Below are 57671 nucleotides of genomic sequence, written 5' to 3' on the forward strand. Positions count from 1 at the left end.
GGCTCACCCACTGAAATGGCCGGCACTTGCTGCAGATGTGCTGGCTGTTCCGCTTGGTCCGTCACATAAAGCACATGTGATTGGCATTATTCCCAACAGTCTCGTCACCCGTAATCTTGTTGAGCAAGTTCCGGAGCAGAATGATCATTTTGTTTACTCCCCCAATCGTGATTATGTAAAAATGGCTGTCATCGAGCGCCATAAAGGATTGGGGACAGTTGGAACGGCGATTGTCAAAGGCTTCGGCATAAAATCCGGTGCAATCGCAACAACCATTGCCCATGATTCCCACAACCTCGTTGTTGCTGGTTGCAGTGATTCCGATATGATCGCCGCAGCCGAACATTTGAAAGCAATTGATGGGGGCATGGTTGTTGTTAACGATGGCAACGTTCTTGCTGAACTTGCGCTGCCGATTGCCGGACTCATGACCGATTCGCCGGCGGCGGAAGCAGCTTCTGCATTAAAAGAATTAAATGAAGCCGCGATTTCGCTCGGTGCTTCAGATTCATTCAATCCATTTTTGACACTCTCATTCTTAAGCCTGCCGGTCATTCCCGACCTGAAGCTGACCGATACCGGGTTGTTTGATGTTCGTGCATTTCAGCACATCTCTGTGCCCATTGATTGAGGAGGTTTATTCTTGACTGCTTTGCCTGAAACGTTTATAAAAAAAATGACTGCGCTTATGGGCAAAGATGAAGCCCGCGCATTTTTTGCGACATACGACCAAGATCGAGCCCTGGGCCTGAGGGTCAATCCATTAAAGATCAAGCCGCAACAGCTTCGCGCGCGGAGTGGTTTTCATCTGCAGCCCATCCCGTTCTGTTCCAATGGCTTTTACTATCAAGAAGAGGATGCGCCGGGCAAGCACCCGTACCATCAAGCGGGGCTCTATTACATTCAAGAGCCAAGTGCAATGTTTGTTGCCGATACATTAGCGCCGCAGCCTGATGAACGCGTTCTCGATCTTTGCGCCGCACCAGGGGGAAAATCAACACAATTAGCCGCCCGGATGGCGAACAGCGGCTTGTTGATTGCCAATGAGCCTTACTCGAAAAGGGCCAAAGCGCTCTCTGAAAACATTGAACGAATGGGGATCACCAACGCAGTCGTCACGAACGAAATGCCTGAACGATTAGCCGATTATTTCCCGGGCTATTTTGACAAAGTTCTCGTTGACGCACCATGCTCCGGTGAAGGCATGTTTCGCAAGGATCCGGAAGCTGCAACCTATTGGAGTCCTGCGCATGTCGCAGAATGTGCTGCGCTGCAGGAACACATTTTAGAGCATGCCTACATGATGCTTCGTGCTGAAGGAACGCTCGTGTACTCCACCTGTACCTTTGCGCCCGAAGAAGATGAACGCATGATCCACGTTTTATTGAAAAAACATCCCGACCTTGAGCTTTTGCCGATTGAAAAATATGCGGGTGTGTCGGATGGCCGTCCACAATGGGCGGATGATGATCAAACATTAACAAAAACCGCACGACTCTGGCCGCATTTGCTGCGCGGGGAAGGCCATTTTGTGGCAAAGCTGCGCAAACACGGTTCCGCATCATCGCGAAAGCAAAAAAAAGCAGTACCGGCTAAAGAAAATACATTAAATGATTATCGCACATTCGAAGCACAAACCCTGCGCGAGAAGTTAGCGGGTACCTTCGATTGGATCGGCCATCAACTTTTCCTTCTTCCGACCGCTTGTCCCGACTTAGGCAAGTTAAAAGTGATTCGGACAGGGCTGCATCTTGGCGAACAAAAAAAGAATCGTTTCGAACCGAACCATGCCTTGGCCTTGGCGCTGCGTTCGGATCAGTTTCAAAATCGCTATGCATTGTCGGCTACTGATCAACTGTGGAACAGCTATTTGCGCGGAGAGACCTTACCGCTTACGCGTACACTCAAAGGATGGACCGTTGTTACGATCGATGGCTATCCGCTAGGCTGGGGCAAAGCTGCCAGTGGCCAGTTAAAAAACAGTTATCCCAAAGGATTGCGACGCAGAGGCCTTAAATAAAGGAGGAGACAGACATGTCGCTATTGAAAAAAGGAGACGCCGTCGGACTGATTTCCTGTTCGGACGGCCTTCGCCAAGAAGATGCAATCCAGCTGCAAATGATCAGGCAGCAACTGATCAGCCTCGGTTTAACACCTATCGAAGCGAAAACGATTTTTCGACAAAACGGATCACCCTTTAGTGGTTCAGCGAAAGCACGTGCTTCAGAATTGATGCGCCTTTACCAATCGAATAAAATCAAAGCTATTTTCGACATCTCCGGCGGTGACAGTGCCAATCAAATCCTGCCCGATCTTGATTTTGAGATAATTCGTCGCGCAGCGATTCCCTTCGTCGGCATCAGCGATCTGTCGGTCATCAATAATGCCGTCTACGCATGCACCGATCAGCCCGCGTACCATTACCGGATTAAAAACTTAGCTGGAGCTTTTGCTGACCAGCAAAAAGGCGTGTTCCAAAAATCCTTTATGAGCGCCCATTCATTTTCAGATATTCCGCTGCACTGGCTGCGTGGTCATTCAATGAACGGTATCGTGATCGGCGGCAATATCCGCTGCTTTTTAAAGCTGGCGGGTACGCACTATTTTCCAAATCCAACCGATAAAATTCTGTTTTTGGAAGCTTTAGGCGGCGGTCCGGCACGGATGGCTTCTTTACTCGCACAGCTGGATCAGTTATCGGTATTTAAGCAATGCAGCGGCATCCTGCTTGGCACCTTCTCAGAAATGCAAGCCAAACCGTACACCCCGTTGATTGAGACGCTCGTCCTTGAAATTACCGATCGCTATCATTTGCCAGTGGCAAAAACCGAACAACTTGGTCATGGCGAAGATGCTCGCTGTCTGCCAATCGGTTTACCGCTTACACTGTAATTTTGAGAAAAACCGGGCAAAAAAAAGCCCGGTTTTTACTTCCGCAAGATGCGGTGACTTTCGCGTTGATACAGGACGTATGCGTACTTAGCGAAAGATTCCTTACACTTAGCAAAAGTTCCTTTGCTCCAAATACCGTTTTGAATCATCAACCTTGTGCGCGAACAGACATTTCTGTTTCATAATCATTTGGATCCTTTTTTACACCCAATGCAAGCGCTTACCCTATAAGTGAATAACCCCCTTGCTTTTTACACTTATCGCAGCATGATTTTTTCGTGGTTGAAGCTGCACTGCGGCGAATGTTTCCTTTTTTCAAAAATTGCATTAAACTATAACTATATATGTAAACGGTTTATCTAAAATCATCGGTTTGATTCAATTGAGGAGTGCGTGTTCATGACTTTGTTGCATCAGCAAATTACTTTCTGCAATTTTGACGGAACTTATACACAGCAGCAGAAGCTGCTTACTCGGCTACCGCATCGTTGGATTGATTTTTCACAGCTGCGCGGTACCCATTTATATTGCTCACCCGAGGCTTTTGCTTCGATCTGCGAACAAATGAACAAGATTCCCGATTGCGGGCTGACCTTCTGGGGCAGCGGAAATTATCATTACGCCACATTGGCACAACTTAGAAAGATTCAGCATCCCTTCACGCTTGTTTTATTCGACCATCATACCGACCTGCAGGAAGGAAGCATCGGCTCACTGCTTTCATGCGGTTCATGGGTACGGCATGCATTGTCTGAACTCACCCATTTGAAAAAAGTGATGATCATCGGTCCCGAGCCGGTACGTTCACGGGATGTCTCTCTTTCTGAACGCCATCTTGTCACCATTTTTCCGGAACGGGGTTTGCCTTCTGCGCATCGGCTCGCTGCACTGATTCCAACAGAAGCGATTTATATCAGTGTTGATAAAGATCTTTTATCCGAACGCGATGCGAAAACCAATTGGAGCCAAGGGACGCTGCCGATCAAAACACTAGTGCATTTGCTCGATCAGCTGATTGAATGCAAACAAATCGAAGGGCTTGATGTATGCGGCGAGTGGCCGGTACGCCCGCATCAGCGCTATAATCAGCAAATGTGCTCATGGATTCATCGGAACGAACGCAGCAATTGGGCAATTGCACAAGCCTTTATCCGGCATCAAGCGTTGCGAAAGCCTGTGCCGGTGTATCCTGTCACGGATTCGTCCAAACATGTGATGTAGGCGGTTGATCCAAAAAAGAACCGTTTTTCCCTACACAAACAAACCCGCGTATATTCCGTAAGGTCGGAATATACGCGGGTTCTTCATCGCCACAAAGCAGTTAGGCTAATACGTTCAGGCTTTCCCGGTTAAACGCCGGGATATCGTCAGGCGTACGGCTTGTCACAAGATTATGGCAGACAACAACTTCTTCATCTTTATAGTTAGCGCCGGCATTTTTCAAATCAACGGCAATCGATTTGTATCCGGTAATGTTGCGGTCTTTCACAGCGTCAGCTGTAATCAGCAGCTGCGGACCATGGCAAATCGCAAAAACCGCTTTATCGTCATCCATAAATGCCTTGGTGAACGCCACAAAGCGGTCATCATCACGAAGGTTGTCCGGTGAATAGCCGCCGGCAATCAGCAGCGCATCAAAGTCGCTTGGCTTTACGTCATCAATTGAAGCATCCGCTGTAACCTTTGCGCCATGTTTTCCGTGTATTGTCGCCCCTTTTGTTTTTCCAATTACAGTCACCGTGTGCCCAGCTTCTTTGTACGCCTTTGCTGGTTCGGTAAATTCAACGTCCTCGAAATCATCAGCAAGTACTGCAGCAATCTTTTTTGTCATGTAAAATCCTCCTTACCTTTTTCTTCAAATACCTTTTCCGCACCACAGGTCATTTATACAGCTGGAAAAGTTTTTCTTCACCTTTTATTATAGAAACGATCGAAAAGCAGCTGCAACAAATCTGCTTGCTTAGTACTTGCGGTACGCGTACGGCGACTTCGGCTTCTGCACCTGATGCCATGCATTCACCTTCAACACTGGAATCGTTTGTTTAAACGGTGAATAATACGTTTCAGACAATGTTCCTTGCGCGCGAATCCATGTATCATCCTTATACGTGACAGCATGTGGAAATTGAACCATCAATCCGAACACACCAGCATCGGCAATACAGTGGATAATGCCAAATCGGAACAGAAACAGCTGATTCTTTTGCAACGCATCGCCATGATAGACAAATCCCATTATCGAAATATGCTTATTGGTAAAATTACCTGGATAATTGTAGATCGCCTCAAGCGCGCGCAAATAATTATCATCATTCAGATCCAGCTGATTCAGCTGACTGTACTTCTCCATATCCTGCCGCAGCATCTTTTTATACGTGCTGCTCTCATAATATTGACTCGTGTCCGGTTTCAGAATCTGATGATTGGCATATTGATCCTTGTCATTGTCAATTTCAGCAAAGTGAAAACCTTTTGCACGGACAATGTTCGAGTCCAAGGTTGCAACCGGCAGGAACAAACCCGTTAAAATGGGGAAAATAACAAGCACATAAGTGACCGTTTTTTTCCACCATGTGTTGTTCTCATGACTGTGGTCATGACCGAAAAGCGCTTTTTCCGAGGTATGATGCTGCTTGCTGCCTTCCATGTTCCACTTCACCAGTTGATAGACCGCCATGAATCCGATAATGAAAATCATTAAAAAAGACAGATACCCATAGCGCATATTGATGTATTTACTGATGTCGCCAGTTAAATGCAAGTGAAGGAAAAGATAGGCAAAACCAAAGAGTATCAGAAAACGAATCATAACCATCCTCCTGAAATCAGCAAGGCGCCGACAAAAACGCAGACAAAGATGCAGCCAATCAGTGCGGCGACGAACTTCTTTTTAAACGTGGAAAGCATCATGATCAGATTCTTAATGTCCACCATTGCACCAAAGACCAGAAATGCGGTCAGCGGTCCCGGCGGAAACATACTGCGAAATGATGAAGCGACAAATGCGTCTGCCTCGGAACAAAGTGACATGATAAACGCCAGCACCATCATAATCAGAATCGCAGTCACCGGCGTATTGGCAAACGACAGCAGTACACTCTGCTTAATATAGGTCTGCATCGCGGCAGCAATCAACGCGCCGAAAACAAGATACTTGCCCACCGAAAAGAACTCATCAACGGCATGATCCATCGTTCCTTTAAAGCGATCGAAAAAGGTAATGCGGCGCGCCGGCTGATTCGCTTCATGATGATGATAGTGGCTAACCTTCTTGTCCACATAGTCGCGGAGCTGATCTTCCGGGAACAAATAGGAGACAAGCAGACCAACGGCAATCGATACTGCAAATGCAAGTCCGGCGCGATAGAAGACCATTTGCCAACTGCTTCCGAAAGCAATATAGGTTGCAAACAGGACGACTGGATTGATAATCGGGCCGGCCAACATAAAGGCAATTGCTGCCTGCAGCGGCACCTTTTTCCGCACCAGCCGCTCGGTAATTGGTACAATACCGCATTCGCATGCCGGGAACAGCGAGCCCATACACGTCCCGAACACAACCGAACCGAAGCGGTTTTTCGGAATAATGCGTGCAAGCAGCGCTTCGGAAACAAACATTTGGATGATTGCCGAAATAAAAACACCAATAATAATGAAAGGAACCGCTTCAATAATAATGCTGATAAAAATCGTATTTAACTGCAAAAATGAATCCGTGAACACACGATCACTCCGATCACATTCCCATTGATAGAATAACTATTCGATAAAGTGGGGGCTAACACGACACATGCTTCAAGACCTCTTAAAGTCTACCACCACATTTTGGATCTGACAAAACACAGAGGCGCGCGAATCACGAAAAAATCATTGACTAAAAAAAATTCAAGAAAACACTTGAGATTGACGTAACGTTAAGGCGTAGTATAAACCCTGTCAGGAGGCATTCTTAAATGAACTATACAATTAAACAACTGAGCGATTTAGCCGGCGTTAGTACCCGTACACTGCGCTATTACGATCAAATTGATCTGCTGAAACCGGAGCGAATCAATCCATCCGGCTATCGGGTGTACGGGCCGAAACAAGTTGATCTGCTGCAGCAGATTCTCTTTTATCGCGAACTCGCGTTCAGTCTGAAAGAGATTCGTTCACTCTTGAAGTCGCCGAACTTTAATCTCAGAGATGCTCTCACTGATCATCACAAGAAACTGATTGCGAAGAAACAGCATCTGGAACAGCTGATCCGAACGGTTGAACAGACGCTTGCCGCACAAAAAGGAGCGATGCAGATGACCGATCAAGAAAAGTTTGAAGCGTTCAAGAAAGAAAAGTTAGCAGAAAATGAGCGTCAATATGGTAAAGAAATTCGTGAAAACTATGGTAAGAAGACGATTGAAAAAGCGAATAAACAATTTGCTGGTTTAAGCCAGACAGACTATGAAAAAACACAAGCGATTGAAAAAGAAATGTTCGAGAACTTGCGCGCAGCGATGCAGCTTAACGACCCAGCCAGCACGGCTGCGCAAAAGGCCGCAGCGCTTCATCGGCAGTGGCTGTTCTTTTTCTGGCCAGAGGGAACCTATTCAAAAGAAGCGCATGCAGGGCTCGCACAAATGTATGTGGATGATCCGCGTTTCACCAGTTATTACGACACCCGTCTTGCAAACGGAGCTGCAAAAATGCTGCGCGATGCAGTGAACATCTACACGCAACAAAACTAAAAAAGAGGCTTGGACACTCTAACGAGAGCCAAGCCTCTTTTTGCATTAGGGGTTAATCGGAGAAATCTTGAGTAAAGAATGCCCAACCGTCTGAGCTGCCATTCTTCTGACCATAAATGACACCAACACCAATGTATTTATAGTCAGGTTTTAAAATATTGGCACGATGCTCCGGCGAATTCATCCAGCCATCCATGGTCGCCTGTGCACTCCAAATCTGATCCCATCCGAATGTTGCTAAATCGCCTTTGGCATAGGCAACATTCTGTCCGGCAACCGTTGTCCGCGAAAAATTCATCATGCCATGGCTCATCGCACCGTTCGCGAATTGCCCTGAGCTCCACTGACGTGCAGCATTCGTCAATTCCGCTTTCACTTGCAAGCTGCCGAGGCCATTCTGCGTGCGCACTTGATTGACGAGACCTACAATCTGCTGTTCAACCGATGGGTTATCTTGTGCTGATGCAGGTTGCGCTTGAGGCTGGGGGTGAGGTTGAGCAGCAACAGGTTTTGCGGCCGCTGCTGCCTGGCTTGCAACTGGAGTAGGCTTGCTTTGCTGATGAACCGCGTGATGCGCTTGTTTTGCATTTGTCTTTTTTGGTTGATCGACCGTTTTCTTATTTATTCGTTTCGCTGTTTTTCTTGCAGCGCTCTGCTTCGGAGCGGTTTTCTTTTTCACTGTTTTCTTTGCAGCTTTTGGCGTTGCTTTCTTCTTTGCCACTTTTTTCACAGCCTTCGTTTTTTTCGCTGCTTTTTTTGTGGTTGCTTTCTTGGTTGCTTTCTTTGCAGGATCAGTCTTTTTTTCTGCTTTAGGCGACTGCTTCGTTTGCAGATGTGATTTGCTTATTGATGCATGGGCTGATTTTAAAGAAACGATGTCTGCATTTGACGAGATGAAAAAGATAAGAAAAAGGACGAGTAAACCCGATACAGCATACTTAAAAAAACGCATAAAAAAACCTCTCTTCATTTACGTTTGATCATCAAATACGGCAGCCCAGCCATCTTAGCGATTTCTCACCTTAGACCTGAAGCTTTGCGTCACTGCTTTTCAACAGTTTTGCCCTTTAGAAAACAGATGCATTTCTAAAGTATTCAATTGACATGATGCTCTCAAACTCTTTGTTTTTTAATTCAATCGGGTGTGTACGCGGACGCATCACGCTTTGTTTTCAATTTGCTGTTGCATTTTTTTACTGAGCGAACGCAACACGAGCGAATAGCTTTGATCAAGCATGCTTTTTAGAAGTTCCTCCGACACATCGGCATCCAAGTATAAGGAATTCCAGTGCGTTTTGTTCATGTAGTAGCCAGGAACAATCGCATCGTATTCCTCTCGAAGACGCGCGCCGAACTCAGGAAGCAGCTTCACCGTTATGATCGGCTGCCCGTTTTTATCTCCGCCACGCATGGCAAACATTTTGCCGCCGATCATCGCGCGCGTCGCTTGCCATTCCTGCTTATAGTCTTGTTTGGCCCCTTTTTTCCCTAGACAATAAGCATCAATCCAATCCGTTCTCATCGCGCGCCTCCGCTAGAAAATTTGTCCCTCATCATAAGTTATCGGCAATCTGCGTTATTTTTTCACACCATCAGGGCGCCAAGCAGATGATTATTCTCTTAATATTCTGGGTGCTATACTTACTGTGAATGAAATTTCGAGGAGGTCCTTTATGTGCAAAAATGGTTTCATGCAGCTAGTATCACTCCACTTCTCCTTCTCGCCGCTTGCGGCGGCGGACAAGCGGCTTCCGACAGCACGAGCTCATCCGCATCCAAGTCGCAGAATACAAAGGTTGTGCAGCAGGATCAATCATCAGGATCGCGTACGAAGGGTTCACAAAAATTTGTCAAGGTTCAGACCTTCACCTTCAAAGATGACGGAACGATTCCCAACAATCCCTATTTTCAAGTGCTGATTTATCCTGGCGCTTTCAAAGGTCGAACGGATCAGATCGTGAACACATTCAAAAAGAATAATTGGGGCAACAACTGGGTGGACGGCGTCTTTCCGTATCACCACTTTCACAGTACCTCGCATGAAGTCCTTGGTGTAATTTCCGGGGAGGCAACACTTAGACTCGGCGGTGAACAAGGGAAAGATTTCAAAGTGAAAGCCGGCGATGTCGTTGTGCTTCCGGCAGGCACTGGTCATAAGCGCCTTTCGGCAAGCAATGATTTTTCAATAGCCGGCGGCTACCCGGATGGGCGCGACTATGATCTGCAAACGAAGGAAAGTCCGCAATATAAAGAAAACATCAGTAAGGTGGGAAAAGCGAAACAGGACCCGGTTTATGGAGAACAAGGGCCGCTGCTGTCCATTTGGAAAAAGCGTTGAGGGTGAACGACCCCCACTTAATGCTTTAGAGCGTTTGAAGAAGTTAAAAGCGAAACTTATGGAAAATACGATCGCGATAGCGTCGAAACACGGATGAGTGCCGCAGAGTTCGTTTCTCCATTAACTGATTAAATTTAAGCCGCTTATAGCGAAGCTCCTGCGTAAGCTTCGCACGTTCTTTTTCGTCCTCACAGCATTTAAGCAGATCGCTAAGCGTCACCATTTCTTTTCTGATCTGCAGCTCTTCAGGCAGCATCCCCGCATTTTTCAGCAATGTATAACCGGCACGCAGTTCTTTAGGCACAGCCGACAGATCTTCAAGAAGCAGCGGCTTTCCTTTGCCGGGAAGATGATCGAAGGCCCCTTGCTTCAAGCCTTCTTGTATTTTTTCTTCGGCCATCGATTCAATAATGCCCATGAGCTTCACTCCTTATTTTCGGCCCTCTTTTCATGGCCTGCTTCTGAGAAAAATAGGGTTAGCGCGTCTTTTGCAGGACCGTCGATCACCTCGCCATTCGCCTTGAAGCGCGAGCCATGGCACGGACAATCCCAAGATTTCTCGCCTTGATTCCAGTTTACTTCGCACCCCAAATGCGGGCAAGTGGTATCAACAACGGTTAATTCACCCTTCCCGTTTCGATAGGCGCCAACGCGCTCCCCATGCAACTCGGCGATGACCGCTTGATCGTTTTGCAGGTGTTCATTCAACGGTGCGGGTCTGCTCAGCTTCCCTTTAATCAGTTGCCCGGCAACCTGCAGATTTTCCGCAAGAAAGCTTGCGAGCATTGGCGTTGCCTCAAATCGGGATGGGCTGAAGAGTGCTTCATAAGGATTTTCGCGTCCAAGTACGAGATCGGTAAGCAGTTGAGCAGCGAGGGTACCCGTTGTCATGCCCCACTTATGAAAACCTGCTGCAACAAGAATATGCGGGCTGTTTTTTGTAATCCGACCGATATAAGGGACTTGATCAAGGGTAGTAAAGTCTTGAGCCGACCAGTGGGCAACAATCTTTGTCTGCCCAAACTGCTGCTTGGCAAAAGAAGCGAGCTGTTCATAGTGATGTTCCATTGATTCGCCGCGGCCGGTTTTATGATTTTCACCGCCAATCAAGAGATAATTCTTTTGATTAAGATGCAGCCCGCGAATCGAACGTTTCGGATTTCCGGCGCTTAGATACATGCCGCCCGGCAGCGCGCGGTCTGTTTCGCAGGCAAGCAGATAGGAGCGCTCGGCGAACATACGTGCAAAATAGAAACGGTGATCGTAAAAAGGAAAGTGAGAACAAATCAGTACATCCCGGCAGTTGATCGTGAAACCTTGCTTTGTCTTCACGCGCCGTTCCTTTTCTGTTTCTTCGATTGTCTCTGCCAACGTCTCTTCAAAAATCGCCACATTCATTTTTACGAGTTCAGCAATCAATTCGTGCAGATACATAAGCGGATGGAACTGTGCCTGACCTGGCATAATCAGTGCATTTTTCACTTTAAAAGGAAGCGCGGCTGAATCCTTTAAGCTGCTGAGTATGCCAAGTCGATCATAGGCCTTCTTCTCCTTCTCAACCGCTTTCGCCTCTTGATCATTTGTCGCGTAAATCAGAGACGGTTGAATCTCAAAATCACAGTGCAGACCATTTTCCTTTATATGGCTGCCAATCCAATGCAGCCCTTCTTTGTTCGCTTGGTAATAGAGTGCTGCATTTTCTTCGCCAAGACTTCGAATGAGATGATCATAGATCAATCCGTGCTGTGCCGAAATTTTTGCTGTGGTGTAACCCGTTGTCCCGCTTGTCAGTTTATTGGCGTCAATCAAGGTTACCGAGACGCCGCGTTTGGCGAGCATATAGGCTGCAGTAATTCCTGTGATGCCCGCACCCACAACCAATACATCGGTTGTGTGATCCTCCTTAAGTGGATTGAAAGTTGGCAAGTGCACCGTATCACGCCAGATTGATAACGTCTCTTCTGAGAAGCTGCTGTTCTGCTGTTCTGTCATTCGGATCATCCATCCTTTATTTGAAGCATTATCCGTACACGTTCATTAATAAAGAGTTTCTCCGCAGATGAGGGAACTATGCACGATAATCCGGTCTTTCGCATAATTTTACAGATCTCATGTCAAGGATTGTTCAATTCCGCAAAACAAACAAGCCCCGAGCAGGACTGCGCCCGCCGGAGCTTGCTTATCCGGAATCAGATCCGGACTCCATTCTCTATTTTTAGCGCAACGCAAAATCGCCGAAACCTGTGCGCACATGGATGACCGGACTGCCATCGCTTTTTTGGTGATCCGGCGATCGATCGATCATCTGCGAACCTTTCTGAATTACCTTGGTGCATGGTCGCTTGGGAATAGCAGTCCGCATTGCTTTCGCGCCATCTCCATCGTTTTCAGAACGCTTCGGCTGAGCGCACGCAATTTTAAATACGCCTCACGATCGCTTTGTTCGATCAAATCAGCGAAATGACGGATTTCAAAAATTTTATCATCAGCCACAAAATGCTCGGCTACAGGCGTTACCTGTTTCTCATGGGCATCGATCCATTCAAGCCGCGCAATTGTCGATGGATTGTTGAATCGGAACGTTCCCTTCTCGCCATGAATTTCCGACGGCGCATCTGAATGCGCGATCTTGGAACAGAGCACGGTGCAGACGAAATCCGGATAGCGGAGCACCAGCGTACCACTGCCGTCGATACCGTTTGTAAGCCTTACCGGTTCGTAAACAGCATCCTGTGGTTCGCCAAATAAAGCAACAGCGACATAGGTCGGATAGATGCCAAGATCTTCTAACGCGCCTCCGGCAAACTGCGGAGAAAAAATATTCGTGATCTTGCCTTGCTTAAATTGATCATAGCGAGAAGAGTACTGAATGAGCTGCAGAACCGCTGAGCGCATTTGTCCGGCGCGTGGCAGTTCTTGCTTCAGTTTCTTAAATACCGGCGTCTGGATGTTACGAATTGCTTCAATTAAATAGACATGCTGTGCATCCGCAATCCGTACCGCTTCATCAAATTCCTTCAGGTTTACAAATATCGGTTTTTCGCAAAGGACATGCTTACCACCTTTAAGCAGCGTGACGACTTGTTCAAAATGAACGCTGTTTGGCGAAGCGCAATACACCACATCGACCGCTTGACTGCCCGCTAATTGCTCCAATGATGAGAAAGACAAATCGGCACCAAAGCGGTTGGCAAATTGCTTTGCTTTTTCCCCCGACCGAGAATAAGCGCCAACATAGTCAAAGCGCCCCGTCTTTTTTATCGCTGCCACAAATTGCTGTGTAATTTTACTCGTTCCTATCGTTGCTAGTCTCATCGGTATCCTCCGCCTTTTTTCATTCATTAACGTTTATTATAACGATCATTCCACGTTCATGACAGCCCTTTCATTACAAAATCTTAAAATATATAAATTTCCCCATAAATAACCTATTCGTGATTGTTTTACAGTATAAGTAATGATGCAGAAGAAACGAAAACACCGTTCGGAGGACGAATTTATGATGTACGCACTTGATAAAGTCAAACAACAACCAATCATTCTTGGGTTGATTTTACTCTATATACTCCCGCCAATTGGAATGGCATGGTTTGTCTGTCGTGCAGTTAAAATGTTGTACGATCAGTTCGCAGCAAAAAAAGCACTGCCTACTGATTTGATCAGCATCTTTCTGGCCATGACTGTCTTGGCTTCTCTCGGGTCTATTTTAATCAGCGGACGTTTTTTTGACTTGCTTTCAACAGCGATGCTGATTGGCTATTTTGGTATTTACTTATTCTTACTGCGCCGTCCTGAACAGCTCCGTTTGAGACAATTTGCATGGATCACGATTTGGGGCGGCGTCTATATTTTCTTTTCAGAAAAACTGCTCGTCTTGATTCCCGATGATTCATTGATCGGTACTGCCGTTTCATTTATGACCGGTCATTTTCTTTTTGGCTACAAAGGGATCCCGAGACTCTACGGCTCGACCTTCAATCCGAACTATGCGTGCTACCTGCTCATCCTGGCGGTTGCCTGCTTGTCGGTGGAGCTGCTCCGTGCCATTCAATTGAAAAAGAAAATGACCATCTTTTTGTCGCTTATGCTCATGCCTCTGCTTGATTTTGCAATCTATGAGACGGGCTCGCGTGCCGGTTTTGTGATCATGATTCTGCTGCATCTGCTGTTTGTTTATAAGCTGAGCAAGCGTCTCTTCGTTCCTGCGGCATTATTTACCGTTGTCGGTGCGAAAGTGCTTTACAATTGGATGCCGCGATCAAGCGGTACGGAAACGTCGATGGCTAAGCGTCTTGAAATTTGGGGAAACAGCTGGCATATTTTCCAGCAGAATCCGTTTTTCGGCGCCACGAACTTTGGTTTTCTCAGGGTTTATTCCGCAAACAACGGTTCAATGATTCCGCATGCTCATGATCTATTTCTTTCGATTCTATCTTCATCAGGTATTTTTTGCGCACTGTTCTTTATCGCGATCCTGTTGATCGGCGGCTATCAGCTCTTTAAAGTGCAAAAAATCAGTATGAATACGAAATCAAACTATTCGGCAACACTGTTCCTGTTTGCGCTGCCGACGATCATTCTGTACGGAATTTTAGACTTTACGCTGTCATCGCCGCAAGTCATGATTATGGTGCTGATTCTTCTTTCGTACTGGACCCGATTTACAGCACAAATGAATCAAATGACGCGCCTGCACCGCACGTTAAGCGAAGCACTGCTTCAACGGCGGACATTGTTTCGAAAACGTCATGCCCATGAACCGGCGACGCTGCAGCCAGCAAAAGATGTCTCTAGCAGGTAACCTTCATAAATGTTATGATAGCGGTAATCTTTGTGAAAAATCGATTTCTACAGTGAAAACGCTGATTGAGAGGATGAGCTACTGTTGGTTGAAAAAGTCGCATTCATTGGTTCCGGCGAACTCGCGGAGTCATTGCTTAAAGGATTTTTAGATAAAAAGTTTATCGCAGCAGATCAGGTATGGATGAACAACCATACCAATAAAGAACGGTTAGCCGATCTTGAAAAAACGTATCATGTGCATACAACTCAGGATAAAGCCCTTGCCCTTAAAAATGCTGACCTGATCATCTTCGCATTCCGACCTGCCGATACAGGAGCAGCGGTCGCGGAAATGAAACCGTTTCTGAACCGCGATCAGCTGATCATTACGTTGATGGTCGGCGTCCCAACTGCATTCATTCAATCGGCAGCCGGCGTCGACCTGCCGATCGTGCGCGCCATGCCGAATACGTCCGCTTCGATTGGCCTTTCAGCAACTGGAATCGCTGCGGGCACATGCGTATCGGACACGCAGCTGAAGCTTGCAAAGCAGTTGTTTGAAACCGTCGGAACCGTCTCGGTTGTCACGGAAAACGACATTGATGTCATCGCAGGGGTCGCAGGAAGCGGTCCTGCTTATCTGTATTACCTCGCTCAGTCAATGCAAGAAGCCGGCGTTCGTGAAGGATTGTCTGAAGCATCCTCTGCTCTTCTCGTACAGCAAACTTTGCTTGGTGCAGCAAACCTTCTGAAGCGATCTGAGAAATCTGCATCTGATCTTTTGAATGCCGTTGCAACACCAGGGGGAACGACACAGGCTGGCATTGATACGCTGGACAATCATTCCGTTCGCGAAGCGGTCAATGCTTGTATTCATCAAGCAATCGTCCGTGCAAAAGAAATGAGCGCACCGTTTTCCAAATGATGATGTGAGATTTGCAAACACGAAAAGTTAAAAATAAACAGCAAGGATAAAATAGTAGGTCAGATTATATGACAAGAATGATTGATCAATGGCAAAACGATGCTATGATGATCTTGCAAGCTTTAACACACCTTCTGTTGCAGTTAACCTTAAGTTAAGATGTTCGATCTTGATTTAGGAAACCATCATTTACTCGTTTTGCGATAAAGTGCCTCTTGGCATTCTATCGCAAATTTTTTTTGCGCGGAGAATTAACCATCTGTTTTGCAGTTCTTTATTGCCTTGTCTTGTTCCGTTATAATGATGAGGACAATCGTTTCACGCTGATCCGAAATGATCTAGAAAATGAAGAGGGGCACCATCATGGGTTTACACTTAAGAAATAAAATAATGCTGAGCTGCATTTGTCTCGTACTAACCATCTCCTTGGTTCCCGTTCCGGTTGAGATAGTCAAGGCGGAGACAAACCAAGACCTCTTTTCGACTTCCTTTGAAAAAAAGGATTCCCAGCCAAGCTGGACAAGCAGCAGCGAACATTCTGAGGATCAAGATCGGCCAATGACAAACGGAATCAAACCCTTAGACGGTCATGGTCGGACCATGACTACTTCTGTAACGCGCGGCCCAAGCAGCTTGTACAACGCCGCAAGCAAAGCTGGCTGGTCAGGCAATCGCGTACTTACCTATTCAGGACAATCAGACCCGGACAAGAAAACGAGCGATGCATGCAACAAACTTTTCAAAGTAAATCTGCCTGTAGCAAAGCATACTCAGCTCTCATACATGGTTGCCCCGCAGCCGACGAAAAAGGACGTCAACGCACAGGCAGCAGCTTATGTCTCGATTGACCTTGCGTTCTCAGACGGCACATACTTGCATCAATTAGATATCAAAGATCAGGATGGGATCCGTATGACTCCAGCCGATCAAGGCAAGTCCGGGACACTGCTCATGAATCAATGGAATCAGAAAACCATCGATCTCGGCAAGGCAGCAAAAGGGAAAACCATTGTCCGCATTCTGATCGCTTACCAAGCCCCAAAAGCGGGCATCACCTTTCAGGGCGCGATTGATGACCTAAGAATTGGTCCACAACAAACATCGGGTGCTGCCAAGAGCCCGGTAGATCAAGTCAATATTCTTCGCGGTACCGCGTCGAGTCGCGCATTTCCCCGTGGAAACACGGCACCGGCGGTCGGCGTTCCAAACGGATTTGTCTACTGGTCTCCTGCCATTAACAGCAGTGCGAAGGAACAGCTCTATCCTTATAACCAGAACAACGATCCTGAAAACTTGCCTGAAATCCAATCCTTCTCATTGAGCCGCTCCGCGAATGATCAAAGCGGAAGTCATCAGACCTTTCAAGTGATGCCGTCCAGTTTTGTCGGTACGCCAAGTGCAAGTCGGATCGGGCGCGGCAAGGCATTTAAACGCACAGATGAAAGCGCGCATCCCTATCGATACAGCGTCACGTTTACCGATGGAATGCGCGCACAGATGGCCGCAACGAGTCACGCTTCGATCATGCGCTATACATTTCCGGGCACGCAGGGAAATCTGATTTTTGATAATCTGGATAAGCATGGCAGCCTGACCCTCCATCCGGAAAGTCAGTCTTTGGAGGGGTACTCCGATATTAAAGATTCTGCGACCGGCAATATGAACCGCATGTTTTTTTACGCAGAACTTGATCGGCCGATCATCTATTCTGGAAAATTGTCTGGTGAGAAACGGGATCAGAGTACTGCATTCTATAAATTCGATACATCAAAAGATAAGTCCGTAACAATGAAAATCGGCACTTCTTTGATCAGTCGAGATCAAGCAAAGAAAAATCTGAATCAGGAGATTGACAAGCGCTCATCACTGAAATCTGTTGCAAATAAAGCCAAACACTTGTGGAACAAACGCTTGGCCAAGGTCACGGTCAATGGCGCGAATCAAGATCAGCTCACGAGCTTGTACTCTAATCTATACCGTATGTACTTATCGCCTAATGACGGATCAGAAAATGTCGGTTCTATAAAAAAGCCCAACTACCGTTATGCAGACCTTAGTGTTCCTGCAAAATCCGAAAACACCACAACAAACACTGGAGCACCCATAAAAAAAGGCAAAGTCTATGTCAACAGTGATTTTGCTTATAGCGCTCAGACCGTTTGGCCAGCTTATACACTGCTTGAACCCAAGCTTACCGGAACCTTCATCAATGGTTTCTTAAAGGTTTATAAGAATGGCGGAACGCTTCGTGCCGATGCTGGACCCGCCTTTGCTGATGCAGTGCTAAAAGGGGCAAAGGGGGTCGATACTGAACTGCTCTATCAAGCAATGCTCTATCAAGCCTCAGCTGCACAGGAAGGGCACGCGCAGACTTTTATCGGTTATAGTCCGTCAAGTCAGAAGGATAGTGTGGGCAAAACACTGACGCAAGCAGAAAGCGATGCCGTCCTTGGAAACCTAGCCGCTTATCTTGCCAATAAGCATCCGAACGTATCGTCTTACGCTGATGATCGCGACTACTACCTAAGCCGTGCGCAAAACTATCTGCATCTTTTCAATCAGTCGCTGATGAACTTTGCACCAAAATCAGAAAATGAGGATACAAAAGCAAATGCTGCAGCCAAAAATTCAAAAAAAACATCTGAGAACTGGTTCCATACCTTCCAAGTGCCTCAAGATGGACAAGGACTGGCAAATTTATTTGGCGGAAAAATCGCTCTGAGCAAAACACTGGATCAATTTTTCACAACCGCGCCTTCAGATCCGGCCATTAAATCTTCTGCTGCTGACCGTCTGTCAAAAAGCGGCCAGCTTGGTATGTTTACTCTGGATCATCCCTTCTCGCCTTCCACAGCGTACATGTACCTGTTTGCCGGAACGCCTTGGGAGACGCAGCGGATCACCCGCTTTATGCTTCGTCATTTCTACACAGGCTCGGCAATTGGCGGAGGTTATCTGGGAACAGACAGTGGCGCCATGCTCTCAGGCTATTACCTTTTTGGCGCTGCCGGTTTCTACCCGCTCCAAAAAGGGAGCGCAAACTATGTGATCGGTGCTCCGTACTTTAAACAGATGATTCTGCATTTAGATAACGGAAACGATTTGATCATAAACGCGCCAAAGGTCAGCAATAAAAATCAATACATACAATCTGCTACTCTAAATGGACGTCCGATTGCTGCCAGCTCACTTTCAGCTGCCGATTTGCAGGCAGGCGGTACCTTGTCCTTTGAAATGGGCGCCCAGCCGTCCAGTTGGGGCACAGCAGCGCATGTGTTGCCGCATGCGCTGACGCCGCAATCAACAAACGGTTCCTCCTTTTATCCGCAGCCGCTTGACGACCTTTCTCAGAAGGCAGTCGTTCGTGCATCGGAGGGAACCGACAATTTGGAAGCGTTGACCGATAACAACGCCGAGACAAACGCCACTTTTGATCGAGAACGACCGTCTGCAAGTTTCCACTTCAAAACGGAGAGTCCACGGATCAAGCAGTACACGTTGACCTCTTCAGGTGCGAGAAATAGCAGCGATCCGAAAAGTTGGACACTTTGGGCGTCGGATGACGGGATTCATTGGGGACAAATTGACCGCCGAACCAATCAAACTTTTGCATGGCGTTCCATGACTCGTTCTTATACAATCAAGAATCCAAAGGCTTATGCCTACTACAAGGTTACAGTCGATCAGAAGAGCAGCACTCATCCGCTCGCGCTCAGCGAATTTCAGCTGCTTGGCTATTCAGGAATAACGAAGGGATTTACGTCCCTTAAGCGTGAACTGGAGCATCAATATGAATTGAAGAATGTGACAGAAGCAGAACGGGATCACTTAATCCGTATACTCGACCAAGCACAATCTGCTTATAAAGACGGCAATCTGTCTGCTTCAATTTCATCAATGCAAGCTGCGGTTCAACAAATGAATGCGTTACTTTACCAAACAAATGCTTCAGAAAAAAGCAGCGGGCTGCTCTTGGCAGATGCCCACGCAATCGTCAATTTACTCTCGGACTGATTGATCAATCCGATCACTAAACAAAAAGGATGTGTCCCCTGATGAAGAATTCGATTACGGTACGACAAGCAGTTGCTGCGGACTTGCCAGCGATTGTCGCTATCTACAACTCAACAATTTCAAGCCGAATGGTGACCGCAGATACCGAGCCGGTTACTATTGAAGAACGGCGTCCATGGTTTACAGAACATCAAACCATTGCCAATCGCCCGCTATGGGCAGCTGAAGATAACGGAACCCTGTGCGGCTGGCTCAGTCTCAGCAACTTTTACGGACGCCCTGCCTATCGAGGAACGGCAGAAATCAGCATCTATCTTGATCAAGCATTTCGCGGCAGAGGCATCGGTTCGTCTTTGCTGCAATATGCCCTCGACCAAGCAAACGATCTGGAGCTCAAAACGATTTTAGCGTTTATTTTTGGACAGAATAAACCAAGTTTGCATCTGTTTAAGCGCTTCGGCTTTGAAGCCTGGGGCACACTGCCGAAAGTGGCTGAACTCGACGGCAATGCATGTGACCTCATCATCATGGGCAAGCGGGTCAATCCCTAAGCGAAGGTGCGCTGAAACAAAACCCAAGAACATCCTTTCGCTTTTTTGTTAAAAAACACCTGAAACAGACCGTTCCGCATCAAAAGAAACCGGCAAACTGCTTTCTTGGCAGTTTGCCGGTTTCACTCATTCTTGTGATTCTTCACCGATAATTTTGACCTCAGTTTCTAAATTAACACCAAACTTCTTCTTCACCGTTTGTTGGACATGCTTAATTAAGCGGATATAATCGGAAGCCGTTCCATGATCGACATTAACCATGAATCCGGCATGCTTCTTTGAGACCTCGACGCCGCCAATCCGTGTTCCTTGCAAACCGCTGTCTTGAATAAGCTTTCCAGCAAAGTAACCGGGCGGACGCTTAAAAACACTGCCGCATGACGGATACTCAAGCGGTTGCTTTAACTCGCGCAACGCGGTGAGCCGATCCATCTCTGCTTTAATTTTTTGGGGATTCCCCTTCTTCAGATGAAAGGTTCCCTCTAATGCAATATAGTTCTTTTTTGAAATGGCACTGTGGCGATAACCCATGTCAAGTTCGTCCCCGCACAGGGTTAGAATCTTACCCTTTGCATCAACAACAACTGCTTGGCGGAGCACATCTGCCGTCTCGCCGCCGTATGCGCCAGCATTCATGTACAATGCGCCGCCAACCGATCCCGGAATACCGCAAGCAAATTCCAGCCCGGTCAGTTCATGTGCAAAGGCAAAACGAGAGACATCAATAATTGAAGCACCACTTTGAGCAGTGATTGACTCACCGGCGCCCGTGATTCGATTCATACGTCCACAATGAATCACCAGACCGCGAATGCCACCGTCACGTACAATGAGATTAGACCCTCTCCCTAGATACGTGACTGGTATCTTTTTTTTATGCGCATAAGCAAGCAGCTGTCCAACTTCTTCATAGGTAGATGGCGTCACAAACAGATCCGCCTTTCCACCTGTATGAGTAAATGTATATGTACTTAAATCTTCATCTATTTTTACTTGTTCTTTTCTCGAGACAATGTCCAACAGATCTTGTTCAACTGTTTTTTTATCCATGGTACGACTCATTCCTTCTTATAGCCATTTTGCCGACTCCTGCTTTATTATTTATGCCATTGCCTGCAAGGTATGTCAACCATGCTCGTTCTTTTTATGAGAAAAGTCGGGCTTCGCCTAGTCCTTTGCCATCAATTTTGTGCGTGTATGACACTTCAGCTGCTCGCTTGCCGCAGGCGTCTCGCGCTTTCGCGCCTGTAACGGACTTATTGATGAAAGGACACGAATCGTCGTCCCACAAGCAAAATCATAAACTTTCTTTACCTGCAAGAAAAGCCGAACTAGAATCATTATGATTCCGTTCGGCTTTGAAATAGCGCTCACCTGGAGTTTTGTTTGTCTGCGTACATGTACTCATCGGCCCGGCTAACCAATTCGCTGATTGTCAGACCATCGTCCGGATAAAAACTGATACCAATGCTGAGTGATACTGCGATCGAATAGCCGTCCTGGATAATCCTTCGCCTTTTATTCGCCTCAATACGCGAAGCGATCTGATAATAGTCATTCATTGTACGAATATCCGGGAGCAGCACAAGAAATTCGTCGCCCCCATAGCGGCAGACAATATCGTGCTTCCGTGTTGACTCTGTCAACAGACTCGCCACCCGGGTCATTACTTTGTCGCCGGTATTATGCCCATATGTGTCATTAATCATTTTAAATTCATTCACATCAACAAACATGAGCCCGAGCATCGTGTTCCTTCGTTTTGCCAAACTTAAATACTTATCAGCAAATTTTTCAAACAAGGCTCGATTTGCGACGCCCGTCAGCCGATCATAATAGGCCAGTTTTTCAATAACCTTCTCCTTCTGCTTCAGTTCAGTATTCAGATGAGACAGTTGACTGACGTAACAGCGCAGTTGATTGATGCGCTTAAACTGACCAGTCACATCGATAAATTCCAGCATCAGAATCAGCTCGTCACCAACCTGAATGCGGTTCATCTTCAGATTGACCTGATGCTGCCCGTTGATCAGATCACGATGCATTGCTGCTGAAAAAAACACCGGATTACCACTTGCCACCAGCTGTTCCATCGCTCGACTAAAGAAGGGCTGCTTCAATGAAGGCAAGACGTCCTCCAACTTCCGTCCGAGTACCTTACTGCTTTTCTCCCCATGGAGATTCTCCATAAAAGGATTCCAATAGGTGATCTCAAGATCCCTTTTAATCAGGACGATCCCTTCATTTATGCAATTAAGAATACCCGGCAGATGTGCATCATTCATTTGATTATACCCCGTTATACAATTTATTGATTTGATCCAGGATTTCTTCGAGCGAATTCAGCGCCATGTTAATCACGATGGCACCGGCGATTTCCGTGCCCTCAATATCAAAATCAAGGTACATGATCAACACCAGTTGGCTGTCACCGAAAACGACAAAATGATCCGCACATGCATGGTCCAATACATCAATTTCAGGCAGCGTATACTTCACAGGAATACTTACCGCGTTGCTCAGCTCGCCAATCATTGAATTGATAACAATATTGCCAATTTCCCTAATCGTATCATAGTCGATATCCGTAAATTCTTTAGTAACTGCTTCCTCATCCCATGTTTCATGAAGGCAAAGGGCAATAAACTGATGCATTTTGTCAGCTGGAAAAAGAAGACTAACGCGTCCTTCCAGTTGTTGATCGAAAGAAATAGAAGAAACCATAACCGTGCCTTCCGCAACCTGCGCCAAGTATTGATCAAGTACATGTTTGCCTTTTTCCGGATTTAAAATGCTTACATTCGGTATGGAAAGATCAATCCGTTTTCCGATAATATCGGAGAGTGTATTTGCCGCTTGACCGACACCAATGTTGAACAACTCGGTCATGATGTCTGAGCTATTCAGCTTATCAGCCACGGCTGCTCTTCCCAATCAGGGTGCCAAGTTCTCTCGCCTTCTTGTCGTCAAGCGGCTTATTGACGAAAGTGAGTACACCCAAACTTTCTACTTCTTCGCGGACATGATGCTGTACATCGGCAGACAGCACAATGACCCGGGCATCAGGATCGGACAACTTAACCTGTTTAATCATATCTTGGCCGCGCAGTTTCGGCATTAACAGATCAACAATAATGTAATCAGGATGCCAAGCGTCAAATTTCTCAAGACCAGCTTGTCCATCATCTGCAAAATCAAAAGTCACATCGTCCAAATAACGATCCAGAAAGGAACGCGTTATTTTTTGGGAAAACTTTGAATCGTCAACGATCAATAATTTGGTCATAAACCGGCCACCCCTTCTTAACCAGTCCTGCTATTCTAGCAAATTAGCGTGCTAACACACAATCATTGCATGGTTTCGCATGCGCTCAAGGATGCTCGTCCGCACAGAAACTAGGTCTTTATTCCCTTTTTATAACAATTAGACCGTTTTTACTTAAAATTATATCAAAAAACAGGACAAAAACACAAGATTAGCCTCCAGCCACTCTGATTTTTCTCGCGATGCGTTCTTTTTGTCTATGTCTATGGTACTATATCATTAACGATGCGGCACTTCTTATTAGGAACGCTTTTATGAAAGACAAAACCGAGCAAAGATTGCCCGGTTTCTAAAACCCTGATGTGTGGTGCATACGCGCCTGCCGCCCCTTGAAACAGGGATGGTGAAGAAACATCCGCTTTGAAAAAAATTTCATTTGTGACTATACACTTGATTTTGATCCGTTGCATGATACTTAATTAAAAGAATGACACCTTGACGTTTTACCGATTGAGCAATGAGATCCATCTCATGATACATTGCTTTAGATAAAAAACCGCTTTCAATATTCCTTTTTATTGAAAAGTATAACTCGATAAGATAGGTTGCTGAGTAATGATCGTATGAACTCATTTATCGTTCCCCCGCTCATTTTTTTCTATATAGCGACCGCCAACCGTCGATTCTTTAATGTTCGGCATGATACTCATTATTCAATATCTATCTGTTTATGGAATTTAATTGTAAGCAACTCCCCAATTACACTATACCCACTTTTCGATCAAATTTAATCCGTATTTCCCGCAATTTTTAAATTTTTGTTCATTATTTTTTGAGAACTCTATTTATTGGTGCAAAATTGATCTGATATACTATTAAATAACGCATCAAATCATGTCTGATTGCCTCTTATTCAGATACACTTCAAATGATTTCTCCATGATCTAAATCGCAAAAAAATTTCGTTCCTATGACAATGCAAATTCATTAAAATGATATACTAATTAAAAGAAAGTCTTACAATTTTTACCGAGTAAGTAAAAATAAACCTGAATTATTCACCGCTTGCCGTTTTTTCGGGATTTTGCTCACCAGGATGCAGCCAACCTGATTTCACTTGATTTTTTGAATGGAAAAATGACCTTGAAGATCAATTTCTGAACATTCACGTAAAAGAAGGCCATTTTGAGACAGACTTCCCCCGTTGATCTGATGAACCCGTTTTGAATTTTGAGCTGAGTGTTTTTTTGTTACTCGATGTGAAGTTGTTGAATCCGGTTGAGCACGTTCCAGAAGAATGCCTGATAGACAAAACTGGAAGACAGCTTGAAATAAAGGGATCGTCCTGACCGGACGAGCTTACTGGCCACTTTGACGATCCGCGTTCGGATGGTTTCGATTCGCATGGCCTTCTGTCTTTTTGGGAATGCCATCGTCCGCATCCAGTTCGTTAAATTGTAGGCGAGCAGACTGAGCATCAATCGGACTTCGTTAATTTCGAATTTGTGACTAGACAGTTGATCCAGACTGAATCCGGATTTGGCTTCCTTGATGTAGTTTTCCATCGTCCCTCGTTTCTGATAAGTCTGAAAGACCTGTTTCGGGGAGAAGCATTCAACCAGATTGGTCACGATAAAGGTATGCGTAAAGAAAAGTTCATTGGCCGGGCGAATGGATTGAACGGCAACCCGTCTTGGCTTACCCCAGGACTTCGCCTGATAATCAAATTCTTCATAGTAACACTGAGTTTTACCGGTTGGTGAATCATTCGGGTGAAGTTCTTCGGCCATCCGTTGAAGCACGGCGTTGGTCTTCAGCCGAATCACGTAGTAGACGGATTCTGTTTCGCACGCCTCGTAGAGGTCCGGTGTGGCAAAACCGCTGTCAGCGCGAACGAGCGGCGTGGTTTCTGGAAAGTGCTCGTTGTAGTGTTCGAGAATCGGCCGGACAAAGTCCACAACGCCATGCGATGTATAGCGATTTCCAGGACGCAGTTTCGCTTTCAAAAAATCACCCGTTGCCCCATCAAACGCCCCCAAGGGATGGAAGCCGATCGTACCGTAATGCGCGTTATAGTCCGAGGATTCTTGCTTTCCATACGTATCAACATGGGTGGAATCCAAGTCAAGGATCAGTGCTGGATTCTTGCGATAGCGGTGAACTTTGTCGAGTAATTTTTGGTTGGCCATGCCAAGCTGATCCAGAGCATTAGGATCAAAGCGATCATAAAAACGGGAGAGTGTCGGCTGTGACGCAAGTGTTGGTGATTCAACAACCTGAGTGAACACGGGATCGTGAATCAATGAATCCGCTGCATCATCTTCAGAATAACCAGCCAGCAGCTGATAGATCTTCTGGCGCAAAAGTTGCTCATTGGAATAATCCGGACTTTTGCGCGAATCGTTCAGCACCAGATGGTGAGTCAGCGTTTTTGAGAAACCGAGTTTTTCATCAAATTCTTTAAAAATCAGATGACCGCTTTCGGAAGAAAGTTCGCCACCGGTAAAATTGATTTTGATCTTCCTGTTGAATTGACACGACTTTTCCTCTACACTGAGCATATGAGGAACCTCCTTGTATGTTTTTGGTTTAGTCACCTATTATCATACAAAGGAATGGTTCCTTTTTCATTAACTTTTTTCACCTAATCGGTGAAAAAACGAAAAGGGTTATCTCCTTGTGGGGAAAGCGTTTTGGCCAGTTAGCAAATTAGGCTATGAATAATTCAGGATAAAACTTCTTTATGTTCGTGTTGATAAACCTTGCACCTTTAAAAGAACAGCCTGTTAAAACGTTGCCATGTCATGCGTTCAGGCGCTAAAACCGGGCAAAAAGCGCCCGGTCCCTAATCTTCAGCCATGTATGATGGGTTCGTGTCTTTTCGGTGCTGAATCGTCGCTTCGGTTACTCGCTTGCCGCGGGCGCACCACGAGCCTCCTCAGACAGGCAAGAATCTGCGGGCTGTCCCTATTCTATTTTTTGTCACTTACATTTTTCATCGTTTTGAGAACACTTGGATCAGCAACAAAGTCGGTCGGAAACCGATCGCATTGCTTCCATTAAATTGCTTGGAGGTCTTTCAAATAGAAAATAACACTAGCAAACGGATCTAGGATTCATTCCGATTTTCGTTGGATTGGATGGATAAACATGACGCTTAACATCGTATTAATTGATGATCAACTGCTCGTGCTGATGGGGCTGAAAGAATTACTTGAAAAGGAATCAGATATGCATGTGCTTAAAATCGTGCATGAGCCTGAAAATCTTGCAGCACTCGTCACCAGCACAGCACCGGACCTGCTGATTATTGATCTTCTGCTTAAACAAACAAACGGAATCGAATTAACAAGGACGATAAGGAAAACAAATACAGAAGTGAAAATTATTATTCTCTCCGGGTGCACCTGCGATGAGTATGTAGCGTCAGCAAAGCAGGCGGGCGCAAACGCGTATATTACCAAAGATCATTCAACTAGGGAACTGGTTCATGTGATCCGTGCGGTCATGCAAGGAAAGAAAGTCTTTCCTTTAGTTAAGCCGGTCATTCCTAATGAACCGCTCACGGCGAAAGAACTCACTATTTTAAAATATATTGCTAACGATTTGACAAATTATGAAATTAGCAAACAGCTGTCCATTAGTCAGCGTACCGTCGAGTATCACATTTCTGAAATTCTGAAAAAATTGGGCGTGGAATCACGTGTTGGTGCCGTTGTCCGTGCCATAAAAAAGGGACTGCTGAAGCTGTAATCGCGGCAGTCCCTCACATTTTAATTGGTCTTATTTGAAACGCCGGTCGCCATCATAAGAAGTCAGAATCTGGTACAAGTCCGGTCGGCGATCACGAAAAATCCCCCATTCAAAACGCATCTCTTGAAGCTTATCCAAATCAAATTCAGCGACCAGAGTGGTTTCACTTGTCCGATCCGCTTCGCAAAGCTTGTTCCCTTGGGGTCCGGCAATAAACGAAGACCCATAGAAGGTAATTTGTGAATCGCCATCTGCTTCAGTCCCGACGCGATTTGACGCGATCACAGGCATTAAATTCGATGCAGCATGTCCGAGCATACAGGTCTGCCAATGCTCCTTCGAATCAATCGACGCATCATACGGCTCCGAACCAATTGCCGTAGGATAGAAAAGCAGTTCGGCCCCCATAAGCGCCATGCAGCGTGCCGACTCGGGAAACCATTGATCCCAGCAGATTCCTGCACCAATTTTTCCAAATTTTGTTGACCAAACTTTAAAGCCGGTGTCGCCAGGATTAAAATAAAACTTTTCTTCATAGCCAGGTCCGTCAGGTATATGACTTTTTCGATAGGTACCCAGCACAGATCCATCGGCATCAATCATCGCCAGCGCATTGTATAAGGCATTATTCTTTCGTTCGTAGAAACTTAGCGGCAGAACAACCCCAAGCTCACGCGCAATCTTTGCAAAGTGCTCCACTGCCTGACTGTCTTCCAGTGATTTCGCCAACGCGTAGTATTCCGTTTTTTCTTTTTGACAGAAATAAGGCGTCTCAAACAGTTCCTGAAGCAAAATGATCTGCGCGCCCTTAGCCGCCGCCTGACGTATCATCGCTTCAGCTTTATGAATATTTTCTTCAGCAGACCAGGAACAGCTCATCTGCGTTGCCGCTACTTTCACTTTTCTCAACTTGTTCCACTTCCTCTCTTCCGATAAACCGGCATTTGCTGCGTGGCACAATGGACATTTCCGCCTTCACCGATAATTGCTGTACCGTCAACCGGACGAATGCGCCGATCAGGAAATGTTTGAGAAAGAATGGTGATCGCTTGCTGATCCGTTTCCTCGGCATCGCCACCGAAAATCGGCAGAATGATCCCTCCGTTAACAAAATAGAAATTCAAATAACTGAGTGTCAACCGCTCGCTGCCATTCATTCGTTTCGGCGGTTGCGGCACGCGAATCACCTCAAGCTTCCTCCCTTTGGCATCCAGCATCTGTCGCAGTCGGGCAATATTTTCTTCTGTGATCTGCCAATTCTCATCGTTCGAGTCGCCGCAGCTTTGAATTAAGATCTTTCCGGGCGCAGCAAAACAGGCGATATTATCTACATGGCCATCCGTCTCATCACCGGAAAGACCATGCTTAAGCCAGATGACTTTGCTGATATTGAGATATTCGTTCAGTTTCTGTTCAATTTGCGCGCGATCCAGCTCAGGGTTCCGATTCGCATTTAGCAAGCATTGTTCCGTTGTTAACAGGCTGCCCTCGCCATCAACATGAAAGGAGCCCCCCTCCATGACCAAGGGCGCATCATAGCGTTTAATCCCCAGTTCATCAAGCAGTTTCGCTGCCAAGGCATCATCAAGGTCCCAAGGAGTGTACTTACCGCCCCACGCATTGAAGCGCCAATTTACACCCGCAAGTGCTTCTTGTTCATTAATGAGAAAAGTCGGTCCGTTGTCGCGCACCCAGGAGTCATTATGCGGAAGGACGCGCAGATTAATGGGATAGGCAGAAGGGTGAAGAAACGAAGATACCTTCGCTTCCTCATTCTCATTAATCAGAACGACCACAGGCTCAAATTCGGCAATCGCTTGAGCAAAGGCCGCGTACCCACGGCAAACCTGTGCATAATTTTCCGGCGCGCACATCGAGGCGCGCACCGGCCACGAAAGAAAGGTACACGCATGGGTCTGCCATTCGGCAGGCATTCGATAAGTCAATTCGTTTGGGTTCATCAAGTCAGTTCCCTCATATCTCTATTTAAGTTGTCCTAAACTGTATGTTATCATAGAAAAGCGAAAGAAAAAGCGTCTGTTTTTCACCTTTTTCAGTCATGCATTACATCCGAAAACGCAAGAAAAAAGCAATGGAAATGCAACCATCCCCCGTTCAACCAAACGATTTCGATGAAAGCGAGGAGCGCAGATGCAGGACTGGATTGTGACCTTCATGGAGACACATGGTTATACCGGTGTTTTCTTAATGATTTTATTAGAGAATGTTTTTCCGCCAATCCCTTCCGAACTGATCCTTACCTTCGGAGGCTTTATGACCACAAAAGCGCGGCTGACGATACCGCTTGTCATTCTTTTTGCCACAGCAGGTTCAGTAGCCGGTGCTGCCCTGCTCTATGCGATTGGCCGCATATTCAGCATTGAGCGACTGGAGCAGGGCGTCGCTCGCTGGGGACATCTTCTGCGCTTGAAGCCCGGCGACCTGAGCAAAGCAAGCCGCCGTTTCGAAAAACACGGCTATCGAGCAATCTTCTTTTGCCGAATGATCCCGCTCATTCGCAGTCTGATTTCGATTCCCGCCGGCATGGCACGGATGAATTTTCTCTTTTTCCTGATCTATACCGCAGCAGGAACGTTGATCTGGAATACCCTTTTAGTCGTACTCGGTGCCGCATTTGGAAAGTCATGGGACAAAGTCTTAGAATGGATGGATCTGTACGCGCACATCACCTATGTGGGGATTGGTGTAGCTTTAGCAGTCTTAGTTTTCTATTGGATCAAAAAAAGGCACAGAAACTAAATGTGAGCATGATGAGCGCCGATGGCTCGTTTGTGCAAAGGAAGCAGCCAGCGATAAATAATAAAAAAGTTGATTAATGAATAATGCATGCCCCAATGCAAATGACGGTAGTAACCGGCGGTAATCGCAAGCCATTCAATAAGCAAAGAGATAAGCGTGAATAGGATGGGCAGAACCCATCTTCTTGCCACTGTCCAATAGTTTAAATAGATGATCGCCAAACAGGATGGAACCGTACTGATCACAAGGAGATCGGCAATACCGATCCCATGATTGCTTCCGTAAACAAAGGTCTCAAAGTAGATTGCGGAAATAATGTCCAAGATCCACGCAGCACCGCATACGACTCCAAACGTCATATAGATCTGTCGCCATGTGAGCTGCCGTTTTTTCATGACTAAAACATAAAGAATCAAGAGCAGAGCGATCAATAATGGGAACCAAATCCCCTTCGCCTGCAGGTCCATTCGTGTAAAAAAAATGTGCATACCAAAAGAACTCCTTTTCCTGCTTTTTACCGCTAGTATCCGGAGCTTGTACACATTTCATTCAGATTGGCGGACAAATACAGCCAATCGTCACAGTTCTTTCAGATATTGCCCGCGGCAAGCCCTGTTCTTTCCATTCCTTTTCGCCCTATAAAGGGCGTTATCACAAGAAATATAAAGTCGTTCGCTATCGGTATACGCATCTGGAATCAGCGTGACAAGCCCAATGCTGATTGTATACATCAACGATTGATCAGGCAGATGAATCGTTGACGCGGCAATTTCTACGCGAATCCTCTCCGATTCTTGTTCGGATTGCTGTTCATCGTATCCCGGCATTAAGATGGCGAATTCATCGCCACCAAAACGAGCGAACAAATGGTGCTCATTAAGCCTGCCAAGGATGTGTCGTGAAAGACTGCGCAGCACCCGATCGCCGACATCATGACCGAATGTATCGTTAATCGACTTAAACCTGTCCACATCAAACAGCAGCAGAGAAATAGGCTGTTGTTTTCTTGCATAGCGGTAAATCGCGCTTTGGGTACGCTCAAAAAATGCACGCCGATTAAGCGCGCCCGTTAAATCATCATGGTTGGCCAGATTCAACAGTTTCTCATCTGTCACTTCTTTAAGCAGTAAAACAAACCCGGTTCCGCCGAGAATGAGCGATAAATTAAGTGTCAAATAGGCAAGGCTTGTCACCAATGAACCACTGAAGAGGCTGTGGTCAATCGTATGATGCAGCAGCATAATCGAAACCGATCGTACAAAGTGAGAAACCATAATAACAAGATACAAAAAGCCGATCAGCCTCATGAGCAGCGAATTACCGGCTCCCAAAAGCATACGAAAAACAGGTAAAAGCAGCAACACTCCGAGACATGTCGCTGCAAAGGCCACCCGTAAATTCAAATCATTACGCGTAAACAGAATCAGATGAAAAGAAACGATGCTTGCCGCAGTCATCCATTGATAGTAATGACGCAGCCGCAATGTATACGTACGGGTCAACTGCAACAACGCACAGGCCTCCATTGCACAGCCGGCAAAAAGCAGACTGTTGCCAAAAGCGGCAGTAACCCGATCCAATGCGCCTCCATTAAAGAACACAATGATCCAAGCCGCGGTCTGCAGACACCTGCCTTGAAAAAACGTACGCAGCGTCTCCTCATAACGATGCCTAAGCAGATAAGCGCCAATCATCAAGGCTACCACTGCATTTCCAGCAATAATAAAGCCAAGGTAAAATTTTAAATTCAGTAAAAGATTCATGAACGTTCATCTTCTTCCAAAAAGCAATTCATTCATTTTAGCAAAAACTGCTGACTTATTATATATACTTTCGAGCGATTTCACCAATTATTTAGAACTTCTTTCACCTGTGAATGCCTGCCATTTCTCAGTAACAGGCAATGGCGCCATGAATGAGGAGAAAGCGTTGTTGTCTCCTTACCCTGACCGCACGCGGCAAGTCTTGATTATGTCCAATTCTTCAGCGGTTCACGTTTCATTGCTTTAAAATCAGCACGGCTAAAATGATAAAAAGCGCTCATACTAACGTCGGGAGGTGTGCGTCTTGATGCGATTACTTATGGCGGCTGGGATTCTGCTTCTATGCCAACAGCCAGACTTTCCCGATAAACTCATCATGACCAATCATGGAAAAATTGTGATGAAAGCGGATCCTGCTGAGCTTTCCGTTCCATTTCTTCCGCTAATCGATCAAAGAAAGCTCGACGCATTCACGCAGCGTATTGCTCGAAAGGTCTATAAAGCGCCGGTGAATGCAAGGATTGGCCACAGCGGTACGATTCGACCTGGAAAAAATGGAGAAACATTAGAGCGTCACCAGTTTAAAAAGCAGCTGTACCACCACACGTTTAGCCACAACCAATCGAAACTAAAATTGCCGCTCCTCACCCTTTACCCAAAAGTTGACGAGGAACTTCTGTCACAAATCCGTGAGCAGCGTATTAGTTCTTATCAAACCTTTTTTAATGCCGGAAATAAAAGCCGTTCCCATAATATCGAACTTGCGGCCAAAGCGCTTGACAGTCATGTTGTTTTTCCCAATGAGGTCTTTTCATTTAATCAAACCGTCGGCATGCGCACCAAGGCGAAAGGCTATCTGAGTGCCAAAATCATCGTCCGCGGCGAATACGCCGAAGGAATTGGCGGCGGCATCTGTCAAGTATCATCAACTCTCTTTAATGCTGTAGATCGTGCCGGCTTAAAGATTGTGGAGCGGTATTCACACAGCAAACGGGTCGCTTATGTACCTGAAGGCCGCGATGCCACGGTCAGCTGGTATGGACCGGATTTTCGTTTTAAGAATACATCGAATCAGCCCGTCCTGATTCGCGCCCATAAATACGGCGGAACGATTGCCTTCGCCCTCTACTCATCCGACATGATTCAACTTTCGAAACGCAACGTACCTGAAGCATCAAAACGGGTACCGAAGGAGATTAAGAAAGAAACGGAAGGTGACAAAACACAATCACTAGATACGCCTTAACAAAAAACAAACGGTATGCCTGATTTCAGGTTTGATACGAATTTTGCTATGTTTGATTCAACTTTTCAAGTTTGATGTTTCCTCCGCGGTGAGTGATCCACAAGTCGATCGTGTATCATTTCCTAGGCAACAAAAATAGAACGAAGCTGAGCCTCGTCCTGTTCTAATCGTTTTTCTTATGAGATTCGTGTTATTTCTTAACGATACCGAATTGATCAACGATATATGGAGCAGTTCCTTTCATGCGGTCAATTTCATAGACCACAACGGAGATCTTCTTTTTATCAATCGTTACTTTTGAGAAGTTTTGGATTGCACCGCGTACCGGTCTTGAAGGATCACTTGGATCAAGCCCGTATTTCAGTGCGTGATTTTCTTCAGCGCGGACAAATTTGCTGTAGAATGCCTCACCAAGTTCAGGGGAAGTATTTTTCTTGTACACTTTTGGGCCAGCAGTCGCCGGGATGGAGTAGACCGTTCCATCCGGATTTACTGAATAGGTCATCCGCTGACCATTCATCCATTCCGTAATCTGCTTTGGATGGGTTGCCTGGTTATCCCCATTGATTGGCAGCGTACGTGCATAGATGTGATCATGACCCTGGATGACCAGATCGACGCCCAGCTTGCCAATCAGCGGCGCGATTTTATTGCGCACTCCGTTTTCGCCAATGATATCCGAATCAGTTGCGTGGTTGGACGTTGTATACGGACCCTTGTGGATCAAGACCACGCTCCACTTCGCGCCGTTTGCCTTGGCTTTCTTAATATCGTTAGTCATCCAGTTCACTTGTTCTGGGGTGAAATCGCGGTACTGCTCTGAATCTTCATTGGTATTCAGCACCGTAAAATGGGTATTGCTGTAGTTAAAGGAATAGTACGCGCCGGTCGTTGTATCGGTGTTTGACGCTGCCGGTTTCAAATTAAAATGATCGATAAACGCATGGTTCTTGTCTTCATGGTTTCCTGCGGCCGGAACAACCGTTGTGTTCCCCCATACGTTTTGGCTGTTATTGATCAGCCAATCCCATTGATCTTCAACCACACCATTATCGACAAAATCTCCGGTAACGGTCATGAAGTCAAAATGTTTTACGGTTGCTGCAGCCTGCTTGAACGTGTCTGCGGCCAGCTGGCCCTCTTCCTCGGTCTTCGCTTGCGGGTCAGTCAGTTCCAGAAAGGAGAACGCACCATTTTTCTTTGGCGCCGTTTTGATTACGCCAACCGAGCTCCAGATGTTCTGCTTCGCATCGCCGACACGGTAATAATACTCTGTGTTCGGTCGCAGGCCTTTTGCTTCAGCTTTGTGCATGCGTTCCTCACTGTCATTCGATGAAATCGCGCTTGTCCCTTTGAACGTCAGTGCTTCTTTGAAAATCGGCTTCTTTTTGCTCTTGCCATTCTTCTTCACCAGCTGCAGATCACTCTGGGTTGAAGCAAGCGATGTATACCACGTAAACCCCTTGGTCGTTCGCGCGTCCCCCATAAATGTCACAACCACTTTTTTCACCGCCGGATTGGGGCTTTCAGCTGATGCACTGCTTAAGAAACCTGATGAACCAACAAGAAGTGCCAGCAGCAAAGTCAACCCAACAACAATGGAAATCATTTTCTGTCTCACCATTAAATCCTCCACTCCCTCTGTTTTTAATCGATTTTCAACCTCATAGAAAAGTTTAACGGACGGGTATTAATTGAAGGAAAATAAGAGATTTTCTTTATGTAAATCGCAGGATGATCCACCCAGGCGGAAAGTCTAGCTGAGTTGATGGAAACATGCCCAGGTTTTTCAGTTTGATCGCTCGCCTAATCAAGCGGTGCACCGAAACCTACAACAATGCGAAAACATGTATAATCGTATATGTACGAATCTGATTTGAGGTGATTTCATGCGCAAGACTTTATCCGTAGTTGCAGCTATTTTAGAGAATGATCAGCACGAGATTATGTGTGCGCTTCGCTCTCCTAGAATGTCAATCCCAAATCAATGGGAATTTCCTGGTGGGAAAATTCAGGAAGGAGAAACACCTGAGCAAGCGATTGAACGGGAAATTCGTGAAGAACTCAAGTGCAGCATAAAAGCAAATCGTATTTTCCTTGTTAGTCATCATGACTATGATACATTCTCGATTAATCTAACTGCGATACGCTGCACACTAAAAGAAGGAGTTCCAACCGCCCATGAGCATTCAAAACTGATCTGGCTGAAACGTGAAAATCTTAACGCTCTTAAATGGGCACCAGCCGATGTAGCGACCATGGAACAACTCGTGAAAGAACAACAAGAAAAACCAAGCTATCTTTATCCTTAAACCACTCTGAACGCGGCTTTCATTCACCAACAATATACTTGAAAGACACTTCAGCTGCTCGCTTGCCGCGGGCAGTCCAGGAGCCTCCCCGGACACGCAATTTATCTGCGGGGTCTCCTTTGGCCTGCACTGAGGCCGCTGAAAAACTGTCGATTTTTTGATCTGAGAATTCTGGTTGGCGCAAAAAAGGACCACTTTTCGTCTGCGTTTTGACAAAAAGTGGTCCTTTTTCCCTTCTTTTTTATCTTTTTTCGTTGAGGATCTTCAGAATCCGCTTGAGATTGACTGCGAAGATCGTGGTCGCTCCCTGAATCTCCATTCCAAACAGACCCGCAGATGATGCTGTATCATACCCGTGTCTGTTTTTTAACTCACTGTTCTTCGCTTCTATTTTATAACGCGTTTTTGCCAGTGATTTAAATTGTTCCGTATTTTGAAATGCTTTCTGTTCTTTATGTTCTGTGGATTTAATCGTAACGTAATAAGACTTCGTTTTTGATCCTTCCTGATAACACCCCTCACGCATGGAACATACTTGGCATTTCGTTACATCGAACATATATCTTACACGCGGATTGACCTTTTTCGTTCCTTGTCTTCCATCGTATTTCTTTTTAAAAGCCATATGCCCTGCCGGGCAGACAAACATACCCGCATCTTTATTAAACTCAAATGCTTTTTTGCGCGTGCCTTGTGATACCACGGGGTGTAATTTTGAAACCAAAGCTATATGATTTGTTTTTGTATAGGTAATATTATCTTTTTCTGAGTAAGCCGTATCGCCAATGACCGTATCAATGGTCATCCCTGACTCCTTACTTTTTTCGATTAAAGGCTCCAGATAGTTTCCATCGCTCTTTTCGCCTGTCGTAATGACGGCCGCTGTAATAATACGTTCATCGCTCATCGCCAGATGTGTTTTATAACCAAAAAAAGAAGAATCTTTTGTTTTATGTCCGATCCGAGCATCGGGATCATTCGAAGGGTTCATATGTTCCTTAAAATCTTCGACACTCTCTTTGAGGACATTTAACTTTTCTTTAACCGCAGGCAGCGCGGTGATTTGCGGTTCGGTTTCAAGGGTGGAAATGAGTTGATGACAGTAATCTAATTCCTCGTTGATTTCGTTAGATGTATTCTTTTCTGGAAATTTTGGTTTCATGGATGCATCCAATTGATAGACGGCTTTGCGAACATTTTTAGATTTCTCTCGTAGAAATTCGATCGGTGATTTTTGGTTATAACGCGCTTTTGTATGGGTGGCATCAACAATAAGCGTTTTACTTTTAATAATTCCTTTTTCAAGCGCAATCTCAACGGTTTTCCCAATAAGCAGATCTAACAATTTAACGTCCTGAAGACGTTGCCTACGAAAATGCGTTAACGAACTTGAATCAATGACGTCCTCCTCAGGGGCCATGTTGAGGAAATATTTAAACGACAGGTCATATTTAGAACGCTCGACTAAATCGTTATCTGATAAATCATGAATCGTCTTTAATAATAAATATTTGAACATTCGAATTGGAGAGATCGCTTTACGCCCATTATCAAGACAATATTTTGTTTTCAATTCATCATAAATGAATGAAAAGTCCACGAGTTCATTGATTTGACGAAGCATATTATCTTTTGGGACAACAAGATCGTAGAGTGCTGCATAAGGGCTAAGGTTGAGTGTTTCTTGATTTGAGAGCATTGAGTTACCACCTATATACGTTGATAGCTCCATTATAAAGGAAAAGGGCCGTTGAATGTTTGATGAATCAAACATTCAACGGCCCAATGAATAGGTTGGACTTTTTCAGTGGCCTCCCTGCACTCCCGCAGGCGTCCCGCGCTTTCGTACTTCCTCAGGATGCGGTGACTTCTGCGTTGTGCACAGGATGTGCATGCCCTTAGCAGAAGTTCCTCTTACAATTAGCGAAAGTTCCTTTTGCAATTGGTAGAAGCTCCATTTTTATGCCGCTTATCGTTGTACTTCAAAGCAAGATCATAAACTTTCTTCCCTTACTAAGAAAAGCCTCTTCTCGTCACCAAGAAACGAGAAGAGGCTTTTTTATGATTCTATTATACTTTGGTGGTGAATTCCCGGTATAGCGCCATCGGTACTTCGTGATGCAGCGCAATTTCTGTTGTGATTGGCTTATTGCCCTTATAGCTGATTACATCACCGGTCCCGATGTAGATGAATGGTTCGGACTTTTGATCAATCGTCCGAAATTTTCGAATAAAAAGGTGGAGTGTGATACCATCTTCTTTATTATGAATGATATGATGACCTTGCACCGAATCTTGACGCTTTGTATTCGGTGATTCCCATTGAAAAAGGGTAGAACTAATAAAATGATCCTGATAATTAATGCTGTCCTTAATACCCTTTTCTTTATGTAGATCAATAAATAAGAAGTAGTTGTTACCGTTTGTTAACAGTCCGGAACCGCGAAAAGAACTCAACGTCTTTTGGTAATTCGATAACAATGCTGTTTCGATCATTGTATATTGCGCATAACGTTTGAAAAAAGGTGATCCATAATTCCGATGACCAAACATTTTCTCATAGCGATAAAGCCCGAAATTGAGTACATCAAGCATATACGCACTTTGCTGCTGATCTTCAAAAATTTTATCTAAGGGTTCTGATCTGATAAAAGCCTTTGTCCTCCGGTCATAGCTTCCTAACTTAATCTCTCGTGACTTTTGGCCCTGATCATCATAGGTTTGATTCAAATGTTCAAAGGCATGTACGAGCGACGTCTCGTCAAACGACTCAATAACTTTCAGCACTTCATTTTGCGCTTCCGCCCATGATATCGCGTGATGGTTCATCAGATAGCGAAGGACGACAAACTCATAGGGACGCTTAATCGGCAGCGTCATTGACAATTGACGTAGGACGGTGCTGAATGGCTCTTCATTTGCGAGCTGCTTTAGCTTATCCATTTTCTCAACGGTGGCGAGAAATGCAAGATAAGTTTTCTTATTATCGATAAATCTTATCGGATCTGGCGCATTTTCAAATCGTGCGTAATCCATTAAATAATACGGAATCGTCCGGTCTTCTGCACTGCGTACAAATTGTTTTTTAAATTCCAGGTACTCTTCTTTTAAATACTTCATCGCTCGGAAATTCTCTTGATTTAACTGTTCAATAATTCGTTTTTGTGAGATTCGGTCCATTTGAATATGCGTTGCACCGGGAAGATTGGGAAAACCGCGATCGACAGCGACCTTAAGGCTGTCCTTATCGTAAAAGCGCTTGCCACTGAGCGCAATCGCAATCAAAAAGGTTTTACTGTGATTGCCAATAAAGTCAAGCACAGTTAAAAAGGATTGTCCTTGATATTTTCTCAGACCGCGGCCAAGCTGTTGCATGAAGATAATCGGCGAATTCGTTGGCCGCAGCATCAGCACAAGATTTACCGACGGAATATCGACCCCTTCATTAAAGATGTCAACAGTGAAGATCACTTGTAGCGGATCATGATCATTCTCAAGCTTGTGAATCATTTCTTGCCGCTTCCACTGCGGATCATCCCCGGTCAAATAGGTGCTGACTACGCCACGTTGATTGAATTGCTCCGCCATGTATTGCGCATGATCCTTGGTCACGCAATAACCAAGACACTTGCATGAATCCCCGTCATAGCCGTAAAAGTTCATTTTTGCGATAATAAAATCTACGCGCTCATTTACCTTAAGCCGTTTTGCAACTTCGGCAACGTCATCGATTGAGACATCGGACAGATCGACACCGTCAACATCCGAAATCCCAAAATAATGAAACGGCAGCACAAGATCTTCTTCTAAAGCCTCATTCAGACGAACCTCAATTGCAATATTGTGGTCGAACAAGCCGAAAATATCACCGCGATCGCAGCGCTCAGGTGTCGCCGTCATACCCAGTAAAAATTTTGGTTCAAAATAATCCAAAACACGCGTATATGTAGGACTGGTTCCATGATGCGCTTCATCAATGATGATGTACTCAAAATAATCAGCGGCGAACTCTTGGTAATGATCTTTGATGGTTTGAATCGTTGTGAAAAGATACGGCTTTCCCTTATGATCTTTTATCGTACCGGTGAACATTCCCATCTTGTTCCCGCGACCAAGTAAGCGTTCAAACGTCTCTTTGGCTTTACGCAAAATTTCTTCTCGATGGACAATAAACAACATCGTTTTTGGCCTAACGTTTTGTACATCAAACGCCGCCATGTAGGTCTTCCCTGTACCTGTTGCTGAAATCACAAGCGCACGCGTTTCGCCATGATCCCTCAGCCGTTCGAGATTATCGATCGCTTGATGCTGCATCACATTTGGAACAATTTTCTGCATCGCAGAATTTCCATAACTTGAAAACGTTGGTTCCCTCGCAGCTGCAACCTGAGCCTTCAGCGATTCAATAAATCGCTCATACTTCTGCAGAAACAAGTCGTCTGCAACCGTACACTGCGCCCACAATGCGTTGTATTCATGAATCACCTTTTTCAGAAACGGCGCCTCACGTTTCGCCACCGTTGCCACGTTCCATTCAACATTACTCTTCAGCGCACTTTGCGTCATGTTTGAGGAACCAATCATAATCGTATAAGTATCTTGATTTTGAAAAAGATACACCTTGTTATGGAACCCTTTTGCCCGATCCGCTTCAAAAACACGAAGCTCAATATTATCAAACTTCTTAATCCGTTTCAGCGCCTTCGGCTCGGTGAAATTTAAGTACGTCGAGGTCATGATCTTCCCTCTGACCCCGCGCTCACGCAGCTCCTTTAAATGGTCAAGTAGCAGCTGCAGCCCGCTGTAATTAATGAATGCGACACTAAAGTAGAACGCTTCACATGTCGAAAACGCCTGCTGCAATTCATATAAGAACGTTTGTCCATTCGAATTGGTGATGAGTTTGTTGTTCATAACTCGATCAATCCTTCATTATCATGATTGCGGTACTATTTGATCTAAATTATTCATTTAAGTAACTTCGAAATACCAACGATAATAAATAAAAATCAAATCTCCATTTGGATAGCATAAGCTTGATGAATGAGTGGATACACATCATCCAATTGTACAGGTGAAAAAATTTTGATCTCACTTTCTCCCGTTGCCCAATGGCCAATACCTCGCAAATCTCTGAGCAGACCTTTAGGATCTGTTAATTCATCCACAGAAGCATTAATATTCACTGAAATGCCCTCTTTTGTGAACATAACACTAGTAAGATTACTTCTAAAACGGAAGACAACATAATGCTTATTATATTTAACGGTAATATCAGCATTCAGATTTATTAAATAGTCTTGAATGGCTGTAAAAAGTTCTAGATTTGGTTTCGATCGAAACTCATAATCTTCAATAGTATAGGAAACGTTATCAACCGTTTCTTCTCTTTGCTCACAATAATCTGGAGATACACTTGGGTATTGCCAAATGTTCAGAGTTCGTCTGGAAAGCAAATTTCCTCGTCGATCAATTGCACTAGGATCCCACTGCTCTACTTCAGCTAACATTCGATTCAATCGTATCGGACTATAAATAAATCCGTTTTTCATTTTTCTTTTTCCTTCGAATTCTTGATTACTCAATTCGGAGTTATAACGGGTAAGTGTTAGATTGCCAAGCCTGTTCAAATACTGAGTATGAATGGTTTTCCAATCTTGCCCGAGTATTTCTTTCCACTTTTCATTTAACGTTTGAGGCATAATATGTTCAATCGAGTACTTGTTAAGATCAATGATTTCTTTTGTGTCAAAGTTTTCGAGTTTGCTCAATAAGTATTTTGAGCGTTGAAAATTATAAATATCCTTTATTTTCAGCTCTCTTTCAAATTCCTCATCTGATGGAAAGCGCTTATATGAATCTAATTGAAGAAGTTCATAGCAAAAGCTGTCCAAATAATGCGCTTTATCGATTTTGGCATTCAATGTGGCAAATGTCTTATTTAAAGAATTCGTTGGGATACCTACTACTGCTCTTCTGAACACATACGATTCAACAAGGCGATAAATGGTAATCAGTTGTTCTTGATTTATTACCTTGTTATCGAAATCATGATAGGTTTGAACCAAAAATGGATAGGCAACATTTACCCTTAACTCGTTAATCTCTTGCATCAATGCGTTCACTTTTTGATTTGGCGTAACGGCTGATAACAAATCAGCAAAGATTTTGCTATAATCATAAAAATCTTTAACGACTTGTTCCAAGCCTAACTTTGATATGGCGCTTTTAAAGTATCGTTTAAACGACTCATAGATTCTGTCCTGGCGTGGGATTCGACCAGTTTTAATCGTTAAGTAATCCCTTGAGAAACGATCAAAGGCATTTTCGGGATGATCCGTAAACAACTGCTCAATTTTCAACCAATATTTCCGGTACATCGTGGATTGTAATTTCGGATCTAAATCCATGAGTATATAATTTCGAATTAAATCGCTTTGCGATAAATCTAATCCAGTCGAGTTAAGACTTTCAAAAATTAATTGAGGGTTGTCCTTTCCTTGTTCAAGACTTACATCGATGATCATCAGTTTCTTTAAACCTTCATAGACGACTTTAAGTTCTGATTTCATCATTTCATTGAAGAAATAATTGTAATTCTGTACAATACGACTTTCTTTGTAAGCGTCTATCGCAGCTTTATCAGAATCTAAAATTGATCTTATGGCTTGGTTATCGCCTTCTGTTAAAACCAATTTATAAAATAAGTCATCTTCTTCATCACTGTTCACAAGATAATAGTTCGTCAACTTTCTCGTCGAAATTCCAATTTCCTTTTTCTGAATTTCCAATGCATTTCTAAGCGCCAAGATCATTAGGGACAGAGTCGTTAATCGTTGCTGTCCATCGATGATGCTTAATTGATTAATTACAGCTGCATGAAAGACATCTTTTGTTATGTAAACAATTGAACCCGTAAAATGCCCGAAACTTTCATCATCTTTTCCAGCCACAAGAACATCTTGAAGTAATTTTTTACATTGCGGGATTGACCAGCTATATTTTCTTTGATAAATGGGCACAACGAATTGACTCGGTGATTGAAGAAATTTTAAAAAGTTTTGCTCAACAGCTTTCAAGGTATCGTTCACCAACCTCAATCATTTGATTACTGAATTTCATTGTTATTTTCATAACTTATAATCTTCACTATCCTCAGCCGCCTGCTGAGCAAGCATCCCATCATAGGTTAGGTTCTCTGCTACGTTTCCGGACATGCGATTTACTTGTTTCATCACAATTTCAAGTGCGTCTTCTGCTTGATCCGGTGGATAATTGTATTTCTTCAAGAGTCTACGGATGGTTCGACGCATCATCGCCTGTGCTTGTTCACGGATGTTAAAATCAATGGTTACGTTCTTTCTAATTGATTCTGTTAGTTCTTGAGCAATCGTTTTCAACGTGTCATCGTCATAGAAATCTTGAACGGCTTCATCTTTGGACAGCGCGTAATAGAAGGCAATTTCATCTCTATTCAATCCTAGTTTTGCCTCATCCTCACCCATTTTGCGAATTTGTTTCGCCATGCGTATCAGTTCTTCAATGACTTCAGCATTCGTAATGGATTGGTTGCGGTATTTATTAAGCGAGCGTTTTAGCTTTTCTGAGAAAAGTTCTGATTTGACAAGGTTGGTTCGCGACATGACTTTGATTTCGCCTTCGAGCAGCTTTTTCAGCATTTCGCGAGCCAAATTCTTTGTTTTTAATGCTTTTACTTCTTGGAGAAAATGTTCATCAAGCAAGGAGATTTCCGGCTGCTTCAGGCCAAGCGTTTGGAAGACATCGACCACATCTTCAGAAATAATCGAGCGTTCAAGCAATTGATTGATCCGTTGTTCAATGACATGTTTGCTTGGCGGTGTCTGGGATCCGTGTTGAAGCTTTATCAAGCTTGCTTTTACTGCCTTGAAGTACCCTACTTCCATCGTCACAGCTTTTCCAGCTTCGGTAGCAGAAACAAGCCCATGTGCTTTGCCAAGTTCGGTGGCATATTGAATGAAATCTTTTTGCTCTTTTTCATCTTTGCCGAGGATAAAATTCATGCCTTCTACAATTGTTCGCATGCGCGTACGTGCCGAAGTCGAGAAATAGCCGCTATAATCAAATCCATGCATCATACTCTGAACGATTTCCAGTTTCTCTTTCATGACTGCAATCGCAGCTGAAGTATCAATTCCTGTATTCTTCCGATCACTGTCTGTGTACTGATTCAATGCTCGCTTCAAGCTCTCAAGAATGCCAATATAGTCAACAACCACGCCGCCCTCTTTATCTTTAAATACGCGGTTAACGCGGGCAATTGCTTGCATGAGGTTGTGACCTTTCATCGGCTTATCAATATACATCGTGTTTAGTGACGGGACATCGAATCCTGTTAACCACATATCACGAACAATCACAAGCTTAAGCGGGTCAACGTTGTCCTTCATCCGTTTTGCCAGGGTATCACGGCGCTGTTTTCCCCCGACATGTTTTTGCAGCCGTTCACTGTCCGCCGCACTGCCTGTCATCACAACTTTTATTTTTCCTTTATTTAAATCGTCACTGTGCCAGTCTGGTCGCAGCGCCACAATTGCGTCGTACAAATCCACACAAATCTTACGACTCATGCAGACAATCATCGCTTTCCCAGACATGACCTCTTCTTTGGCTTCAAAATGCTGAACAATATCCGCAGCAAGTCTCTTGATCCGATTGGGTGAGCCGACAACTGCTTCAAGACGTGACCATTTTGATTTATTTTTTTCCCGTGCGGTTTCTTCAAGTCCTTCGGTAATTTCATTGAATTCATCATCCAGAACCTGCATCACATCATCATCAGCTTCAAGCTTAATCACGCGATTCTCGTAATAAATTTTAACGGTTGCCTTGTCCTCAACTGAACGCGTCATATCATAAATATCAATATAATTGCCAAATACGGCAGGTGTCGATTTATCATCAAATTCAATCGGCGTTCCAGTAAAACCGATATAGGAAGCATTTGGCAACGCATCACGCATATACTTGGCATAGCCAAACTTTATTGTTCCTGTTTTCAAATTTGTTTTCGCCTCAAGCCCATACTGGCTGCGGTGCGCCTCATCTGCAATAATAATCACGTTACGCCGATCTGTTAAAATCGGCATTTCTCCAGCTTCAGGCTTGAACTTTTGAATCGTCGTGAAAATAATCCCGCCAGATTGTCGTTCATTGAGCAGATCATATAATCCATTTACTTCGCGCGAGTGATCGCTTGCAAGGATCTTCTTCTGCTCATCCGTTAATTTTCGGACATCTGCCTGTTTCGGCTCCTGCCTTAGAATCTCTTGAGCCTTGGAGAAGGTTGTATAGAGCTGATCATCCAGATCATTCCGGTCGGTAATGACAATGATCGTGGGATTATTTAACTGGCGAACAAGTGCCGCAGTGTAAAAGACCATCGTGAAACTCTTTCCAGAACCCTGCGTGTGCCAAACGACACCAATTTTTCGATTGCCCGTGCTGCTCGTCGCCATTCTCGTTTTCTCAATTGCTTTTTTCACCGCAAAATATTGATGATAGGCAGCTAAAATTTTAATCAGCGATTTTTTTGCCCCAAACTTTTTACCCTTTGCATCATAACTTTCCGAACGCGTGGTTTGAAATAAGATAAAATGCGTCACAATATCGATCAAACGTGATTGCTCAAGCATCCCGTGAAACAGTGTCTCGTATTGAGGCATCGAAAGCGGGGCTACATTTTGACCGTCATCACTGCGCCAATTCATGAATCGTTCGAAGTTAGACGTGATTGTACCCGCCTTAGCATTGATCCCATCGGATAGAATACAAAATGCGTTGTAATGAAACAGCGATGGGATATCCCTCTTGTACGTTTGAATTTGATTATAAGCATGCTCAATGCCAACATTGTCGTCCGAGGCTGATTTCAGTTCAATCACGACAAGCGGCAGCCCATTAATAAATAGAATCAAGTCAGGGCGTCTATTCTTCAAACCAATAATGGTGAATTGATTCACTGCGAGAAAGTCATTATTCTCAACGTGCTCAGAATCAACGATGTACACGCGTTTCGTTCGAATGATATGGTCTTCCTTGTAAGAAACGTCGATCCCTTCTGTAAGCATCCGGTGAAAATAATGGTTATTTTCCGCTAAAGATGGATTATTAAACGTGATCACCTGTCGAAACGCATCATCCAGAGCCTCTCGCGGAATTCCTGGATTGATGCGTATTAATGCATCACGTACCCGACTTTCAAGGATCACTTCTTTATAATCCTTTCGTTCTGGATAATCGCCGTCACAGGCAATATCAGGCCCTGATTGATACTCATAGCCTAGTTCTTCTAAAATTTCTATGGCCGCTTGTTCCAAGCTGTCTTCAGTAAAACTTTCTGGAACACTCATGGGTACGCTCCCCCTTTCTATTTAAAAAGCTTCTTCAGCAATGCAAAAAGATCAAAAGACGTACGCTGATAAACCTTGTTGTATCCATATTTCTTCGGATTCCGGATCCATCCGTAACCACGTGGCATTTTTAAACCGATACAATGAATCAATTGCCGTTTGAAACTCGTTCACGCGGATATTCTTCGTTTCAAACTCGGTTTTCTCATACCAAATTTCATCGATGGACACCTCTTTTATCAGGCTCATAGGTTAGAAGATCGTTAATAAAACCGCGAAATAGCGAATATTGGGCAAAATTACCAAAAAAGTAATAGATAAACACTAATTTTTTTGTTCAGCCACTTCCATCGGAACACGAATCTCCCCAGACATCAGTTTTGGGAGGAGGATGTCTCTTATTTCAATCAACATTCTAGATTCCTCTCGTAATTTTATTTGTTTATTAAGCAACTGTGAAAATATCGAATTGGCTAGCTTGTAAATAGCCAAATTTGGAATAGTCACTAAAGAATCTTTCAGATCTTTTCTTTTGATATGACCCATTGTGGTAGCTTTATCTTTAGCAATCCCAATAAACTTATTTAGATGATGTTTGGTCCAATAAAAATAAAACCATTTATCATAATTCGTTGATCTAACCTTAAAAAGATGCTGATTTAGACCACATATACCCCCACACCATATATCAACAACGAGGCTGCCTGACCAAGAAAAAATTACGTCTCCATTATTGATTCTATATTGCGAATCAATATTCGATGAACAAATATCACTCTCACTATCAATAAACCCTTGTTTTAATTCTTTAATTTTAAGAACCGGTATACTTTTCTCATCTTCACGTGGTCTATACTTTTTCATTGCTAAACCGTTTATGTAATCCGCAACCTTATCCAATGATTTAATAGACCACCCTTTAGGAACCAATCCAAGTTCACTCTCAACCATTTCTCCACCGCTAGATTTATAGGATCTTCCCTCTTCATTTGGAAACTCAAAATCAACAAACCAATGTTTGAAAATTGCTTGAGCCATTGCTTCTAAATTTTGATTTGTGCAAGCATTTCATAATAAAATTAATAATCTTATGCAAAATATTAACATGAAAATTTTGATTTATTCTATTATTCAACTCAATTTTTTCGTCTATAGTTGAAAGAATGTATGCTACTTTTTTCTGAATCCTCTTGGGCGGAAATTTCATAGGAGTATTCTTAATTAAATCTACCTGTGCTCTTTGCCTGCCAGAAGTACCTGTCATTGATTTAATTGCAATATCTCTTAAGTTTGGAGATATGGCCAAATAATAGATAAAGTCATTAACTGTGTACTCTTTCTTTTCTCTTAGGACAATAAATTCAGTAGATCCAAAACCTACTTCATCCTTTTCTAAGACTGTGACTTGTGCAGTTTTACCATTTTCGAGACAAGGGGTTATCCTTGCCAATAAGGTGTCTCCATTTCTAAATTTAGTACCACTTGTATACTTTGTGATCTCAAAACCGCGAATATATCTTTGAAGTGGATGTAGCTTATCCATCCCAATCTTCTTTGCCAATTCACCTTTTTTTAGCTTTTCATTAGGATTAAATTCAATAACATCACCTAATCGAACCTTTTGCCATTCATCAGAACTCATAGTCGATCCCCCAAGGTCTATCTTTAATCTTTAAATTCGTTTTTTTCTAAACTCAGCAGTTAAATTATCTAATTCATCCTATATATTTTCTGTGAGCATTTTTCACATTTACTTGATTCACCATTGCATATTGCAAGGTTGTATCTATTCGTTGATGTCCCAGTAGATGTTGGACTTGTTCGATGGGCATCCCTTTGTCAATCGCTGCTGTAGCTAGTGTTCTTCTAAATTTATGTGGATACACTCTTTCTTCAGTAACTGATTTTCCTATTTTTTTCAATCTTGCTTCTACACCACCAATAGTTAACCGGTAATGAGGTGTATTTAAGGCTACAAATAATGCTGGATTTTTATCATGCCGTTCACTTAGATAATGCATTAAATGTATTTTCGTTCGTGCATCAAAATAAACGAGCCGTTCTTTGCTCCCCTTGCCCAAAACCACGCATTCCCGTTCATGAAAATTAATGTCCGATTTATTTAATTTGACGAGCTCGCCGACACGCATCCCGGTTGAGGCAAGGAGATCGATCAAAGCAAGGTCTCTTGATTTAACACAGGAATCTCTCATCTTCTCTAGCATTTCATCAGAATACGTTTCTTTTACGAGTTTATCAGTTTTTACTTTATGGATTCGTCGCACGGGGCTTTTCATGATCAACTCTTCATCCTCAAGCCAGGAAAAGAAACTCGATAAAATTCTTCTTATATTATCAATGGTTACTTTGCTCACTCTTCTCACATCATGATATTCTGCCAAATAGTTTCTTAAATCCTCAGTAGTAATTCGTGTTATGTCTTTACCAACTGATGCCAACATACGATCAATGGTCTTTTTATAGTAATCTAATGACTTACTTGAGCACCCTTCTACCTTTTTAGATGAAAGGAAGCCGTTGACCCTTGTCGTATTGTTTAGAATATAATTACTAGTTTCATTATCCCTTTCCATTTCTAGTGATACTCCAGCAAAACATTCCAGCAAAACATCTTTTAGTTTCAACATTTGATGATTGTCCAAGTGGGCGACCATTCGGTTAAGTACGTCATTGATCATTTCGTTTTTCATGACTTCCTCCAATTTGCATTTATTACTAATCTTATAATGATTTTGCATAATTGGAGAAATATAAACACTAATTTTCTTAAATTTCTTCCATCGGAACGCGAATCTCTCCAGACATCAGTTTTGGGAGGAGAGTGTCTCTTAAAATCACTAGTCTTTCATTTTCAATAACATTATTATTTACCCTATTGAAAATTGCTGAGGAAACTTTTTTAAATAACATTAAGGTATTATTATTAGGAAATATGACCTTTATTTTTGAGAAACTATCTTTTCTATAGAATAATCTTGCACTTCCAGTTTCCCAATTCGAGGCAACCTTCTGAGCTTCTTTAACAAGATAGTACAAAAATAGTTGTGGAATCTGCCCGTCTTTTGATCTAAATCTCCACATATTTTGATTTTGTAAAGAGCCTTCTGTATTCCTTAGTACCATCCCTATTTTTCCTATACTTGCTCCAACCATAACTAAGGCTACATCAAAATTTTTTAAAATGTATTTTTCATACTTTTCACTTCTGTATTTTTGTGGCAGATATACTAAATTATTATTAGTAAAATAGCCATTTTCGCCAATATTCAAAGTCCTTAAAACTTTCACTCCATCTGCAACATAGTCTGAAGCCTTGAAAGCAAATCCGTTTTGAATTTCCGATATGCTTCCAAGATCACTAACCTCCCACCTTCTCGGAATCAACCCGAGTTCGCTTTCAACCATTTCTCCACCGCTAGATTTATAGGATCTTCCCTCTTCATTTGGAAATTCAAAATCAACAAACCAATGTTTGAAAATTGCTTGAGCCATTGCTTCTAAATTTTGATTTATCCTTGTATTGATTCCAATTTTATCGTCAATAGTTGACAGAACAGTAGAAATAAATTCTTGTTCTCTAATTTTGGGAACAGGTATCTTAAATGATTCAATCATTCCTTTTGTTAATGCAGCACGAGTTCCTCCCATTCTTGCTAAAGATAACATGGATTCTTGCATGAAAGGGGTAACCAAATAGTATTTTAAGAAATCCGGTAATAAATATTTCTGATCTGGTCTAATTATTGCAACATGTTGATTCACGCGACCACCTACATACTTTAGAGGGACTTTCGTACATCTTGCCACAGAATCACCAGTGATATTTAGTAAAACGTCGTCTTTTTTGATCTCTACATTCATTAATTTTCTTGCTTTTTCTTTATCAATGAAAGCTAATCCGCCAGCATTAAATAGATTATTATATATATTTTGGCTTCTTATAAAAGGCACTCCATATTGTTGATATACTTTTTTGCCTCCCTTAGGAGTCGCACCACTCCCAATCTTTATCGTTATTTCTGATAACTTCTTACAGCTCCATTCATCTAATCTCATACCCAATCCCCCTCAAATTCTTCCTGATCTCTTCTTCGAGTTTGTGAGATTGGTCGAATAGATCGCTCAACTCGCTGGTTAATTGATTCATTTTTTCATCAAATGGAACGCCATCGTCTTGTTCTTCCGCGATCCCTACATAGCGCCCAGGTGTCAGTATATAATCATTTTCTTTCACTTCGTCGAGTGTTGCTGATTTACAGAATCCCTTCATATCTTCATACTTTCCGTCTTTGTTTCGCCATTCGTGATAAGTACCGGCAATTTTTTCGATATTTTCAAGGCTCAACTCGCGGTGGCGGCGATCGATCATTTCTCCGAGCTCACGAGCATCGAGAAACAGGATTTCATGTTCGCGGTTCCGATGCTTTGTGCTGCCTTTCTTGTTACGATTAAGTATCCATAGCGAAACCGGGATACCCGTGGAATAGAATAATTTATCCGGCATGGCGACGATGCAGTCAACGAGATCAGCCTCAAGAAGATTTTTCCGGATCGCGCCTTCATTGGATGTATTCGTACTGAGCGATCCATTGGCAAGCACGACACCCGCAATACCCCTTGGTGATAAGTGGTAAACCATATGTTCAAGCCAAGCATAGTTGGCGTTTCCTTTCGGCGGTACCCCATATGCCCAACGCACATCATCAACCAACTGCTCTCCGCCCCAATCACTGATATTAAATGGAGGATTGGCGAGAATGAAATCTGCTTTTAAATTTTTGTGCAGATCATTATGAAAGGTATCATCGTGATGTGGGCCAATATTTCCAGACAATCCGCGGATCGCCAAATTCATTTTGCATATTTTCCACGTGGTTGCATTCAGTTCCTGACCATAAATAGCAAGATCTGCAATTCTTCCCTGGCGCTCTGCAACAAATTTTTCACTTTGTACGAACATACCACCTGACCCGCAGCAAGGATCATAGACCCGGCCTTTAAAGGGTTCAATCATGGAAACCAGTGTTTTTACCACGCCAGTTGGCGTATAGAATTCTCCGCCGCCTTTGCCTTCCGCTGCCGCAAATTTTGCGAGGAAGTATTCATACACGCGGCCGAGCAAATCTTTTTCTTCGTTATCGTACAGCTTAATGGTTGAAATAAGATCGACCAATTCACCGAGTCTTCGTTTGTCAAGTTCTGGGCGTGCGTACCGTTTCTCAAGCACATTTTTAAGCGTAGCATTTTCTTTTTCAATCAGAATCATCGCATCATCAATGATCTGACCGATTTTCTCGCTTTTCGCATGATCGCGAATATGACCCCATCGTGCTTCTTTTGGTACCCAGAAAATGTTTTCTGCTAAGTATTCGTCAATCTCTTCTTCGAACCCCTCGCCTTCTTCGACGAGTGCATTGTATTTCATTTCGAACTTGTCCGATATGTATTTGAGGAAGATCAGCCCAAGCACTACATGCTTATAATCGGTGGCTTCCATACTGCCACGCAATTTGTCGGCTGCCTTCCACAAGGTTTCTTCAAAGCCAATATTTGCTGTTGATTTTGCCATAATCTTGTCGCTCCTCAATAGTTGTAATCATCAAGCACTTCAAACAGTGCCGCTTCGAACTCTTCCTGTTCCGGACCGGTTGAAATGTCTCCAGGCAAGACGTTTAAATAATGGGCTAGTCCTTGTATGGTCTTCTGTAAAATAATTTCGGATTCTGCTTGTTCTAGCAATTCCAGAATGATTCGGTACGTATCCATATAGGGATGATCATCAACCTGTTCCAAGGATTTTTTGAATCGTTGTACAAGTTTCGTCTTCTCAATCGTTCGGTCGATCCTGTTAATCTCTTCTCGATCATAGATTGGAACGGCGTCCAACTTTTCTGCTCCAGGACGAAGCACATCCTCATGCCGTTTAATAATCGGTTGTAATTCGGCTTTAAGCTTTTCTTTTTGCAGCTCCAGTTTTTCAAGTTCATTTAATTCTTTCGACAGATACGATCGATCGACATGAAAAAGCTGCTCCAAAGTCGGCAGATATTTCTTCGGTATCTTCTGTTTGCCCTTAAGCCATAAATTAATATTTTGTTTTTTTATCCCTAACCGATCAGCGAGCTCCAGCTGCTGCATGGTGTAAAGCCCAAGCAGATACTCCAAGCCTATCAATCCATCACCACCAATTTGGGCTTTCTTATTGACTCGGTTGATTTTATTTTAGAATCATTTATTGACTGAGTCAATATTTTCTGCTATTAATTATTTTGTGAGGTTAACCCAATTCAATTTATTAGATCATGCATTCCGGAAATGCACCAATCATGCTGTTTATTCATCCGAAGTATGTCTGCAGCTTACTTCTATTATGTACATCAATGTACTTCTAAGCAATACGCTTGAATTTTTTAAATGAATCATGATCGCGCATAACTCAGGAGGCGATAAAAAGATGCAACTTGCCATGATCCCTATTTCAGGCAACCATACAGAACCATTGACTGCCAACGTACAAAATAAGATTGTCAAAACAATGAAGCATATGGAGCTCGAGGTCGAACGTTTAGCTGGTTCAAAGCTTGCACTTGATCAGGCAAAGCAGATCATTATTACGCAACAACTTGAGGGGATGAAAACCGTCATTCAATTGGCTGGATACACACTGATTTACCAATAATTAACTCAGTTTGGGAGGGTTCATTTTGAAAAGAATAGTTGGTTTAACAATAAGTTTACTTCTGATATTCACATTAGCTGCTTGCACCGAGGATGTTACCGTCGGCAGCGGTGACTCGTCTGCATCGCAAACTGAATCATCGAGCAAAGCCTCAAAAGAAAAGATTCATAAGCAAACGAAATTAGATTTCACTAACACGGCAGCTGGACAAACGACAAAAGTTGACTCTGCTGAGATCAAACAGGTTTCGGACTTAAACCTCATAGACAATGAAATGGATCAAGTCGATTTTGTGCTCCTCATTCATATGAGCGTTTCAAATAAGGCGAAGGATGAAGCGACCACATATCCTTCGCAAGGTCATGTCGTACTTGAAGATGGTACGCAAATTGATGGACTAATGGGTGCAGATGTCACGGTTGATGATGCATTCAAAGATGGCGAAATCGCAAGCGGTGCAACAAAATCAGGCTATGTCTTGTTCCCATTAAAAGAGAAGCAAGCAAAGCAATTTAAAAAAGGTGCTTTCAAGTTTGATGTGATCGCTGGCGATGAGATGCTTACTCAAAAGAATTATAGTGTTGCCATTCAATTCTAACTCATGGGAAAGAAGGCTTTTCGTTTGAAAAAAAGACTCACAATTAATAACGTAACGGGTGTTGCAGACATCATCATGGCTTTTCTGATTATGATTTCCTGGTTTGCTGTTCTCTTTGCAGCGGTAGGCGATGCAGCAACAGGAACTCATGCAACGGGCGGTGTTGGCAGTTTCTTTTACATTTGTGCCGGAATCACACTGATTCTGCATATTATTGCATGGATCAAATCAAAAAAAGCAGGAATATCGGTTGTTGGGCATGTACTCGGAATTATTGGGATGGCTTGTTTTTTGATCACAATGTTTCTCGCTTTCCCTGCTTTTGTTTTAGCAATACTTGCAGCAATTTTTACATTGCTCCAAAAAAATAGAGACAAGTGAGGTAATCCTAATGGCGACGAATGGAAAACCAGGTAAAGGAAGGCATGGCGCTGTAAGAAATAGGATACAGTATTACAACCCAAAAACGAAACAATGGATTAAAGCAGATCGAGGTTCAAATACTTTTTTAAATGTAAAAAACGATGGCACTTCATTCAAAGGCGTCACAAAAAAGTAAACATCGAACGTAGTGTTGCTTTGCTTTTGAATGGAAAGATCCCTGCTTTTTCAAGAATTTTAAGGTGCTTTACCATTTCGCATACACCGAATAATGTCATCAATAAATCTGCCTCAGCCACTGCGATGGTCATTGAGGCGGATCTTTTTTTTATACGACGGGATCGCGATAACACGTACTGCAAAAGAAATGGGCCCATTAATGCTCCATAAACGGTCAGGAGCACCATTTGAAGGTTACTCCACAACATGCTGCTTTTCCATGTAGCGACACTTTGGAAAATTGCTGCAGCCCCAGAAGTGCTCGCCGCTGTACGTTCCGCGTTTGGCCACACGTTGGACCATCGGTTTACCGCAGCATGGGCATACTTTTTCGACTTCTTTTGTTTGCTCATCCAGAGCGGTATTTGTATTGGGGATCATTTGATATTCTTCTTTATCTTCTTTTATTTGCTTCTGGATCGCCGATTCCTTTTGGTCTTGTTCCAAAGCTTGCGCTTCACTAGCCGGAGGATCGCATTCTGCTGTTGACGCAGTCTCAATCGCTGCTTGCTCCTCGATCTTTTTTTTGAGACCGGCTGATTTTTTCTTGGAATGCTTCGGATGTTTTGCTTGAATGTTTTCAATATGGATCTGTTTTGCTTCTTCGGAGGTTTGTGAATATGGAAAAAGGGTCTGGTCGATTGCTTCAATTTCATTGGGATCGAGGACTTCGTTGGTATTGGCCATTGTTTTCTTTACAAAAGATGTGACACGGCGACGGTTCATAACGGCTGCTTTGCCTTGATTCAGCGTGATTTTTTTCAGTTCACAGCGATCGCTGAAGAGGATAATCGAATGATAGATGATTTGCGGATAGTCTGAGAGGAACTGCTTGAGTTGGCTAATATGACCTTCGTTTTGCATGATCGGATTGAAAAAGCGGTTTTTAATACTCCTCCTGCCGCTCGGAAGCGTCTGCGTCCAAGTGCGCTGGCTTTCTGTTCCAAAAATCCAGCCACTGTAATTTTTCGATTCGAACACGTATAGACCGCTTTTATGAATCAGCAGCACATCAATCTCGGTCGTTGTGCCGTCTTCTTTGGGTAAGTATACGTTGAAGAGAAGACGTCCTTCTTTCTCGAGTGAACGCAGATTATTATAGATGAGGTACTCGCCGTAACTACCGGTTGAACGTCTCATTTTCAAATAAGGACGATGCGTGATGCGGTAATAGTGTGTTTTCTTGTATTTTGCGTGTTGATACGTATAAATTATAAATAAGAAGCCGAATAGTCCCGATAAAAATATAAAAAGTAATTCTGCGCAAAGGATATAGAGTTGAAGCATTGGATCGCCTCTTTTCAATAATTTACCAATAGTATACCTTATCACCCTAGACTATGTCTAAAGGCGCCGAACAAATGATTCATTCTGGTTTGCTATAATGAATGCAATAACAATGCGTCCAAACGCGAAAGATTGGAGCTGCTTTACATGATTGACACGATTAACGGTCGTACCCGGCTGTATGGACTGTTTGCTCATCCGGCGAAACACAGTCTATCGCCGCTGATGCATAATCTCAGTTTTAGGAAGCGGGGGATCAATGCCGTTTACTTGGCCTTTGATTTGACTGGGGATCTTGGTGATGCTGTGAACAGTATCCGCCAGTTTGATATGGGTGGCGTTAATTTATCAATGCCATTCAAGCGGACAGTGATCCCCTTTCTCGATGAACTGACCCCGACCGCTGACCTGATCGGTGCAGTCAATACGATTATGAATCGGGACGGCCATTTGATCGGCGCAAATACGGACGGGACCGGTTTCTTTGCGCATTTAGCGGCAAACGGCTGTACAACAAAACAAAAGACGGCAACTATTCTTGGTGCAGGCGGCGCCGGGCTGTCGATCATTGCTGCCGGTGCCTCAAAAGGACTGAGCAGCATCCATGTGTTTAAACGGCGCAATGCGTCCTTCTCCGCCGTTTCGGACCAGTTAAGCCAAATCGGCGCTGCTTATCCTACGACGATCCAGCTCCATGATTACAAGGATGAAACGGCTTTGCAGCACGCGCTTTCTGAGAGCGATTTTCTCATTAATTCAACCAATATCGGCATGAGTGATGGCGCAAAATTGCCGGTAGCTGAAGCGCTGATCGATTGTCTGTCACCATCAGCCGTGGTCTGTGATGCCATTTATGAACCGCGACAGACACGCTTTTTACATGCAGCAAAACAGCACGGCTGCCCCACATTTAACGGCCTGGGTATGCTGATCTATCAAGGCGCCCAAGCGTTCCAACGATGGACCGATCAAGAAATGCCCATTGACGATGTCGAAGATGCCCTGTTAAAAGAATTAGATCAAAATCGTTCATAAGTGACTTTTTGAATGACCGTAACAGGAATCCTGTCAGTATCCTGTAAAAAACCTAAAAGCAGCTTCCCACTTGATGGGCGCTGCTTTTTATTAGCCGAGTTGACGCAAGAATCGCATGATCAGATGATTAAACACTTTGTAATGATGCGTGGGCAATTGATGAAAGGCGCGATCAACCGTTATGATTTCGGTGTGCGCAAGCGGTTCAAAATATTTCTTGTGCTTTTTCAAATAAACATCCAGCGAACCGTAAAGTATTTGCATCGGCAGCTGATCCAATTGCGCAAGCTGCGAGGTCAAGTCTGTTTTTGGTCCTGCACAATAGAGATCCAGAACAGCTCCGGGATTGGCCTTTTGTGCGTAATCATCCATCGCCCGTTCATCTTCTGCGCTGTTTTTATTTGCTTTAGCAATGAGCCTGCTCAGCAGCTGCTGATTTCCGGTTTTCATTAAGCTAATGCCCAACTGATATTCCAGACGCAGCAGGACTGACGCAATGCATGGGAATCCTCCTGCAAGCAGAATACCGCCGATATTTCCCGAATGGCGCAACGCATAAGTGAGCGCAATCAGTCCTCCGCTTGAATAACCAACAAGTATCGGCTTTTCCAGTTGCAATTTGAGAATGAGTTCGCTTAGGTCATGTTCATGATCCGAAATCACCTGACCCAATGAAGCTGAGGCTTGGTACCCGCTTTGTCCATGCCCTCTTTGATCATAGAAAATCAATTGAGCTCGATCGGCTAAAGCCTTTTGGTAACGAAAAGCAACATGCCCCATGAGCGGCGGATGCAGAAAAACGATTGGCCTGCCTTTTCCAATCTTTTCATAAAAGAGGTGGATTCCTTGATTCGTTTCGATATACGGCATGATCGTCCCCTAAATTGTCTTTTTTATAGTTTAACCCGGTTGGCCCGATTCCATGAGCAGACCGATACGTACAAAGCGAATTTCTTTAAAAAAATAGATGCCTGTCTTATGATAGTTATTGAAAGCGTTCTTCTTGTGAACTTTAATTTGGAGGTATGATCATGAAGCAAATTGCAATTGGACCGGAAAAAAAGTCGGGTTCTGCGGTTGTTCAAGGATGCATGCGTATTGCAAACATGTCTGAGGCAGAAGCAGACAGACTGATTAAAACCGATTTGGAAAATGGGATCACGTTCTTTGATCATGCGGATGTGTACACGGATGGTGCTTGCGAGGCATTGTTTGGAAAAGTCCTCGCGAAGCAGCCAAGCCTGCGCGACAAAATCACATTACAGACCAAATGCGGCATCGTACGCGGAAACGAAGAGCATATTAAGGCCTATGATTTTTCAAAGGAACATCTTCTCGAAACGGTTAACGCCAGTCTAAAACGACTGCAAACGGATCATGTCGATTACTTGCTGCTCCATCGTCCGGACGCACTTGTCGAACCTGAAGAAGTTGCCGAAGCATTCGATCAGCTGCACTCAGAAGGTAAAGTCCTGCATTTCGGCGTCAGCAACCAGAACCCTTATCAGATCGAGTTGCTGAAAAAGTATCTGCATCAGCCTCTTGAAATCAATCAGCTACAGCTCAGCATTAAATTTACCGGGATGATTGATGCCGGTATCAATGTCAATATGACGGTGGACGGCGCATCGGATCGAGACGGAAGCATTCTTGACTATTGTCGTTTGAACGATGTAACCATTCAAGCTTGGTCGCCGTTCCAATATGGATTCTTCGAAGGGGTTTTCCTCGATAA

General features: G+C 43.9%; 51 protein-coding genes, 1 pseudogene and 1 riboswitch (2 of these 53 running past the window's edge). Of the genes and pseudogenes, 20 read left to right on the top strand and 32 right to left on the bottom strand.

Annotation, left to right across the window (positions count from 1 at the left end):
• From ade to K7399_RS09610, 4 genes are all read left to right on the top strand, one after another.
• Positions 1–631, top strand: partial view of an adenine deaminase gene (gene ade / locus K7399_RS09595; RefSeq protein ID WP_051577920.1) — the final stretch only. It extends 1127 nt beyond the left edge of the window; only the last 631 of its 1758 coding nucleotides appear in the window; the start codon falls outside the window, past its left edge; its stop codon occupies positions 629–631.
• A gap of 12 nt (positions 632–643) precedes the next feature.
• A complete protein-coding gene (locus K7399_RS09600) occupies positions 644–2020 on the top strand; it encodes an RsmF rRNA methyltransferase first C-terminal domain-containing protein (protein ID WP_028977005.1) in 1377 nt (458 codons plus the stop codon).
• A 14-nt stretch (positions 2021–2034) separates the two neighbouring features.
• Positions 2035–2892: an LD-carboxypeptidase gene (locus K7399_RS09605; protein ID WP_028977004.1), complete on the top strand. Its 858-nt coding sequence runs from the start codon at positions 2035–2037 to the stop codon at positions 2890–2892.
• Positions 2893–3291: 399 nt separating this feature from the next.
• Complete coding sequence (locus tag K7399_RS09610) at positions 3292–4113, top strand: arginase family protein (protein ID WP_028977003.1); 822 nt, start codon at positions 3292–3294, stop codon at positions 4111–4113.
• 100 nt (positions 4114–4213) lie between these two features.
• Here K7399_RS09610 and K7399_RS09615 read toward each other — a convergent pair whose 3' ends face one another.
• The 3 genes from K7399_RS09615 to K7399_RS09625 all read right to left on the bottom strand — a co-directional run bounded on the left by K7399_RS09615 (position 4214) and on the right by K7399_RS09625 (position 6615).
• Positions 4214–4723, bottom strand: coding sequence for a type 1 glutamine amidotransferase domain-containing protein (locus tag K7399_RS09615; RefSeq protein WP_028977002.1), 510 nt, complete (start codon positions 4721–4723; stop codon positions 4214–4216).
• A 129-nt stretch (positions 4724–4852) separates the two neighbouring features.
• The gene (locus K7399_RS09620; RefSeq protein WP_028977001.1) at positions 4853–5701 is read right to left on the bottom strand and encodes a TIGR03943 family putative permease subunit; all 849 of its coding nucleotides are present in this window, start codon (positions 5699–5701) and stop codon (positions 4853–4855) included.
• On the bottom strand, positions 5698–6615 hold the full coding sequence (locus K7399_RS09625; RefSeq protein WP_028977000.1) for a permease: 918 nt from the start codon (positions 6613–6615) through the stop codon (positions 5698–5700). The genes K7399_RS09620 and K7399_RS09625 overlap by 4 nt, the downstream gene beginning before the upstream one ends.
• A 230-nt stretch (positions 6616–6845) precedes the next feature.
• Between K7399_RS09625 and K7399_RS09630 the strand changes: the two genes are divergently transcribed.
• Positions 6846–7616, top strand: coding sequence for a MerR family transcriptional regulator (locus tag K7399_RS09630; RefSeq protein ID WP_028976999.1), 771 nt, complete (start codon positions 6846–6848; stop codon positions 7614–7616).
• Between the two features lie 52 nt (positions 7617–7668).
• Here K7399_RS09630 and K7399_RS09635 read toward each other — a convergent pair whose 3' ends face one another.
• Complete coding sequence (locus K7399_RS09635; RefSeq protein ID WP_028976998.1) at positions 7669–8568, bottom strand: CAP domain-containing protein; 900 nt, start codon at positions 8566–8568, stop codon at positions 7669–7671.
• A gap of 36 nt (positions 8569–8604) precedes the next feature.
• Positions 8605–8691, bottom strand: a riboswitch (cyclic di-GMP riboswitch).
• 84 nt (positions 8692–8775) lie between these two features.
• Positions 8776–9138, bottom strand: a complete 363-nt coding sequence (locus tag K7399_RS09640; RefSeq protein WP_028976997.1) for an MmcQ/YjbR family DNA-binding protein — start codon at positions 9136–9138, stop codon at positions 8776–8778.
• A gap of 153 nt (positions 9139–9291) precedes the next feature.
• On the opposite strand from K7399_RS09640, the gene K7399_RS09645 reads away from it, so the two are divergent.
• The gene (locus tag K7399_RS09645; protein ID WP_028976996.1) at positions 9292–9954 is read left to right on the top strand and encodes a cupin domain-containing protein; all 663 of its coding nucleotides are present in this window, start codon (positions 9292–9294) and stop codon (positions 9952–9954) included.
• A 43-nt stretch (positions 9955–9997) separates the two neighbouring features.
• On the opposite strand, the gene K7399_RS09650 is transcribed toward K7399_RS09645, so the two are convergent.
• From K7399_RS09650 to K7399_RS09660, 3 genes are all read right to left on the bottom strand, one after another.
• On the bottom strand, positions 9998–10372 hold the full coding sequence (locus tag K7399_RS09650; protein WP_028976995.1) for a DnaJ family domain-containing protein: 375 nt from the start codon (positions 10370–10372) through the stop codon (positions 9998–10000).
• Between the two features lie 5 nt (positions 10373–10377).
• Positions 10378–11946 carry an FAD-dependent oxidoreductase gene (locus tag K7399_RS09655; protein WP_051577919.1) on the bottom strand — a complete coding sequence of 523 codons (1569 nt, stop codon included), beginning with the start codon at positions 11944–11946 and terminating at the stop codon, positions 10378–10380.
• A 330-nt stretch (positions 11947–12276) separates the two neighbouring features.
• Complete coding sequence (locus K7399_RS09660; protein ID WP_028976994.1) at positions 12277–13269, bottom strand: Gfo/Idh/MocA family protein; 993 nt, start codon at positions 13267–13269, stop codon at positions 12277–12279.
• A 184-nt stretch (positions 13270–13453) separates the two neighbouring features.
• On the opposite strand from K7399_RS09660, the gene K7399_RS09665 reads away from it, so the two are divergent.
• The 4 genes from K7399_RS09665 to K7399_RS09680 all read left to right on the top strand — a co-directional run bounded on the left by K7399_RS09665 (position 13454) and on the right by K7399_RS09680 (position 20226).
• Complete coding sequence (locus K7399_RS09665; protein WP_051577918.1) at positions 13454–14755, top strand: O-antigen ligase family protein; 1302 nt, start codon at positions 13454–13456, stop codon at positions 14753–14755.
• Between the two features lie 84 nt (positions 14756–14839).
• Entirely contained in the window at positions 14840–15661 is an 822-nt protein-coding gene (proC, locus tag K7399_RS09670) for a pyrroline-5-carboxylate reductase (RefSeq protein ID WP_051575207.1), read from the top strand.
• Between the two features lie 363 nt (positions 15662–16024).
• The gene (locus tag K7399_RS09675; protein WP_037563372.1) at positions 16025–19675 is read left to right on the top strand and encodes a GH92 family glycosyl hydrolase; all 3651 of its coding nucleotides are present in this window, start codon (positions 16025–16027) and stop codon (positions 19673–19675) included.
• Between the two features lie 41 nt (positions 19676–19716).
• The gene (locus K7399_RS09680; protein WP_028976991.1) at positions 19717–20226 is read left to right on the top strand and encodes a GNAT family N-acetyltransferase; all 510 of its coding nucleotides are present in this window, start codon (positions 19717–19719) and stop codon (positions 20224–20226) included.
• 126 nt (positions 20227–20352) lie between these two features.
• On the opposite strand, the gene murB is transcribed toward K7399_RS09680, so the two are convergent.
• The 6 genes from murB to K7399_RS09710 all read right to left on the bottom strand — a co-directional run bounded on the left by murB (position 20353) and on the right by K7399_RS09710 (position 26052).
• On the bottom strand, positions 20353–21276 hold the full coding sequence (gene murB / locus K7399_RS09685; RefSeq protein WP_028976990.1) for a UDP-N-acetylmuramate dehydrogenase: 924 nt from the start codon (positions 21274–21276) through the stop codon (positions 20353–20355).
• Positions 21277–21596: 320 nt separating this feature from the next.
• Entirely contained in the window at positions 21597–22511 is a 915-nt protein-coding gene (locus K7399_RS09690; protein WP_028976989.1) for a sensor domain-containing diguanylate cyclase, read from the bottom strand.
• A gap of 4 nt (positions 22512–22515) precedes the next feature.
• A complete protein-coding gene (locus K7399_RS09695) occupies positions 22516–23145 on the bottom strand; it encodes a chemotaxis protein CheC (protein ID WP_028976988.1) in 630 nt (209 codons plus the stop codon).
• The gene (locus tag K7399_RS09700) at positions 23138–23512 is read right to left on the bottom strand and encodes a response regulator transcription factor (protein ID WP_028976987.1); all 375 of its coding nucleotides are present in this window, start codon (positions 23510–23512) and stop codon (positions 23138–23140) included. Before K7399_RS09700 ends, K7399_RS09695 begins: the two co-directional genes overlap by 8 nt.
• A 411-nt stretch (positions 23513–23923) precedes the next feature.
• On the bottom strand, positions 23924–24124 hold the full coding sequence (locus K7399_RS09705; protein ID WP_037563369.1) for a hypothetical protein: 201 nt from the start codon (positions 24122–24124) through the stop codon (positions 23924–23926).
• A gap of 617 nt (positions 24125–24741) precedes the next feature.
• Positions 24742–26052 (bottom strand): IS1380 family transposase, encoded by a 1311-nt coding sequence (locus tag K7399_RS09710; RefSeq protein ID WP_223362289.1) that lies wholly within the window; start codon positions 26050–26052, stop codon positions 24742–24744.
• A gap of 589 nt (positions 26053–26641) precedes the next feature.
• On the opposite strand from K7399_RS09710, the gene K7399_RS09715 reads away from it, so the two are divergent.
• Complete coding sequence (locus tag K7399_RS09715) at positions 26642–27244, top strand: response regulator (RefSeq protein WP_028977185.1); 603 nt, start codon at positions 26642–26644, stop codon at positions 27242–27244.
• A 30-nt stretch (positions 27245–27274) separates the two neighbouring features.
• Here the strand turns inward: K7399_RS09715 and aguB are convergent, their stop codons facing one another.
• Together aguB and K7399_RS09725 are read right to left on the bottom strand one after the other, a co-directional pair.
• A complete protein-coding gene (gene aguB, locus K7399_RS09720) occupies positions 27275–28153 on the bottom strand; it encodes an N-carbamoylputrescine amidase (RefSeq protein WP_028977186.1) in 879 nt (292 codons plus the stop codon).
• Positions 28150–29205, bottom strand: a complete 1056-nt coding sequence (locus K7399_RS09725) for an agmatine deiminase family protein (RefSeq protein WP_028977187.1) — start codon at positions 29203–29205, stop codon at positions 28150–28152. Before K7399_RS09725 ends, aguB begins: the two co-directional genes overlap by 4 nt.
• Before the next feature lie 190 nt (positions 29206–29395).
• Between K7399_RS09725 and K7399_RS09730 the strand changes: the two genes are divergently transcribed.
• A complete protein-coding gene (locus tag K7399_RS09730) occupies positions 29396–30004 on the top strand; it encodes a DedA family protein (RefSeq protein WP_028977188.1) in 609 nt (202 codons plus the stop codon).
• Here the strand turns inward: K7399_RS09730 and K7399_RS09735 are convergent.
• Positions 30001–30492 (bottom strand): hypothetical protein, encoded by a 492-nt coding sequence (locus K7399_RS09735; protein WP_051577949.1) that lies wholly within the window; start codon positions 30490–30492, stop codon positions 30001–30003. The genes K7399_RS09730 and K7399_RS09735 overlap by 4 nt on opposite strands.
• A gap of 90 nt (positions 30493–30582) precedes the next feature.
• On the bottom strand, positions 30583–31767 hold the full coding sequence (locus tag K7399_RS09740) for a GGDEF domain-containing protein (RefSeq protein ID WP_028977189.1): 1185 nt from the start codon (positions 31765–31767) through the stop codon (positions 30583–30585).
• Positions 31768–32074: 307 nt separating this feature from the next.
• Here K7399_RS09740 and K7399_RS09745 point away from each other — a divergent pair, with 307 nt between their 5' ends.
• The gene (locus K7399_RS09745) at positions 32075–33013 is read left to right on the top strand and encodes a VanW family protein (RefSeq protein ID WP_028977190.1); all 939 of its coding nucleotides are present in this window, start codon (positions 32075–32077) and stop codon (positions 33011–33013) included.
• A gap of 190 nt (positions 33014–33203) precedes the next feature.
• Here K7399_RS09745 and K7399_RS09750 read toward each other — a convergent pair whose 3' ends face one another.
• The gene (locus K7399_RS09750; RefSeq protein WP_028977191.1) at positions 33204–34637 is read right to left on the bottom strand and encodes a purple acid phosphatase family protein; all 1434 of its coding nucleotides are present in this window, start codon (positions 34635–34637) and stop codon (positions 33204–33206) included.
• 265 nt (positions 34638–34902) lie between these two features.
• Between K7399_RS09750 and K7399_RS09755 the strand changes: the two genes are divergently transcribed.
• Positions 34903–35325 carry a (deoxy)nucleoside triphosphate pyrophosphohydrolase gene (locus tag K7399_RS09755; RefSeq protein ID WP_028977192.1) on the top strand — a complete coding sequence of 141 codons (423 nt, stop codon included), beginning with the start codon at positions 34903–34905 and terminating at the stop codon, positions 35323–35325.
• Positions 35326–35566: 241 nt separating this feature from the next.
• On the opposite strand, the gene K7399_RS09760 is transcribed toward K7399_RS09755, so the two are convergent.
• The 11 genes and pseudogenes from K7399_RS09760 to K7399_RS09810 all read right to left on the bottom strand — a co-directional run bounded on the left by K7399_RS09760 (position 35567) and on the right by K7399_RS09810 (position 51911).
• Positions 35567–37024, bottom strand: a complete 1458-nt coding sequence (locus K7399_RS09760; RefSeq protein ID WP_028977206.1) for an IS1182 family transposase — start codon at positions 37022–37024, stop codon at positions 35567–35569.
• 371 nt (positions 37025–37395) lie between these two features.
• Positions 37396–40239: a DEAD/DEAH box helicase gene (locus K7399_RS09765; protein ID WP_028975817.1), complete on the bottom strand. Its 2844-nt coding sequence runs from the start codon at positions 40237–40239 to the stop codon at positions 37396–37398.
• A gap of 95 nt (positions 40240–40334) precedes the next feature.
• Positions 40335–42404 carry a DUF262 and DUF1524 domain-containing protein gene (locus K7399_RS09770; protein WP_028975818.1) on the bottom strand — a complete coding sequence of 690 codons (2070 nt, stop codon included), beginning with the start codon at positions 42402–42404 and terminating at the stop codon, positions 40335–40337.
• A 51-nt stretch (positions 42405–42455) separates the two neighbouring features.
• Complete coding sequence (locus tag K7399_RS09775) at positions 42456–45716, bottom strand: type I restriction endonuclease subunit R (RefSeq protein ID WP_128166951.1); 3261 nt, start codon at positions 45714–45716, stop codon at positions 42456–42458.
• Between the two features lie 17 nt (positions 45717–45733).
• Positions 45734–45937 (bottom strand): annotated as a pseudogene (locus K7399_RS09780) (hypothetical protein).
• 103 nt (positions 45938–46040) lie between these two features.
• A complete protein-coding gene (locus K7399_RS09785) occupies positions 46041–46754 on the bottom strand; it encodes a restriction endonuclease subunit S (protein ID WP_128191226.1) in 714 nt (237 codons plus the stop codon).
• On the bottom strand, positions 46720–47358 hold the full coding sequence (locus K7399_RS09790; RefSeq protein WP_081791704.1) for a restriction endonuclease subunit S: 639 nt from the start codon (positions 47356–47358) through the stop codon (positions 46720–46722). The genes K7399_RS09785 and K7399_RS09790 overlap by 35 nt, the downstream gene beginning before the upstream one ends.
• A gap of 73 nt (positions 47359–47431) precedes the next feature.
• The gene (xerA, locus tag K7399_RS09795; RefSeq protein WP_028975821.1) at positions 47432–48427 is read right to left on the bottom strand and encodes a site-specific tyrosine recombinase/integron integrase; all 996 of its coding nucleotides are present in this window, start codon (positions 48425–48427) and stop codon (positions 47432–47434) included.
• A 76-nt stretch (positions 48428–48503) separates the two neighbouring features.
• A complete protein-coding gene (locus K7399_RS09800; protein ID WP_223362290.1) occupies positions 48504–49793 on the bottom strand; it encodes a restriction endonuclease subunit S in 1290 nt (429 codons plus the stop codon).
• Entirely contained in the window at positions 49780–51306 is a 1527-nt protein-coding gene (locus tag K7399_RS09805; RefSeq protein WP_028975822.1) for a class I SAM-dependent DNA methyltransferase, read from the bottom strand. The genes K7399_RS09800 and K7399_RS09805 overlap by 14 nt, the downstream gene beginning before the upstream one ends.
• Positions 51307–51320: 14 nt before the next feature.
• Positions 51321–51911 (bottom strand): YdaS family helix-turn-helix protein, encoded by a 591-nt coding sequence (locus tag K7399_RS09810; protein ID WP_010025529.1) that lies wholly within the window; start codon positions 51909–51911, stop codon positions 51321–51323.
• 280 nt (positions 51912–52191) lie between these two features.
• On the opposite strand from K7399_RS09810, the gene K7399_RS09815 reads away from it, so the two are divergent.
• Genes K7399_RS09815 through K7399_RS09830 form a run of 4 tightly spaced genes read left to right on the top strand, consistent with a single transcriptional unit; the run spans position 52192 to position 53573 of the window.
• Entirely contained in the window at positions 52192–52416 is a 225-nt protein-coding gene (locus tag K7399_RS09815) for a hypothetical protein (RefSeq protein WP_028975823.1), read from the top strand.
• A gap of 25 nt (positions 52417–52441) precedes the next feature.
• Positions 52442–53014 carry a DUF4352 domain-containing protein gene (locus K7399_RS09820; protein WP_028975824.1) on the top strand — a complete coding sequence of 191 codons (573 nt, stop codon included), beginning with the start codon at positions 52442–52444 and terminating at the stop codon, positions 53012–53014.
• Positions 53015–53038: 24 nt separating this feature from the next.
• Positions 53039–53395, top strand: a complete 357-nt coding sequence (locus K7399_RS09825; RefSeq protein ID WP_028975825.1) for a hypothetical protein — start codon at positions 53039–53041, stop codon at positions 53393–53395.
• 10 nt (positions 53396–53405) lie between these two features.
• Positions 53406–53573, top strand: a complete 168-nt coding sequence (locus tag K7399_RS09830) for a hypothetical protein (protein WP_164875498.1) — start codon at positions 53406–53408, stop codon at positions 53571–53573.
• Positions 53574–53809: 236 nt separating this feature from the next.
• Here K7399_RS09830 and K7399_RS09835 read toward each other — a convergent pair whose 3' ends face one another.
• On the bottom strand, positions 53810–54901 hold the full coding sequence (locus K7399_RS09835) for a nuclease-related domain-containing protein (RefSeq protein ID WP_128166957.1): 1092 nt from the start codon (positions 54899–54901) through the stop codon (positions 53810–53812).
• A 147-nt stretch (positions 54902–55048) separates the two neighbouring features.
• On the opposite strand from K7399_RS09835, the gene aroE reads away from it, so the two are divergent.
• Positions 55049–55936, top strand: coding sequence for a shikimate dehydrogenase (gene aroE, locus K7399_RS09840; RefSeq protein WP_128166959.1), 888 nt, complete (start codon positions 55049–55051; stop codon positions 55934–55936).
• A 90-nt stretch (positions 55937–56026) separates the two neighbouring features.
• Here the strand turns inward: aroE and K7399_RS09845 are convergent, their stop codons facing one another.
• The gene (locus K7399_RS09845; RefSeq protein ID WP_028975828.1) at positions 56027–56806 is read right to left on the bottom strand and encodes an alpha/beta fold hydrolase; all 780 of its coding nucleotides are present in this window, start codon (positions 56804–56806) and stop codon (positions 56027–56029) included.
• Positions 56807–56967: 161 nt separating this feature from the next.
• On the opposite strand from K7399_RS09845, the gene K7399_RS09850 reads away from it, so the two are divergent.
• Positions 56968–57671, top strand: partial view of an aldo/keto reductase gene (locus tag K7399_RS09850; protein WP_028975829.1) — the 5' portion only. 232 nt of this gene lie beyond the right edge of the window; 704 of the gene's 936 nt are visible here — the first part of the coding sequence; the start codon lies at positions 56968–56970; its stop codon lies off the right edge, out of view.

It is taken from the genome of Sporolactobacillus terrae, from assembly GCF_019930545.1.
GTDB classification, from domain to species: domain Bacteria; phylum Bacillota; class Bacilli; order Bacillales; family Sporolactobacillaceae; genus Sporolactobacillus; species Sporolactobacillus terrae.

Bases quoted from the DNA above. Each gene is read 5' to 3' on its own strand.
- K7399_RS09635 (WP_028976998.1), bottom strand. From the start codon at position 8,568: ATGCGTTTTTTTAAGTATGCTGTATCGGGTTTACTCGTCCTTTTTCTT.
- K7399_RS09665 (WP_051577918.1), top strand. From the start codon at position 13,454: ATGATGTACGCACTTGATAAAGTCAAACAACAACCAATCATTCTTGGG.
- K7399_RS09735 (WP_051577949.1), bottom strand. From the start codon at position 30,492: ATGCACATTTTTTTTACACGAATGGACCTGCAGGCGAAGGGGATTTGG.
- K7399_RS09760 (WP_028977206.1), bottom strand. From the start codon at position 37,024: ATGCTCTCAAATCAAGAAACACTCAACCTTAGCCCTTATGCAGCACTC.
- K7399_RS09620 (WP_028977001.1), bottom strand. From the start codon at position 5,701: ATGATTCGTTTTCTGATACTCTTTGGTTTTGCCTATCTTTTCCTTCAC.
- K7399_RS09680 (WP_028976991.1), top strand. From the start codon at position 19,717: ATGAAGAATTCGATTACGGTACGACAAGCAGTTGCTGCGGACTTGCCA.
- K7399_RS09610 (WP_028977003.1), top strand. From the start codon at position 3,292: ATGACTTTGTTGCATCAGCAAATTACTTTCTGCAATTTTGACGGAACT.
- K7399_RS09765 (WP_028975817.1), bottom strand. From the start codon at position 40,239: ATGAACAACAAACTCATCACCAATTCGAATGGACAAACGTTCTTATAT.
- K7399_RS09785 (WP_128191226.1), bottom strand. From the start codon at position 46,754: ATGGCTCAAGCAATTTTCAAACATTGGTTTGTTGATTTTGAGTTTCCA.
- K7399_RS09835 (WP_128166957.1), bottom strand. From the start codon at position 54,901: ATGCTTCAACTCTATATCCTTTGCGCAGAATTACTTTTTATATTTTTA.
- aroE (WP_128166959.1), top strand. From the start codon at position 55,049: ATGATTGACACGATTAACGGTCGTACCCGGCTGTATGGACTGTTTGCT.
- K7399_RS09705 (WP_037563369.1), bottom strand. From the start codon at position 24,124: ATGAGTTCATACGATCATTACTCAGCAACCTATCTTATCGAGTTATAC.
- K7399_RS09730 (WP_028977188.1), top strand. From the start codon at position 29,396: ATGCAGGACTGGATTGTGACCTTCATGGAGACACATGGTTATACCGGT.
- K7399_RS09615 (WP_028977002.1), bottom strand. From the start codon at position 4,723: ATGACAAAAAAGATTGCTGCAGTACTTGCTGATGATTTCGAGGACGTT.
- K7399_RS09750 (WP_028977191.1), bottom strand. From the start codon at position 34,637: ATGGTGAGACAGAAAATGATTTCCATTGTTGTTGGGTTGACTTTGCTG.
- K7399_RS09815 (WP_028975823.1), top strand. From the start codon at position 52,192: ATGCAACTTGCCATGATCCCTATTTCAGGCAACCATACAGAACCATTG.
- K7399_RS09830 (WP_164875498.1), top strand. From the start codon at position 53,406: ATGGCGACGAATGGAAAACCAGGTAAAGGAAGGCATGGCGCTGTAAGA.
- K7399_RS09740 (WP_028977189.1), bottom strand. From the start codon at position 31,767: ATGAATCTTTTACTGAATTTAAAATTTTACCTTGGCTTTATTATTGCT.
- K7399_RS09630 (WP_028976999.1), top strand. From the start codon at position 6,846: ATGAACTATACAATTAAACAACTGAGCGATTTAGCCGGCGTTAGTACC.
- K7399_RS09710 (WP_223362289.1), bottom strand. From the start codon at position 26,052: ATGCTCAGTGTAGAGGAAAAGTCGTGTCAATTCAACAGGAAGATCAAA.
- K7399_RS09790 (WP_081791704.1), bottom strand. From the start codon at position 47,358: ATGAGTTCTGATGAATGGCAAAAGGTTCGATTAGGTGATGTTATTGAA.
- K7399_RS09805 (WP_028975822.1), bottom strand. From the start codon at position 51,306: ATGGCAAAATCAACAGCAAATATTGGCTTTGAAGAAACCTTGTGGAAG.
- K7399_RS09845 (WP_028975828.1), bottom strand. From the start codon at position 56,806: ATGCCGTATATCGAAACGAATCAAGGAATCCACCTCTTTTATGAAAAG.
- K7399_RS09660 (WP_028976994.1), bottom strand. From the start codon at position 13,269: ATGAGACTAGCAACGATAGGAACGAGTAAAATTACACAGCAATTTGTG.
- K7399_RS09650 (WP_028976995.1), bottom strand. From the start codon at position 10,372: ATGGGCATTATTGAATCGATGGCCGAAGAAAAAATACAAGAAGGCTTG.
- K7399_RS09755 (WP_028977192.1), top strand. From the start codon at position 34,903: ATGCGCAAGACTTTATCCGTAGTTGCAGCTATTTTAGAGAATGATCAG.
- K7399_RS09775 (WP_128166951.1), bottom strand. From the start codon at position 45,716: ATGAGTGTTCCAGAAAGTTTTACTGAAGACAGCTTGGAACAAGCGGCC.
- K7399_RS09605 (WP_028977004.1), top strand. From the start codon at position 2,035: ATGTCGCTATTGAAAAAAGGAGACGCCGTCGGACTGATTTCCTGTTCG.
- K7399_RS09715 (WP_028977185.1), top strand. From the start codon at position 26,642: ATGACGCTTAACATCGTATTAATTGATGATCAACTGCTCGTGCTGATG.
- K7399_RS09745 (WP_028977190.1), top strand. From the start codon at position 32,075: ATGCGATTACTTATGGCGGCTGGGATTCTGCTTCTATGCCAACAGCCA.
- K7399_RS09675 (WP_037563372.1), top strand. From the start codon at position 16,025: ATGGGTTTACACTTAAGAAATAAAATAATGCTGAGCTGCATTTGTCTC.
- K7399_RS09690 (WP_028976989.1), bottom strand. From the start codon at position 22,511: ATGAATGATGCACATCTGCCGGGTATTCTTAATTGCATAAATGAAGGG.
- murB (WP_028976990.1), bottom strand. From the start codon at position 21,276: ATGGATAAAAAAACAGTTGAACAAGATCTGTTGGACATTGTCTCGAGA.
- K7399_RS09640 (WP_028976997.1), bottom strand. From the start codon at position 9,138: ATGAGAACGGATTGGATTGATGCTTATTGTCTAGGGAAAAAAGGGGCC.
- xerA (WP_028975821.1), bottom strand. From the start codon at position 48,427: ATGAAAAACGAAATGATCAATGACGTACTTAACCGAATGGTCGCCCAC.
- K7399_RS09700 (WP_028976987.1), bottom strand. From the start codon at position 23,512: ATGACCAAATTATTGATCGTTGACGATTCAAAGTTTTCCCAAAAAATA.
- K7399_RS09800 (WP_223362290.1), bottom strand. From the start codon at position 49,793: ATGAGATTAGATGAATGGAGCTGTAAGAAGTTATCAGAAATAACGATA.
- K7399_RS09655 (WP_051577919.1), bottom strand. From the start codon at position 11,946: ATGACAGAACAGCAGAACAGCAGCTTCTCAGAAGAGACGTTATCAATC.
- K7399_RS09725 (WP_028977187.1), bottom strand. From the start codon at position 29,205: ATGAACCCAAACGAATTGACTTATCGAATGCCTGCCGAATGGCAGACC.